The 56,873-nt window shown below is 72.8% G+C and carries 49 protein-coding genes (2 of these 49 cut by a window edge); 31 read left to right on the plus strand and 18 right to left on the minus strand.

What is annotated here, in order from left to right; all coding sequences use genetic code 11:
- The 3 genes from IE275_RS24320 to IE275_RS24330 all read right to left on the minus strand — a co-directional run.
- Nucleotides 1-478, minus strand: the 5' portion of a protein-coding gene (locus IE275_RS24320; RefSeq protein WP_189713516.1) for a cation:dicarboxylate symporter family transporter. The gene continues 968 nt to the left of window position 1, outside the view; only the first 478 of its 1,446 coding nucleotides appear in the window; it begins with the start codon at nucleotides 476-478; its stop codon lies beyond the left edge, outside the window.
- A gap of 174 nt (nucleotides 479-652) precedes the next feature.
- A complete protein-coding gene (locus tag IE275_RS24325; protein WP_189713517.1) occupies nucleotides 653-2,407 on the minus strand; it encodes a peptide-N4-asparagine amidase in 1,755 nt (584 codons plus the stop codon).
- A gap of 57 nt (nucleotides 2,408-2,464) precedes the next feature.
- The gene (locus IE275_RS24330; protein ID WP_189713518.1) at nucleotides 2,465-3,187 is read right to left on the minus strand and encodes a L,D-transpeptidase family protein; all 723 of its coding nucleotides are present in this window, start codon (nucleotides 3,185-3,187) and stop codon (nucleotides 2,465-2,467) included.
- Nucleotides 3,188-3,447: 260 nt separating this feature from the next.
- On the opposite strand from IE275_RS24330, the gene IE275_RS24335 reads away from it, so the two are divergent.
- From IE275_RS24335 to IE275_RS24355, 5 genes are all read left to right on the plus strand, one after another.
- Nucleotides 3,448-5,268 carry an ABC transporter ATP-binding protein gene (locus tag IE275_RS24335; RefSeq protein ID WP_189713519.1) on the plus strand — a complete coding sequence of 607 codons (1,821 nt, stop codon included), beginning with the start codon at nucleotides 3,448-3,450 and terminating at the stop codon, nucleotides 5,266-5,268.
- Nucleotides 5,265-7,046: an ABC transporter ATP-binding protein gene (locus IE275_RS24340; RefSeq protein ID WP_189713520.1), complete on the plus strand. Its 1,782-nt coding sequence runs from the start codon at nucleotides 5,265-5,267 to the stop codon at nucleotides 7,044-7,046. The genes IE275_RS24335 and IE275_RS24340 overlap by 4 nt, the downstream gene beginning before the upstream one ends.
- A 32-nt stretch (nucleotides 7,047-7,078) precedes the next feature.
- Entirely contained in the window at nucleotides 7,079-7,369 is a 291-nt protein-coding gene (locus IE275_RS24345) for a hypothetical protein (protein ID WP_189713521.1), read from the plus strand.
- A gap of 239 nt (nucleotides 7,370-7,608) precedes the next feature.
- A complete protein-coding gene (locus tag IE275_RS24350) occupies nucleotides 7,609-8,079 on the plus strand; it encodes a DUF5709 domain-containing protein (protein ID WP_189713522.1) in 471 nt (156 codons plus the stop codon).
- A gap of 42 nt (nucleotides 8,080-8,121) precedes the next feature.
- Nucleotides 8,122-8,388 carry a type B 50S ribosomal protein L31 gene (locus IE275_RS24355; protein ID WP_189713523.1) on the plus strand — a complete coding sequence of 89 codons (267 nt, stop codon included), beginning with the start codon at nucleotides 8,122-8,124 and terminating at the stop codon, nucleotides 8,386-8,388.
- 47 nt (nucleotides 8,389-8,435) lie between these two features.
- Here the strand turns inward: IE275_RS24355 and IE275_RS24360 are convergent, their stop codons facing one another.
- Complete coding sequence (locus IE275_RS24360; protein ID WP_189713524.1) at nucleotides 8,436-9,230, minus strand: metal-dependent hydrolase; 795 nt, start codon at nucleotides 9,228-9,230, stop codon at nucleotides 8,436-8,438.
- Nucleotides 9,231-9,375: 145 nt separating this feature from the next.
- Here IE275_RS24360 and IE275_RS24365 point away from each other — a divergent pair, with 145 nt between their 5' ends.
- Nucleotides 9,376-11,889 (plus strand): DEAD/DEAH box helicase, encoded by a 2,514-nt coding sequence (locus IE275_RS24365; RefSeq protein ID WP_189713525.1) that lies wholly within the window; start codon nucleotides 9,376-9,378, stop codon nucleotides 11,887-11,889.
- 31 nt (nucleotides 11,890-11,920) lie between these two features.
- Nucleotides 11,921-12,787, plus strand: a complete 867-nt coding sequence (locus IE275_RS24370) for an acyl-CoA thioesterase (protein ID WP_189713526.1) — start codon at nucleotides 11,921-11,923, stop codon at nucleotides 12,785-12,787.
- A 10-nt stretch (nucleotides 12,788-12,797) separates the two neighbouring features.
- Here IE275_RS24370 and IE275_RS24375 read toward each other — a convergent pair whose 3' ends face one another.
- The 7 genes from IE275_RS24375 to IE275_RS24405 form a co-directional block, all read right to left on the minus strand.
- A complete protein-coding gene (locus tag IE275_RS24375; RefSeq protein WP_189713527.1) occupies nucleotides 12,798-13,772 on the minus strand; it encodes a DUF6397 family protein in 975 nt (324 codons plus the stop codon).
- A 136-nt stretch (nucleotides 13,773-13,908) separates the two neighbouring features.
- Nucleotides 13,909-14,322: a roadblock/LC7 domain-containing protein gene (locus tag IE275_RS24380; protein WP_189713528.1), complete on the minus strand. Its 414-nt coding sequence runs from the start codon at nucleotides 14,320-14,322 to the stop codon at nucleotides 13,909-13,911.
- Between the two features lie 180 nt (nucleotides 14,323-14,502).
- A complete protein-coding gene (locus IE275_RS24385) occupies nucleotides 14,503-15,108 on the minus strand; it encodes a GTP-binding protein (RefSeq protein ID WP_189713529.1) in 606 nt (201 codons plus the stop codon).
- A 343-nt stretch (nucleotides 15,109-15,451) separates the two neighbouring features.
- Entirely contained in the window at nucleotides 15,452-15,862 is a 411-nt protein-coding gene (locus tag IE275_RS24390) for a DUF742 domain-containing protein (protein ID WP_189713650.1), read from the minus strand.
- A 22-nt stretch (nucleotides 15,863-15,884) separates the two neighbouring features.
- Nucleotides 15,885-16,322, minus strand: a complete 438-nt coding sequence (locus tag IE275_RS24395; protein WP_189713530.1) for a roadblock/LC7 domain-containing protein — start codon at nucleotides 16,320-16,322, stop codon at nucleotides 15,885-15,887.
- Nucleotides 16,319-18,838 carry a sensor histidine kinase gene (locus IE275_RS24400; protein ID WP_189713531.1) on the minus strand — a complete coding sequence of 840 codons (2,520 nt, stop codon included), beginning with the start codon at nucleotides 18,836-18,838 and terminating at the stop codon, nucleotides 16,319-16,321. The genes IE275_RS24395 and IE275_RS24400 overlap by 4 nt, the downstream gene beginning before the upstream one ends.
- 157 nt (nucleotides 18,839-18,995) lie before the next feature.
- Nucleotides 18,996-19,790 (minus strand): MHYT domain-containing protein, encoded by a 795-nt coding sequence (locus tag IE275_RS24405; protein ID WP_189713532.1) that lies wholly within the window; start codon nucleotides 19,788-19,790, stop codon nucleotides 18,996-18,998.
- Between the two features lie 152 nt (nucleotides 19,791-19,942).
- On the opposite strand from IE275_RS24405, the gene IE275_RS24410 reads away from it, so the two are divergent.
- The gene (locus IE275_RS24410) at nucleotides 19,943-20,542 is read left to right on the plus strand and encodes a class I SAM-dependent methyltransferase (RefSeq protein WP_189713533.1); all 600 of its coding nucleotides are present in this window, start codon (nucleotides 19,943-19,945) and stop codon (nucleotides 20,540-20,542) included.
- 4 nt (nucleotides 20,543-20,546) lie between these two features.
- On the opposite strand, the gene IE275_RS24415 is transcribed toward IE275_RS24410, so the two are convergent.
- A complete protein-coding gene (locus tag IE275_RS24415; protein ID WP_189713534.1) occupies nucleotides 20,547-21,302 on the minus strand; it encodes an alpha/beta fold hydrolase in 756 nt (251 codons plus the stop codon).
- Between the two features lie 182 nt (nucleotides 21,303-21,484).
- On the opposite strand from IE275_RS24415, the gene IE275_RS24420 reads away from it, so the two are divergent.
- The 3 genes from IE275_RS24420 (at nucleotide 21,485) to IE275_RS24430 (ending at nucleotide 23,753) form a co-directional block, all read left to right on the plus strand.
- On the plus strand, nucleotides 21,485-22,009 hold the full coding sequence (locus IE275_RS24420) for a PadR family transcriptional regulator (RefSeq protein WP_189713535.1): 525 nt from the start codon (nucleotides 21,485-21,487) through the stop codon (nucleotides 22,007-22,009).
- Nucleotides 22,010-22,396: 387 nt separating this feature from the next.
- The gene (locus tag IE275_RS24425; protein WP_189713536.1) at nucleotides 22,397-22,744 is read left to right on the plus strand and encodes a hypothetical protein; all 348 of its coding nucleotides are present in this window, start codon (nucleotides 22,397-22,399) and stop codon (nucleotides 22,742-22,744) included.
- A 139-nt stretch (nucleotides 22,745-22,883) separates the two neighbouring features.
- Nucleotides 22,884-23,753, plus strand: coding sequence for a hypothetical protein (locus IE275_RS24430; protein ID WP_189713537.1), 870 nt, complete (start codon nucleotides 22,884-22,886; stop codon nucleotides 23,751-23,753).
- Between the two features lie 99 nt (nucleotides 23,754-23,852).
- On the opposite strand, the gene IE275_RS24435 is transcribed toward IE275_RS24430, so the two are convergent.
- Nucleotides 23,853-24,035, minus strand: coding sequence for a tail-anchor membrane protein (locus tag IE275_RS24435; RefSeq protein ID WP_189713538.1), 183 nt, complete (start codon nucleotides 24,033-24,035; stop codon nucleotides 23,853-23,855).
- Between the two features lie 192 nt (nucleotides 24,036-24,227).
- Between IE275_RS24435 and IE275_RS24440 the strand changes: the two genes are divergently transcribed.
- The 3 genes from IE275_RS24440 to IE275_RS24450 all read left to right on the plus strand — a co-directional run bounded on the left by IE275_RS24440 (nucleotide 24,228) and on the right by IE275_RS24450 (nucleotide 30,028).
- The gene (locus IE275_RS24440; RefSeq protein WP_229870507.1) at nucleotides 24,228-27,233 is read left to right on the plus strand and encodes an SCO1167/SCO6262 family helicase; all 3,006 of its coding nucleotides are present in this window, start codon (nucleotides 24,228-24,230) and stop codon (nucleotides 27,231-27,233) included.
- A complete protein-coding gene (locus tag IE275_RS24445; protein ID WP_189713539.1) occupies nucleotides 27,230-28,519 on the plus strand; it encodes an SWIM zinc finger family protein in 1,290 nt (429 codons plus the stop codon). Before IE275_RS24440 ends, IE275_RS24445 begins: the two co-directional genes overlap by 4 nt.
- Nucleotides 28,520-28,684: 165 nt before the next feature.
- Nucleotides 28,685-30,028 carry an esterase-like activity of phytase family protein gene (locus IE275_RS24450; protein WP_189713540.1) on the plus strand — a complete coding sequence of 448 codons (1,344 nt, stop codon included), beginning with the start codon at nucleotides 28,685-28,687 and terminating at the stop codon, nucleotides 30,026-30,028.
- Nucleotides 30,029-30,249: 221 nt separating this feature from the next.
- Here the strand turns inward: IE275_RS24450 and IE275_RS24455 are convergent, their stop codons facing one another.
- On the minus strand, nucleotides 30,250-30,798 hold the full coding sequence (locus IE275_RS24455; RefSeq protein WP_189713541.1) for a hypothetical protein: 549 nt from the start codon (nucleotides 30,796-30,798) through the stop codon (nucleotides 30,250-30,252).
- Between the two features lie 198 nt (nucleotides 30,799-30,996).
- On the minus strand, nucleotides 30,997-32,163 hold the full coding sequence (xylA, locus tag IE275_RS24460; RefSeq protein ID WP_189713542.1) for a xylose isomerase: 1,167 nt from the start codon (nucleotides 32,161-32,163) through the stop codon (nucleotides 30,997-30,999).
- A gap of 127 nt (nucleotides 32,164-32,290) precedes the next feature.
- On the opposite strand from xylA, the gene xylB reads away from it, so the two are divergent.
- The 6 genes from xylB to exaC all read left to right on the plus strand — a co-directional run bounded on the left by xylB (nucleotide 32,291) and on the right by exaC (nucleotide 39,902).
- Nucleotides 32,291-33,736 (plus strand): xylulokinase, encoded by a 1,446-nt coding sequence (gene xylB, locus IE275_RS24465; protein WP_189713543.1) that lies wholly within the window; start codon nucleotides 32,291-32,293, stop codon nucleotides 33,734-33,736.
- Nucleotides 33,737-33,759: 23 nt separating this feature from the next.
- Complete coding sequence (locus tag IE275_RS24470; protein ID WP_189713544.1) at nucleotides 33,760-34,968, plus strand: ROK family transcriptional regulator; 1,209 nt, start codon at nucleotides 33,760-33,762, stop codon at nucleotides 34,966-34,968.
- A gap of 251 nt (nucleotides 34,969-35,219) precedes the next feature.
- Nucleotides 35,220-36,350: an acetamidase/formamidase family protein gene (locus IE275_RS24475; protein ID WP_229870515.1), complete on the plus strand. Its 1,131-nt coding sequence runs from the start codon at nucleotides 35,220-35,222 to the stop codon at nucleotides 36,348-36,350.
- Nucleotides 36,308-36,907, plus strand: coding sequence for an N-acetylmuramoyl-L-alanine amidase (locus IE275_RS24480; protein WP_189713545.1), 600 nt, complete (start codon nucleotides 36,308-36,310; stop codon nucleotides 36,905-36,907). Before IE275_RS24475 ends, IE275_RS24480 begins: the two co-directional genes overlap by 43 nt.
- Before the next feature lie 107 nt (nucleotides 36,908-37,014).
- Nucleotides 37,015-38,265, plus strand: coding sequence for a GAF domain-containing protein (locus IE275_RS24485; protein WP_189713652.1), 1,251 nt, complete (start codon nucleotides 37,015-37,017; stop codon nucleotides 38,263-38,265).
- 113 nt (nucleotides 38,266-38,378) lie between these two features.
- Nucleotides 38,379-39,902 (plus strand): acetaldehyde dehydrogenase ExaC, encoded by a 1,524-nt coding sequence (gene exaC, locus IE275_RS24490; RefSeq protein WP_189713546.1) that lies wholly within the window; start codon nucleotides 38,379-38,381, stop codon nucleotides 39,900-39,902.
- Here exaC and IE275_RS24495 read toward each other — a convergent pair.
- Nucleotides 39,899-40,195, minus strand: coding sequence for a hypothetical protein (locus IE275_RS24495; RefSeq protein WP_189713547.1), 297 nt, complete (start codon nucleotides 40,193-40,195; stop codon nucleotides 39,899-39,901). The two genes, exaC and IE275_RS24495, sit on opposite strands and share 4 nt — an antisense overlap.
- On the minus strand, nucleotides 40,192-40,617 hold the full coding sequence (locus tag IE275_RS24500) for a hypothetical protein (protein WP_189713548.1): 426 nt from the start codon (nucleotides 40,615-40,617) through the stop codon (nucleotides 40,192-40,194). The genes IE275_RS24495 and IE275_RS24500 overlap by 4 nt, the downstream gene beginning before the upstream one ends.
- Before the next feature lie 113 nt (nucleotides 40,618-40,730).
- On the opposite strand from IE275_RS24500, the gene IE275_RS24505 reads away from it, so the two are divergent.
- The 4 genes from IE275_RS24505 to IE275_RS46065 are packed head-to-tail and all read left to right on the plus strand — an operon-like array spanning nucleotide 40,731 to nucleotide 46,245.
- Complete coding sequence (locus tag IE275_RS24505; RefSeq protein ID WP_189713549.1) at nucleotides 40,731-42,092, plus strand: hypothetical protein; 1,362 nt, start codon at nucleotides 40,731-40,733, stop codon at nucleotides 42,090-42,092.
- Nucleotides 42,092-43,300, plus strand: a complete 1,209-nt coding sequence (locus tag IE275_RS24510) for a hypothetical protein (RefSeq protein ID WP_189713550.1) — start codon at nucleotides 42,092-42,094, stop codon at nucleotides 43,298-43,300. The genes IE275_RS24505 and IE275_RS24510 overlap by 1 nt, the downstream gene beginning before the upstream one ends.
- A 3-nt stretch (nucleotides 43,301-43,303) precedes the next feature.
- Nucleotides 43,304-44,983: a hypothetical protein gene (locus tag IE275_RS46060; RefSeq protein ID WP_229870516.1), complete on the plus strand. Its 1,680-nt coding sequence runs from the start codon at nucleotides 43,304-43,306 to the stop codon at nucleotides 44,981-44,983.
- 17 nt (nucleotides 44,984-45,000) lie between these two features.
- Nucleotides 45,001-46,245, plus strand: a complete 1,245-nt coding sequence (locus IE275_RS46065) for a CHAT domain-containing protein (RefSeq protein WP_229870521.1) — start codon at nucleotides 45,001-45,003, stop codon at nucleotides 46,243-46,245.
- Here the strand turns inward: IE275_RS46065 and IE275_RS24520 are convergent.
- On the minus strand, nucleotides 46,238-47,113 hold the full coding sequence (locus tag IE275_RS24520; protein WP_189713551.1) for a DUF3592 domain-containing protein: 876 nt from the start codon (nucleotides 47,111-47,113) through the stop codon (nucleotides 46,238-46,240). The two genes, IE275_RS46065 and IE275_RS24520, sit on opposite strands and share 8 nt — an antisense overlap.
- Nucleotides 47,114-47,800: 687 nt before the next feature.
- Between IE275_RS24520 and IE275_RS24525 the strand changes: the two genes are divergently transcribed.
- From IE275_RS24525 to IE275_RS24555, 7 genes are all read left to right on the plus strand, one after another.
- Nucleotides 47,801-49,279, plus strand: coding sequence for a sugar transferase (locus tag IE275_RS24525; protein ID WP_189713552.1), 1,479 nt, complete (start codon nucleotides 47,801-47,803; stop codon nucleotides 49,277-49,279).
- Nucleotides 49,280-49,361: 82 nt separating this feature from the next.
- Nucleotides 49,362-50,681: a nucleotide sugar dehydrogenase gene (locus IE275_RS24530; RefSeq protein WP_189713553.1), complete on the plus strand. Its 1,320-nt coding sequence runs from the start codon at nucleotides 49,362-49,364 to the stop codon at nucleotides 50,679-50,681.
- Entirely contained in the window at nucleotides 50,671-51,936 is a 1,266-nt protein-coding gene (locus IE275_RS24535; protein WP_189713554.1) for a glycosyltransferase family 4 protein, read from the plus strand. Before IE275_RS24530 ends, IE275_RS24535 begins: the two co-directional genes overlap by 11 nt.
- Nucleotides 51,933-53,300 (plus strand): Wzz/FepE/Etk N-terminal domain-containing protein, encoded by a 1,368-nt coding sequence (locus IE275_RS24540; protein WP_189713555.1) that lies wholly within the window; start codon nucleotides 51,933-51,935, stop codon nucleotides 53,298-53,300. Before IE275_RS24535 ends, IE275_RS24540 begins: the two co-directional genes overlap by 4 nt.
- The gene (locus IE275_RS24545) at nucleotides 53,297-54,850 is read left to right on the plus strand and encodes a Wzz/FepE/Etk N-terminal domain-containing protein (RefSeq protein ID WP_189713556.1); all 1,554 of its coding nucleotides are present in this window, start codon (nucleotides 53,297-53,299) and stop codon (nucleotides 54,848-54,850) included. The genes IE275_RS24540 and IE275_RS24545 overlap by 4 nt, the downstream gene beginning before the upstream one ends.
- A 3-nt stretch (nucleotides 54,851-54,853) precedes the next feature.
- Entirely contained in the window at nucleotides 54,854-56,788 is a 1,935-nt protein-coding gene (gene asnB / locus IE275_RS24550) for an asparagine synthase (glutamine-hydrolyzing) (protein ID WP_189713557.1), read from the plus strand.
- Between the two features lie 17 nt (nucleotides 56,789-56,805).
- On the plus strand, nucleotides 56,806-56,873 hold the 5' end (the start) of the coding sequence (locus IE275_RS24555; RefSeq protein ID WP_189713558.1) for a bi-domain-containing oxidoreductase. 2,122 nt of this gene lie beyond the right edge of the window; only the first 68 of its 2,190 coding nucleotides appear in the window; it begins with the start codon at nucleotides 56,806-56,808; its stop codon lies off the right edge, out of view.

A 56,873-nucleotide genomic window follows, 5' to 3' on the forward strand; every position in this document is an offset into this window, starting at 1 on the left:
AGTTCTCGGCGAAGGCGCCGAGGAAACTGGTGGGCAGCGCGTTCAGGACGAACTCGGTCGTCGTGGGCAGCGAGCCGCCGCCCGTCTTCGCGTCGACCGCGGAGGTGTCGAGGGTGGACGGGTCGACGTTCATCCCGGAGCCCGGCTGGACGACGTTGGCGGCGAGCAGCCCGATGAGCAGGGCGAGCGTGCTCGCCACCTCAAACCAGATCAGGGCCTTGAGCCCGATCCGCCCGAACGCCTTCAGATCGCCGGCCTTGGCGATGCCGACGACGACCACGCAGAACACCAGCGGCGAGATGACCGTCTTGATGAGCCGGGTGAAACCGTCGCCGAGCGGCTGGAGATCGGCGGCGAAGCCGGGCCACAGCTTTCCGACGACGATGCCGAGGACGAGCGCGCAGGCGACCTGCGCGAAGAGTGAGGTACGCAGTATGCGTGCGACGCGTCGCGGCAGGGACGGGACGGACGGCGGCACGGGCACTCCTTGGGGGGACGGAGGTACGCGGAAGCCCTGGGGAGGGGGACTTCTGCAATGCGGAAAGCGGTTTCCGTGGCGATCACTCTGAAGGCGCAGTTGATCGCGCACAAGGCCGCCGTGTTTCCGACGTGTAAATCCCGCCACGAGTGAAGCGGCGCACGCACGACCGGCTCAGCAGCCGACGCGGTCCTCGGTGAGCACCCCCTGAACGGTCGTCAGCCGGCGGTCGTGACAGCCGGACGAGCCGTACAGCCGGTAGCGCTCGCTGGACGTCCCGACGGCGTGCCGCTGATCGCGGGGCACGTTCACGGTGAAGGTGGCGTCACCCCGGTAGGTGTCGTCGAGCCTCGACCACGCGGTGCGGCGGCCGTTCCGCGTCGTCACGGCGTCGGCCCGGTCGCCGAGGGTCAGTACGGTGCGCAGCCGGTCGTCCGCGCCGAGGGTGGTCGTGCCGTTCATCGTGTACGTGCGGTGGGTGCGGCTGGTGGTGGCCGGTCCGCGGCCGTCGACGGTGACCGACGCGTCGTCCGTCCAGGTCGCGTCGAGTGCGTCCACGCCCTCGCCGTCGGTCCAGCGGTGCGTGGAGGTGTGGGCCAGACGGCGGGTGACGGTGGTCGTGACCCGGCCGTGCGAGGTGTCGACGTACCCGGCGACGGTCAGCCGGTGTCCGCCGCGGGTGTCGACGCGATGCTCCGGGCCGGGCGTGTAGTCGCTGGAGCCGGTGGGGTCGCCTGCGTCCTGCTTGAGGAGTTTCCCGCCGACGACGGCCTTGCCGGTGTCCTGCCAGACCAGCACGTTGACCGGCGCGCTCCAGCCGCTCTGCCCCTCGGGCACGCCGACGACGGACACGTCGACGCGGTGCGGGCGGCCGTCGTTGAGGATCCCGGCGAAGGGGGTCAGGTCGTACTCGATCGGTGTGACGTCGAAGGCGCGGGGGCCCGGGATCACGTACCAGAGGAAGGGGTTGGACCAGCCGCCGGTCCAGACGTTGGGGAAGGGCGCGGCGATTCCGGCGGGCCGGCCGTCCACCGAGACCTGCACCTCCCGGTAGGGGCCGTCGTCGGCCTGGCAGGAGTAGGGGGCCTCCTTGGGCACCGACAGGTACCAGTACTCCTCGCAGCCGCCACCGGAGCCGGTGGCGTACACCTCGGCGACGATGCGTTCGCTGTTGCGCGGAGTGGTGAGCGTGCCACCCTCGCCGAGCGTGAGGACCCGGTCCGGGGTGCGGGCCGTGAGGGGAGTGCCGACCGCGGTGGGGACGCCGACCGTGGCGGGGACGCCGGCCGAGGCGGGAGTGCGGTCCGTAGCGGGAGTGCCGTCCGCGGTCGGAGTGCGGTCCGTAGCGGGAGTGCCGTCCGCGGTCGGAGTGCGGTCCGGGGCGGGGCCCGTGACCGGTTTCGCGGCGTAGAAGGTCAGCGTGACCTTGACGTCGATCACGCCCGTGTACGTGTCGTCGACGACGTTCCCGATGAGCATCTCGACGTCCTGGCCGGTACGGAACGTGTCGCTGTAGCGCGTGACGTCCTTCTCCACGGACCACTCGATCCCGTCCGGCGACGGCTCGGGAGTGGACGTACGGAAGATCTCGACCCCGCCGACGTGCAGATAGCCGAGCCGGTCGAACTGACGCCCCTTCACGTTCCCGTCGAGGCGCAGCACGACCTTGCTCCAGCGGTCCCCGCAGCCGTCCGGCGGGGCGTAGGTGCCGCGGTACGGGGTGAAGTCCCGGAACCGGGCCTCGGCGACGGTGACCCGGCAGGACGTGCCCGAGGGCCGGTCCACGGGCGGCGCCGCGGTCACCGGGTCGTGCCAGTCGCCACCGAACTCGACAGGGACGTCGGCCGCTCGAGCCGGTGCCGCCCCGAGGAGGGTGCTCACCAGAAGGGTCGCCCCGGTGAGCATGGACATGATGATCCGTCTCTTCATGGCCGGTGTTCTACGGGGAGTCCGCCACCGTCCGCAATGACGCCTCCCCCGAGCGCCCTAGCTCTTCAACGCCGCCCTGTCCCCCATGAGCACCACGGGATGCCCGGCCGGGTCGAGCGTGCGCAGCAGGTACTCCATCGCCGGCCGGGACATGCTGACGCAGGCCGACGTACCGCTGCCGTGGTCCAGGTGGAGCCAGATCCCGCCGCCCTTCTCCTCGCCCTCGGGCCGCGTCGGGTCGTCGGGCGGGTTGCCGGGGACCCGGTTGTAGTCGATGGCGATGACGTAGTCGAAGTCGTGCCAGTGCGACCGCTCCCACCAGCGCGGCGCCTCGTAGTCGACCGACCGGGTGTACGGCAGCCTGGTGCCGGGGTCGGCCAGGACGCCGCCCGCGTCGCTCAGCGTGAACACCCCGACGGGACTGCGCTCGTCCCCGAGGGTGTGGTCCGCGGTCCAGCCCTTCTTGCCGTTGTGCCCCGGCCAGCCGCGCACCCGCTCCCAGAGGCGCCCGCGCTTGGCGTAGAACACTACGGTCGCGTTCGCGGAGTCCTTTCCGTCGCCGTACACGGCCACCACCTGTCGGGAAGCGGCGGGAATGCGCCGATGCCAGCGGTCGCCGACGTCCGGGATCCGAGCCGACGGGGCCGTGGCCCGTGCGGCGGCGCCACCCCCCGTGCCCGTGCCGCCGGTCCTGTCCGCGCCGCACGCGGAGAGAGCCGTGAGAAGGAAAGCGCAGGCCGCCCATGCGGCTGCCGCACGCTGTACACCACCAGGTCGCATCCGCCCATGCTTGCACCATTTTCCGGGCGTATGCGGCAGGTTCCGGCCGCCCGGGCCGCGTCGGCGGACCGCCGGATCCGGTCGCCGCCCTGGAAAACGGGTTGATTTCGACCACGCTCCGACGCGAACCTTTCACGGTTTGTTGCCGCGTCTCGCGGTTCCTTTCGCACTCCGCTCGCCCTGCGCCCGCACTGCTCCGGCAGTCCGCTCTCGAACGATCACCTTCCCTCCCGCCCCCTGACACGAGCCACTGGGACGTCATGCAGATCCAAGACCTTCCGTATCCCGACCCGGGTGTACCGGACGCACGCTCGGGACCCCGCTTCCTGTGGTGGCTCGGGCGCAACCAGCTGGGCGGCCAGCTGAAGGCCCTGGCATGGGGCCTGCTGCACTTCGTCGCCGTCTCCGCCCAGCCGTTCTGCGTCGGGTTCGCCATCGAGGCCGTCGTCGACCGGTCCGGCTCCCGGCTCGCCCTCACCGGCGCGCTGATGGTGCTGTGCGGTGCGGCCACCGCGATCGGGGACACCTTCCTGCACCGTGCCGCCGTCACCAACTGGATCACCGCCGCCGCCCGGGTGCAGCAACTGCTCGCCCGCAAGGCGTCGCAACTGGGCTCCGGGCTGACCCGGCGGGTCGCGGCCGGCGAGGTCGTCGCCGTGTCCACCGGTGACGTCGAGAAGATCGGCTGGTTCGTGGAGGCCGTCTCCCGTTTCACCGCCGCCGCCCTCACCGTCCTGCTGGTCTGCGTCGGTCTCGTCGTCTACCAGCCGGCGCTCGGCATCGTGGTCGCCGTCGGCCTGCCCGTCCTCGCGCTCGCGGTGCTGCCGCTGCTGCCCCCCGCGACGCGCCGCGCCGACTTCCAGCGCGAGAAGGCGGGACGCGCCACCGAACTCGCCTCCGACACGGTGGCCGGCCTGCGGGTGCTGCGCGGCATCGGCGGCGAGGAGCTGTTCCTCGACCGCTACCGCGGCGCCTCCCAGGAGGTCCGGCACGCCGCCGTGCGCAGCGCCCGCATGTGGTCCCTGATCAGCGCCATCCAGGTGCTCCTGCCCGGCCTGCTGCTGATCGCGGTCGTCTGGTACGGCGTCCAGCTGGCCCGCGAGGGCCGGATCACGGTCGGCGAACTGGTCGCCGTCTACAGCTCCGTCATGGTCCTCACCTACCCTCTGCGGCACTTCGAGGAGATCGCGATGGCCTACTCGTTCTCGCGGCCGTCGGCCAGACGGGCGGCCGGAGTGCTGTCGCTGGAGCGGGTCACGGACGCCGGCGGATCGCGCGCCGCGGACACCCCCCGAGGCGACCTGTACGACCCGGTCACCGGGCTGCTCGCCCCCGCCGGACGGCTCACCGCCGTGGTGTGCGGCGACCCGGACGCGGCGGGACGGCTGGCGGAACGGCTCGGCGGACATCCCGCGGAGCGCGGCCCGTCGGTCCTGCTGGGCGGCGTACCGCTGGACGAACTGCCGCTGGACTGCGCGCGCACGGCCGTCCTCGTCCAGGACAAGGACCCGGTGCTGCTCTCCGGTTCCCTGCGCGACCTGCTCGACGTACCCGACTCGGGTGACGTGGAGCCGGAAGCGGCGCTCACCGCCGCCCAGTGCGGGGACGTGCTGGAGGCGCTCGCCCAGGGCTCGCTGGACGCCGACGATCCGATGGACGCCCTGATCACCGAGCGCGGCCGCTCGCTCTCCGGCGGCCAGCGGCAGCGGCTCGCCCTGGCCCGGTCGCTGCTCACGGACCCCGAGGTGCTGGTCCTGGACGAACCCACCTCCGCCGTCGACTCGCACACCGAGGCGCGGATCGCCACCGGGGTCCGGTCTCTGCGGGCCGGGCGCACGACGGTGGTCTTCACCTCGTCCCCGCTGCTGCTGGACCGCGCGGACCGGGTCGTCCTCGTGCACGAGGGCGAGGTCGCCGCGCTCGGTGTGCACCGCGAACTGCTGCGCACCGAGCCCCGGTACCGGGCCGTGGTGACCCGTGAGACCGACGAAGAGGCCGCGCTGAGCGGCGCCTTGGTCGCGCTCGACGTGGACGGGGAGAAGAAGCTGAACGAGCTGAAAGAGATCGAGGAGACGGCATGATCGGCGTGGCACCGCCCGCCTACGACCCGGCGGCACCGACGACGGCGAACACCCTGCCCGTCGGCGCCCCCGCGACCGTACGGGCCTACGTGGCCGAACTGTTGCGCCGACACCGCCGCGCCTTCGTCGTCCTCCTCCTCGTCAACACGGCCGCCACCGTGGCGTCCATGGTGGGCCCGTGGCTCCTGGGCGACCTGGTCGAACGGCTGTCGGACGGGGCGCGTGAACTCCATCTGGGGTTCACCACCACGCTGTTCGTGCTCGCGCTGGTCGTCCAGGCCGCCTTCGTGCGTCAGGTACGGCTGCGGGGCGCGATGCTCGGCGAGCGGATGCTGGCCGACCTGCGCGAGGACTTCCTCGTCCGGTCGGTACGGCTCCCGCCCGGCGTGCTGGAGCGGGCCGGGACGGGTGACCTGCTGTCCCGCATCACCACGGACATCGACCGGCTGGCCAACGCGATGCGCGAGGCCGTGCCCCAGCTGACGATCGGCGTGATGTGGGCGGGGCTGCTGCTCGGCGGGCTCGTCGTCATGGCGCCGCCGCTGGCGCCGGCCGTACTGGTCGCCGTGCCCCTGCTGGTGGCGGGCTGCCGCTGGTACTTCAAGCGGGCGCCCTCCGGCTACCGCTCGGAGGCCGCCGGCTACGCCGCCGTGGCCGCCGCCCTCGCCGAGACCGTGGACGCCGGGCACACCGTCGAGGCCCACCGCCTCGGCGACCGCCGCGTCGCCCTGTCCGAGCTGCGGATCCAGCAGTGGACCGCCTGGGAGCGCTACACCCTGTGGCTGCGTTCGATCCTCTTCCCGGTCATCAACCTCGTGCACGTCACGGTGCTGGGCTCGGTCCTCATGCTCGGCGGGGCGTTCGTCCTCCGGGGCTGGATCGACGTGGGCCAGCTGACCACGGGCGCGCTCCTGGCACAGATGCTCGTCGACCCGGTCAACCTCGTCCTGCGCTGGTACGACGAACTGCAGGTGGCACAGGTGTCGCTGGCCCGCCTGGTCGGTGTGCGCGACATCGAGCCCGACGACGGGGACTCCGCGCTGGCCCCGGAGGGCCGGGACGTGCTCGCCGACCGGGTCCACTTCGGCTACCGCGAAGGGGTCGACGTACTGCGCAAGGTGTCCCTGGAGGTCGCCCCCGGAACCCGGCTGGCGCTGGTCGGCCCCTCGGGCGCGGGCAAGTCCACGCTGGGCCGGCTCCTGGCCGGCATCTACGCGCCCCGGGACGGCCGGGTCACCCTCGGCGGTGCCGAGCTGTCCCGGATGACCGCCGAACGGGTCCGCTCCCATGTGGCGCTCGTCAACCAGGAGCACCACGTCTTCGTCGGCTCCCTGCGCGACAACCTGCGGCTGGCCCGGACCGGCGCCGAGGACGCCGAGCTCTGGGCCGCGCTCGGCGCCGTCGACGCGGACGGCTGGGCGCGCGCCCTGGACGACGGCCTGGACACCGAGGTCGGCTCGGGCGCGACCGCGCTCACCCCTGCGCAGGCCCAGCAGATCGCCCTGGCCCGGCTGGTCCTGGCGGACCCGCACACGCTGGTCCTGGACGAGGCGACCTCGCTGCTCGACCCGCGTGCCGCCCGGCACCTGGAACGGTCCCTCGCCCGGGTCCTGGACGGCCGCACGGTCGTCGCCATCGCCCACCGCCTGCACACGGCCCACGACGCCGATGTCATCGCCGTCGTCGAGAACGGCCGGATCAGCGAGCTGGGCAGCCACACCGAGCTGGTGGCGGCGGACGGGGCGTACGCGGCGCTCTGGCGGTCCTGGCACGGGTGATCGTCGCTGCACGGGAGCCGACCGTGTCACGGGTGACGGTCGCTGCACGGGTGACGACCGTGGCACGGGTGACGGTCCGGGCGCAGGTGACGGAGGTGGCGGGGCAGCGCCCGGCCCACGGCGGCAACCCGGCCCCGGCCGAGGCGCCGGTCGAGGCGCCGGTCGAGGCGCCGGTCGAGGCGCCGGTCGAGGCGCCGGTCGAGGCGCCGGTCGAGGCGCCGGTCGAGGCGCCGGTCGAGGCGCCGGTCGGGGTGTTGTTGCCCCGGGCGTCGGCCAGGGCGTCCGCCCAGATGCCGGCCGGGGCGTCGGACCCGCCGCCGTGAGCGTCCGGGTCGCCGCAGGTCGCCGCCCAGGTTCGGCGGTCCGGGCGGCGCGGGCGACCCCGGTCCTCGCCCTCTGGCGTTGCGCGGTGCCGAAGCGGGATGGAACGCTGGATACCGGCACCCGTGCCGGAGCAGGCCGGATTCCGTCCGGCGCACACCGTCCCCGGCCGGTGCCCCGTACGGCGGTGCCCCACCGCCGACCACGGTGAGAACGGGCCCGTCACCCCCTGGAGGTACCCGTGAACAGCGCCGACGGATGGGGGGACGACGTCTACCAGCCCGACTCCTCCGACATCCAGGAGGACACGGGACTGCTCGACGCGGAGGACACGCTCGTGGACGACGGCGTCGAGGACCCCCTCGATCGCGGCTGGTCCCCTCCGGAGCGGCCCTGGGCCGTGGAACGCGCCGGGGTGACGGCCGCCGAGCGCCAGGAGGGCGAGACCCTCGACCAGCGGCTCGCGGAGGAGGTGCCCGAGCTGGCCGTACCCGACGGGGACGGTCTCGGCGACTGCGACGGCAGCGACGGAGAACTCCTCGACAACGAGGTCGGCGCGGTCCGCTCCGGCCGGCTCGTGGCCCCGGACGAGGGCACCCACGAGGACGAGGAGAGCGCGTTGATCGCCACGGACGTCGGGATCGACGGCGCGGCCGCCTCCGCCGAGGAAGCCGCCATGCACATCGTCGACGAGGACACCCTGTCCGGCTGATCCGGCCACCCCCGGTCCGCCGCCGACGCACGAGGAGCACCCATGCAGCAGGAGACACACCCCGACTACCACCCGGTCGTCTTCCGCGACCGCGCCGCCGGCTACGCCTTCCTGACCCGGTCCACCGCGACCAGCGAGCGGACCATCGAGTGGGACGACGGCGAGACCTACCCGGTCGTGGACGTGGAGATCTCCTCGGAGAGCCACCCGTTCTACACCGGCAAGGCGCGCACGGTGGACACGGAGGGCCGTATCGCCGCCTTCGAGCGGCGTTACGGCGAGGGCGAGAACAAAGGCGACGGCGGCTGAGCCACCGCGGCGGGCGGGCATCGGACGACGCCCGCCGCCCGCGGGACTCAGATCACGTTCAGGGCCGCCGCGGCACCCACTCCCCCGAGCACCATGAACACCGGCATCAGCACCTTCAGCTCGACCCAGCTGCCGGCCCGGAACCGCATCGCCTTCGGCGGACCGATCGGGTACCAGCGCTTGCGCCCGATCGGGATGGGCCACAGGACCGGGCAGCCCGACACGGTCAGCGCGTCCCCGATGTCGTGCACCAGGGCACCCAGCAGGATCGGCAGCCCCAGCCACAGGTACTCCTGGCCGGGCTGGGTGAACAGCCAGTCCGAGCCGTTGCCCGGCTTGTCCAGGACGCCGGCCAGGATCCAGGCGCTGGTCGCGGCCAGCAGCCACACCAGCACATCGCTGCTGGAGCCTCGCGCGGCCCGCCACAGCAGGCCCTCGATCGCCAGCACCATGTGCACGAAGAGGAGGGCGAGGACCGCCCAGCGGCCGCCGACGATCGCCAGCGCCGAGGCGCCCCCGCCGATCATCACCGCCCAGAGCCAGGTGTGCGTGAGGGTGCGGTGCCCGCCGGAGCGGCGCGGGTCGCCCTGCTTCCTGGTCGCCTTGTAGACGGCGTAGGAGAGCTTGTCCACGATCTCGCAGAGCCATCGCGAGACGGGTCCGAAGGCGCGGGAGATGGTCGCGGCCTTGTGGTCGAGATCGGGAGCGAGCGCGGCACCGGCGCTGATCAGCGCGCCGGCGAGCAGAACCGGCCAGGGCATCGTGTGCCCGGCCGCCGCTGCCGCGGCTCCGACGCCGAGCCAGGCGGCGGCGCCCGACAGTGAGTGTGCTGGTCCCATCATGGCCGTTGCCCGCCCCATTCCTCGTGTGCCGCTGTCCAGTTGACCGGGTGCGATGACGCTCGGTCGGCGACACAGCGTAGCTGCCGTGATCTTCGGTCCGGCAGCCGATTCCCCCATCGGGCGTGCGGACAGGCAAGATGGGTTCGTGACCCTCATCGATCAGTTGCCGCCTACCGCAGATCCCGACGCCCTGTACGAAGCCTTCGAGTCCTGGGCGCAGGAGCGCGGTCTCACGCTCTACCCCCATCAGGAGGAGGCGCTGATCGAGGCGGTCTCCGGCGCGAACGTGATCGTGTCGACGCCCACCGGCTCCGGCAAGAGCATGATCGCGGCAGGTGCACACTTCGCGGCGCTCGCCCGGGACGAGGTCACCTTCTACACGGCTCCGATCAAGGCGCTGGTGTCGGAGAAGTTCTTCGAGCTGTGCAAGATCTTCGGCACCGAGAACGTCGGCATGCTGACCGGCGACGCGTCCGTCAACTCCGACGCCCCGGTCATCTGCTGCACCGCCGAGGTGCTCGCCTCGATCGCGCTGCGCGACGGGAAGAACGCGGACGTCGGCCAGGTCGTCATGGACGAGTTCCACTTCTATGCCGAGGGCGACCGCGGCTGGGCCTGGCAGATCCCCATCCTGGAGCTGCCGCAGGCACAGTTCGTCCTCATGTCCGCGACCCTCGGTGACGTGTCCTTCTTCGAGAAGGACCTCACCCGGCGCACCGGCCGCCCCACCTCGGTCGTCCGCTCGGCCAACCGGCCCGTACCGCTGTCGTACGAGTACCTGTACACCCCGATGACCGAGACGCTCACCGACCTGCTGGCGACGAAGCAGGCTCCCGTCTACATCGTGCACTTCACGCAGGCGCAGGCCGTGGAGCGGGCGCAGGCGCTGATGAGCATCAACATGTGCTCGCGCGAGGAGAAGGAGCAGATCGCCGAGCTGATCGGCAACTTCCGCTTCACCACGAAGTTCGGCCGCAACCTGTCGCGTTACGTACGCCACGGCATCGGCGTCCACCACGCCGGCATGCTGCCCAAGTACCGGCGCCTGGTGGAGAAGCTCGCCCAGGCCGGTCTGCTGAAGGTGATCTGCGGGACGGACACGCTCGGCGTCGGTGTCAACGTGCCCATCCGCACGGTGCTGTTCACGGCGCTGACGAAGTACGACGGCAACCGGGTGCGCACCCTCCGGGCCCGGGAGTTCCACCAGATCGCGGGCCGGGCCGGGCGGGCCGGCTTCGACACGGCGGGTTACGTGGTCGCGCAGGCGCCCGAGCACGTCATCGAGAACGAGAAGGCGCTCTCGAAGGCGGGCGACGACCCGAAGAAGCGCCGCAAGGTGGTCCGCAAGAAGGCGCCGGAGGGCTTCGTCGCCTGGACGGAGAACACGTTCGAGAAGCTCATCGAGTCGGATCCGGAACCGCTGACGTCGCGTTTCCGGGTGACGCACACGATGCTGCTGTCGGTGATCGCCCGGCCCGGAAACGCCTTCGAGGCGATGCGTCATCTGCTGGAGGACAACCACGAGCCGCGCCGGCAGCAGCTGCGGCACATCCGGCGCGCCATCGCGATCTACCGTTCGCTGCTGGACGGCGGGATCGTGGAGAAGCTCGACGAGCCGGACGCCACGGGCCGTATCGTCCGTCTCACCGTGGACCTTCAGCAGGACTTCGCGCTGAACCAGCCGCTGTCCACCTTCGCGCTGGCCGCGTTCGAGCTGCTGGACCCGGAGTCGCCGTCGTACGCGCTGGACATGGTCTCCGTGGTGGAGTCCACGCTGGACGACCCGCGGCAGATCCTCGCCGCCCAGCAGAACAAGGCGCGCGGCGAGGCCGTGGCCGCGATGAAGGCGGACGGCGTCGAGTACGAGGAGCGCATGGAGCGGCTCCAGGACGTCACGTACCCGAAGCCCCTGGAGGAACTCCTCTTCCACGCCTACAACACGTACCGCAAGAGCCACCCGTGGGTGGGCGACCATCCGCTGTCGCCGAAGTCCGTCATCCGCGACATGTACGAGCGGGCGATGTCCTTCACGGAGCTGGTGTCCCACTACGAGCTGGCCCGTACCGAGGGCATCGTGCTGCGGTACCTGGCCAGCGCCTACAAGGCTCTCGACCACACCGTGCCGGACGACCTCAAGTCCGAGGATCTCCAGGATCTGATCGAGTGGCTGGGCGAGATGGTGCGCCAGGTCGACTCCAGTCTGCTGGACGAGTGGGAGCAGCTGGCCAACCCGGAGGAGATGACCGCCGAGCAGGCCCAGGAGAAGGCCGACGAGGTCAAGCCGGTCACCGCCAACGCGCGCGCCTTCCGGGTCCTGGTCCGCAACGCGATGTTCCGCCGCGTCGAGCTGGCCGCTCTCGACCAGGTAGGGGTACTGGGCGAGATGGACGCCGAGTCCGGGTGGGACGCGGACGCGTGGGGCGAGGCGATGGACAAGTACTGGGACGAGTACGACGACCTGAGCACCGGCCCGGACGCGCGCGGTCCCAAGCTGCTCGTCATCCAGGAGGAGCCGCAGAACAGCCTGTGGCGTGTCCGCCAGATCTTCGACGACCCGAACGACGACCACGACTGGGCCATCAGCGCGGAGATCGACCTCACGGCCTCCGACGCGGAGGGCCGGGCGGTCGTCCGCGTCACCGATGTCGGCCAGCTGTGACGACAGCGCCACGCACAGGAGAAGCACACCGATGACGAATCCGGCCGAGAGGCTTGTCGACCTGCTCGACCTGGAGCAGATCGAGGTCAACATCTTCCGCGGCCGCAGCCCGCAGGAGTCCCTGCAAAGGGTCTTCGGCGGGCAGGTGGCGGGCCAGGCGCTGGTCGCGGCCGGCCGGACCACCGACGGCGACCGGCCGGTGCACTCGCTGCACGCGTACTTCCTGCGGCCCGGCCGGCCCGGTGTGCCGATCGTGTACCAGGTCGAGCGGGTGCGGGACGGGCGGTCGTTCACGACCCGCCGGGTCACGGCGGTGCAGCAGGGGCGCACGATCTTCAATCTCACCGCCTCCTTTCACAAGCCTGAGGAAGGTCCTTTCGAGCACCAGCTGCCGCCCGCGCGTGAGGTCCCGGACCCGGAGTCCCTGCCGACGGTCGTGGAGGAGATCCGGGAGCATCTGGGCGCCCTGCCCGAGCAGTTGGAGCGGATGGCGCGCCGTCAGCCCTTCGACATCCGGTACGCCGACCGACTGCGCTGGAGCGAAGAGGACGTCAAGGACGCCGAGCCGCGCAGCGCGGTGTGGATGCGCGCGGTCGGACCGCTCGGGGACGATCCGCTGGTGCACACCTGCGCGCTCACGTACGCCAGTGACATGACCCTCCTGGACGCCGTCCGGCTGCCGGTGGAACCGCTGTGGGGTCCGCGGAACTTCGACATGGCGTCGCTGGACCACGCGATGTGGTTCCACCGTCCGTTCCGCGCGGACGAGTGGTTCCTGTACGACCAGGAGTCGCCGATCGCGACGGGCGGCCGCGGGCTGGCCCGTGGGCGCATCTACGACCTTCGGGGGCGGCTGCTGGTGTCGGTCGTGCAGGAGGGCTTGTTCCGGGCGCTGTGAGTCCGGTGGATCACGCGCTTCTGCGGCGCAGTCGGCCGAGCAGGCCGCGCGCCGTCCGCTCGGGTCCGTGGTCCGGCCGGGGAGCGGACGGGGCGGGCTCCGTCGCCGCCGGGTCCTTCACGGCCGACCGTGTCACGGCCGGCGGTGCGGCGGCAGGTCGCCTGCCGGCAGGTCGTGCGAGACCCGGTCGGGTGGTCGCGCCGGTGGGCCGTGGCGCGGGCTGGTGGGCACGGGCCTCTTCCAGGGTGTGGGCCAGGTCGGACCTGAGCCAGCCGATCTCGTCGGGGTCGTCCGCCGTCGTGATCTTCTCTACGAGGTGGGCGGCCGGTGTACCCGGAGCGCTGTGGGCCGCCGGCCCGGGACGGAACCGGTTCAGGTGGGACCGTTCATAGGGGTCCTCGACGATCTCCGCGATCTGGACGGGGTCGAGGAACCCGGCCAGGGCTCCGGCGCGCTGCCAGGGGCCGTCGGCCTGGCGGAGCAGGAAGCCGAGGTGTCGTCCGCGCCAGTTCCGGGGGCGCAGGTCCAGGCCCTCCGCCAGCCGGGCCCGCATCGGCTGGGGCGTCCGCCCCTTGAGCAGTGGAGCGTTGCTCTCGTCGGCGGCGAACTGCCCCAGCTCCTCGGCCAGATAGAGCCAGACGACGGCGCGGTAGCGGTTGAGGTAGAACCGCACGGGTACCACCGCTCCCTGCCGGGCCAGGCGGGTGAACCGGGTGGCCGGCACCTCCAGGATCGCGGCGGCGTCGCCGGTGCCGACGGCCAGGACGCTCGCGCGCAGTGCCGCGGGATGGTCGGGCCGGACGCGCAGCCGGGAGATCTCCGCACGGGCGACGCGGCGGCCCCCTCCTCCTTCGTCGGGCACGGTCGTGATGCGCCCCAGGTGGACCGCGAGATCGAACTCGCTGCGCTTCAGACCGAGTTCACGAGCCGCGCGCGTCGGCGTGAAGGTATCGGCGGACGGGTGGGTGACGGTGTTTCCGGACATGGTCGGTCTCCCCCGTGGAGTGACGTGATGTGTTCGGGCCCTGACTGTCCGCAGTGGCCACGGGGAAACCGTAGCCCCTTCGCGGATCTCGTGGCGAGCCTGTGGATAACTCCACGACGGAGGAAGAAAACGCAGGTCAGAGGCCTGTGAGCGGATTGCGTCCAGGCTGTCGGACGTCCACCGTCAGGTGCTCGCCGACGCGGCTCACGAGCAGGGTCATCTCGTAGGCGATCTGGCCCATGTCGGCTTCCGCACCGCTGAGGACGCACAGGCAGCTTCCGGTACCGGCCGCGGTGACGAACAGCAGCGCGTCGTCGAACTCGATCATCGTCTGGCGGACCTGGCCCGCGCCGAAGTGGCGTCCGGATCCCTTGGCCAGACTGTGCAGTCCGGACGAGACCGCGGCGAGGTGCTCGGCGTCCTCCTGGCGCAGTCCGCGGCTCTGGCCCGCCACCAGCCCGTCGTTGGACAGGACCAGCGCGTGCCGGACGTGGTCGACCCGCTCGGTCAGGTCGTCCAGCAGCCAGCCCAGTCCCCGCTTCTGCCCCATGTCCCGTCCCCCTGTGTGGCGTTCCCCGTGTGGCGCTTCCCGTGCACCCTCCGCCTCGCCGGAGGACCTGCCCACCACCCTTCCCCAGGATCGGTGGCGGCGGCAAGGAGTTCGGTGATATGGCGCGGCGGGCGTCCGCGCACGCTCGTTCGGGCGAGGCGCGGCGCCCCCGGGTGTCCGTCAGCTGACCGAGTCGAGCAGCCGGGCGGTGTGCATCCGTCCGGCGTACTCGACGAGCCGGATGAGCACTTCCTTCCCCGAGTCGCGGTCGCGGGCGTCGCACAGTACGACCGGGGTGCCTCCGTCGAGGTCGAGGGCGCGTGAGACCTCCTCGGCGCCGTAGGCCCGGGCGCCCTGGAAGCAGTTGACGGCGACCACGAAGGGGATGTGCCGGTGCTCGAAGTAGTCGACCGCGGGGAAACAGTCCTCCAGGCGCCGGGTGTCGGCGAGGACCACCGCGCCCAGGGCTCCCTGCGAGAGCTCGTCCCACAGGAACCAGAAGCGGTCCTGGCCCGGGGTGCCGAAGAGATAGAGGGAGAGGCCGGAACGGATGGTGATGCGGCCGAAGTCCATGGCGACGGTCGTCGTGACCTTCTGGTCGACGCCATCGGTGTCGTCGACCAACTGGCCCGCCTCGCTGAGCAGTTCCTCGGTGCGCAGCGGTTTGATCTCGCTGACCGCGCCGACCAGGGTGGTCTTGCCCACGCCGAATCCGCCGGCGACCAGTATCTTCAGCGCCAGGGGGGCCGTGTCGCCACCGGTGGCGTCGGAGTGCTCGGAGACCATGGATCACTTCTCTCAGGAGTGCCGGTAACGGTCGACGTCCGTAGGGGGTTGCTCGTCTCGGTGCGGTGGCGCCGCTGAGCTGCGGTGCCGGAATGCGAAGCCAGCATCATGACAACCGCGGTCCCTTTCCGAGGGGTTCGACCGCCGAATGCCCGATCTGACCGGATGCTGTCTGTTCGGTGCCCGAAGGTGCGCACGAGCCGGTACGTGGCGGGTCCGTACGTGACGTGGTCGGTCCGTACGTGACGTGGCCGTACGTGACGTGGCCGTACGTGACGTGGCCGTACGTGACGTGGCCGTACGTGGCCGGTCCGTACGTGTTCGGGTCGGTCCGCACGTGCGCCTACAGGGCCCGGAGCCCGTCGATGACCTCGCGCAGAATGCGTTCGTCGGGCAGATGCGCGGGCGGGACGGGGCGGCTGACGGTGACGCAGCCGAGTTCCAGCAGGTCGCCGAGGAGCACCCTGACCACTCCCACCGGGAGATCGGCGCCCGCCGAGAGTTCGGCGACGGACTGGGTCTCCACGCGGCACAGGCCGATCAGGGTCCGGTGTTCCGGTCCGAGCGGCATCCCTTCGATGCCGGGTGCGCCCGGGTCGAGGGTGACCAGGGCGATCAGGTCGAAGCGCACTCCGGTGGGGCCCGGCCGGGTGCGTCCGCCCGTCATGGCGTACGGGCGGACGAGGGGGCCGGCCTCGTTGTCGTACCACTGGCTGCCCGGGTCGTGCGGGGCGCCGGTCGTGTCCTCGGTCATCTGCACGGATCGCTCTCTCGCCTCATCCGGCGGCGGGTGGGCGCGCGCCGAGGCGCGGCGGTGTGAAGAGGTGCTCGCCGACCCGCTTGACCAGCCGTGCCATCTCGTACGCGACCAGGCCGATGTCCGCGGTCACGGCGGTGAGGAGGGCGAGGCAGGAGCCGTCGCCCGCGGCGGCCACGAACAGGAAGCCCTCGTCCATCTCGACCATCGTCTGGCGCACGCCGCCGGCGCCGAAGTGCCGGCCCGTGCCCTTGGCGAGGCTGTGGAAGCCGGAGGCGACGGCGGCCAGGTGTTCGGCGTCCTCCCTGCTGAGACCGGTGGAGGCGCCGACGGCGAGGCCGTCGTTGGACAGGACGACGGCGTGGCGTACCTCGCTCACGCGCGTCACCAGATCGTCCAGCAGCCAGTCCAGTTCGCCGGACCGCTGGGCGGACCTCGTGCTCGGGTCATGGATCATGCGGGGTCTCCTTCGCTGCTGTCTCTTCGCGGTGCGGGATCCGGCGTGGTACCGCGGCCGGGTCGCCTGCCGCCACCGCGTGCCCAGCCGTCGCGGTAGGCGGTCATGCGGTCCCGTACGAGTTCGGGGGTGCGCCGCTCGTCGTCGCTCGGGGTGGACGGCCGGGCCGGTTCGTCGGGGGGCCGGCGGCGCAGTTGGGGGGCGAGGCTCGCCTGCCGTACCCGGCGCGGGAGGTCGTCCGATCCGTCGGAGTCGTCCGGGGGGCGGTGCAGGCGCAAGGTGGTGACTCCCGGGGGTGGTGGGGTGTCGGCGGCCGCCGGTTCGGCGGCGGCCCGGGCGGGGGGTACCAGCGCGGGGCGGTCGGCGGCGACGGGGACGGCCTCCCGGTGCCGGTCGGGGGCGGGCACGCGCGCGTAGGCGCGTTCGGTGATCTGCTCGGGTTCGGCCGGCTCCTGGGCGGAACGTTCCGGCGGGCCGCTGTGCAGGAGGGCCGTCGGCAGCAGGACGACCGCTGTGGTGCCGCCGTAGGGCGAGGTCCGCAGATGCACCTTGACGCCGTGCCGGGCGGCGAGCCTGCTGACCACGAACAGGCCGAGCCGGTCGCTGTCGAACAGGTCGAGGGCTTCGGACTGGGCGATGCGCCGGTTGGCCTCGGCGAGGGTGTCCTTGCCCATGCCCAGGCCGCGGTCCTCGACCTCGACGGCGTATCCGTTGCCCACGGGTTCGCCGGTGATGCGCACACGCGTGTGCGGGGGTGAGAACTGAGCCGCGTTCTCGACGAGTTCGGCGAGCAGGTGGGTGAGGTCGGCGACGGCGGCGCCGACGACGGCCGCCTCGGGGAGCTGGCGTACCTCCACGCGCGCGTAGTCCTCGACCTCGGAGACGGCGGCGCGCACGACGTTGGTCAGGGACACCGGGATGCGCCAGGCCCGGCCGGGGGCCGCTCCGGAGAGGATGATCAGGCTCTCGGCGTGGCGGCGCATACGGGTGGTGAGGTGGTCGAGGCGGAAGAGGTCGCTCAGCTCGTTCGGGTCGTCGGAGCGGCGTTCCATGCTGTCGAGCAGGCTCAGTTGGCGGTGCACGAGGATCTGGCTGCGCCGGGCGAGGTTGACGAACACGCCGGAGATGCCGCTGGCGAGTTCGGCGCGTTCCACGGCGGCCCGCAGGGCGGCGCGGTGCACGGTGGTGAGGGCTTCGGCGACCTGGCCCGTCTCGTCCTCCGCCGCCGGTCCCGGCGGGGCCTCGGCGCTGATGTCGATCTCGTCCCCCGTACGCAGTTTCCGCATGGCTTCCGGGAGTTTGCGGCGGGCGATCTCCAAGGCGACGTTGCGCAGGCTGACCAGCTCGACGACGAGGGCCCGGCCGATGCGCACGGAGATGACGAGCGAGGCGGCCACGGCGGCGAGGCCGAACAGGACCGCGGCACCGGCCGGGGTGAGCAGGCCGCGGGTGAACGGGTCGGCGCGGTCGGCGACTTCGCGGCCGGCGTCGGCCTCGATGGTCCGCATGCCGTCCTGCACGCGCGTGTGGGCCGGGTCCCAGGTGGCCGCCGGGGCCGCGTCGACCGCCCGTGCGCCGGCGCCGCGGGCCAGCACCTTGTCCTCGGCCGCGGCCAGAGAGGCGTAGGCGCTGCCTTCCGCGAGGCGCTGCCAGGCGGTGCGTTCGGGGCCGCGCAGGTCCGCGACGGCCGACTCGGTCAGGGCGCGGCGTGTGTCGACGGCTCCGGTGAACAGCCGCAGGCGCTCCCCGTCGAGTCGGCCGGCCAGGCGCGCGCCGTCGAGGACGACGTCCTCCTGGGCGAGCGACTCGCCCGCGCGGGAGAATTCGAGGAGTACGCGCGCGTCGGAGCCGAGTTCGGCGTCCTGGATGCCGGAGAGCGCTCCGCCGACCGAGAAGGCGGCCGAGATCGTCCGCGTGTACCGGCCGTAGGTCTCCTCCCAGCCGGCGCCGCCGTCGAGGACCGAGGTCCGCAGGGCGCGCAGTCCTTCGGCCCCGGAGACGAACGCCTCGAGCCGCCGGGAGACTCCGGGGGGCAGTTCCTGACCGTCGGCGACGGTGCCGTCACCGAGCCGGAGTGCGGCCACGGCGGCGTCCGTGCGGTCGGCGAGGGACTTCAGGTCGCCGTCCTGCCCGGCGGCCGGTTCGGTGGCGTACCGCACGGCTGCCGCCCGTTCGGTCTGCAGGGCGGCGACCGCGGCCGCGACGGGGGTGCGGACCTGTGAGTCCACGCGTTGCAGCTGGCGCAGCCGGGAGATGTCCTGGGCGGTGCTGACCGTGGCGTACGCCCACAGTGCCAGCAGGGAGACGACCGGCACCATCAGCAGGCAGACGATCTTGGCGCGCACGGTGCGCGGACGGATCCGGCGGCGTCCCGCCCGCGCGGGGGGCGGGTCGGCGGGGCCGCCCGTCCGCTCGTCCGGCCCCTCGTGGGCGGGTGGTCCGGCGTGGGCGCGACGCCCGCGCACGGGGGGCGGCGTCTCGGCGCCGGCCGTCGGGGTCCTCCGGGGTGTACGCATGGCCTCCTCGCTCGGAAGGGGTTCGGGGGCGGATCGTCCGGTCCGGCTCACACGGTCCGGTTCACTCGGTGCGGCTCACTCGGTGCGGCTCACCGTGCTTGCTCGGTCGGTGCGGCTCGGTGGGGCGGCTCGGTCTGTGCGCCTGGCTCGGCGCGGCTCACACGGTCCGGGCCTGCGGGCGGCCGGTGGAGCCCTCCCCCGGCTGCTGGGCCGAGGCGGATGCCGCGCGTTCCCCCGTGGTGGGCGACAGGGCGACGAAGGCCGAGGTCAGGAAGAGGTAGGACCCGAGGCCGACGGCGAGGGGGAAGATGAACTGCATCGCCGTGGCCCCGGGCAGCGCCACGCCGGAGGGGGTGACGCGCACGCCCACGGCGAACATTCCGGTGTAGTGCATGCTGCTGACCGCGGCTCCCATGACGAGGGAGGCGACGGTGACCGCGACCGGCGACTTGATGTTGAGCGCCGCCCACAGGGCCGCGGTGGCCGCGACGACCGCGATCAGGACGGACAGCGCGACGAGCGTGGGGTCGTAGGTCACGGCGCCGTGCAGCCGGACCGCGGCCATGCCCAGGTAGTGCATGCTCGCCACGCCCAGCCCGGTGGTGAGCCCGCCGACGAACAGGGCGCGGGTGCGGTCGCGGCCGTAGCCGACGGCGAAGACGCCGGCGCAGACGACGGCCATGGCGACGAGCAGGCTGAGCACGGTCAGCGGCACGTCGTAGCGGATGTCGGTGCCGCTGACGGCGAAACCGAGCATGGCCACGAAGTGCATGGTCCAGATACCGGTCCCGATCGCCGAGGCGGCGGTGATGAGCCAGTTGCGGCGGGAGCGCCCGGTGGCACCGAGGGCGCGCACGGTGCAGCGCAGCCCGAGGGCTGCGCCGATGCAGGCCATCGCGTACGACAGCACGGGGGTCAGCCAGCCGAAGGCGGCGTGGTCCAGGTGTCCCATGGCCACGGGACGCTAGTGGGGGCACAGAAGCACACAGGGGGCGCATTTCGAAAGGTGATGGAATCTGACGCAGAAATGCACCGAACCGATCACCCCACGCTCGAACATGTGCGCAGCGACGTCGTCCGTGTCGGTGAGGGATCATGCGGAACATGAGCGACCACCACACACACGTCCAGGAGTTCTTCACCGCCCGCGCGGCGGACTGGGACAGCCGGTTCCCCGACGACGGTCCCGCCTACGCGGCCGCGGTCGCCGGCCTCGGCCTGCGCGCGGGGGACCGGGTGCTGGACGCCGGCTGCGGCACCGGACGGGCCCTGACGCCGCTGCGTGCCGCCGTGGGGCCCTCGGGAGTGGTCCTCGGGGTGGATCTGACCCCGGCCATGCTGCGGGCCGCCGTACAGGCCGGACGGGACCGGGACGGGCGGCTGCTGCTCGCCGACGTGGCCGCGCTGCCCCTGCGCTCCGCCGCGCTCGACGCCGTGTTCGGGGCGGGGCTCGTCTCCCATCTGCCGGACCCCGCCGAGAATCTGCGGGAGTTGGCGCGGGTGGTGCGCCCCGGCGGCACGCTGGCGCTGTTCCACCCGATCGGCAGGGCGGCCCTCGCGGCCCGCCAGGGCCGGCGGATCACCCCGGAGGACCTGCGCGCGGAGCCGAACCTCCGTCCCCTGCTGGCCGGTTCCGGCTGGCGCATGACGTCGTACGTCGACGAGGACACCCGCTTCCTCGCCCTCGCCGTACGCGAGGGCTGAGGGCTCACACCGCTCCGGCGACCGCCTTCACGAAGGCGTCGGGGTTGTCGAACATGATGTTGTGCCCGGCGTCCGGCACCGTCACCACCCGCACGCCCGACGCCTCCAGGGCCTCCGCGCCGTCGAGTTCACCGCTGCGGGCGCCCTGGAGGTAGACGCGCTCGACGGGCAGCCCGGTCAGGATCTCGCGCATGATCGGGTCGGAGCCGCGCCGGAGCCCGACCGCGGTGCGGTGCAGGGCGCGCGGGTCGGCCAGCCGCATGGTCGCGGCCCACAGCGGGCCCACCCGGTCGAGTACGCGCGCGTACTCGCCGTCCAGGAACTCCTCCTCCGTGAAGGAGGCGATGCCGCTGCTGCCGGCGGTCGGCGGCGGGAACGGGTCGAGGTTGGCCTCGGTCAGGACGAGGCGGCGGACCAGGTCCGGCCGGCAGTGGGCCAGGACGACGGCCACCGAACCGCCCATGCTGTGGCCGACGAGTTCGGCGCCGGTCACCCGTGCCGCGTCCAGCGCGGCCGCCAGGGCGTCGGCGTGCTCCTCCAGCGTGTATCCGAAGTTCTCGGGGCGGTCGCTGATGCCGTGCCCGGGAAGGTCGACGAACAGACTGCGCCGACCGGCGAGTTCGGGCCGGGCCGCCACATGCGCGTGATAGACCGCCGAGGCCGCCCCCAGCCCGTGCACATACACGCGCGCGGGTTCCGCGCCCGGCGTCTCCGTCCAGCGCACCCGGCTTCCGCATCCGTCGAACTCGACCTGCCGCATCGCTTCCTCCTCAGCACACCCACGCACTCGGCACCGGCACGGGCGCCGGCACCCGCTCGCGGCTCCGGCACTCGGTTCGGTACACGACAATACCTCGATGCCGATGTATTGCGTCAAGGAGGTATCAGCGATCCGGTGTACGACCGCTACGGCATATCTCCGCGCTGAGGCAGAATGCGGGCATGCTGGAGCTCGCCATCCTCGGCTTCCTGTACGACGCCCCACTGCACGGCTATGAGCTGCGCAAACGCATCACGGCCCTGACCGGACACGTACGCCCGGTGGCCGAGAGCACGCTCTATCCGGCGATCAAGCGCCTGGAGAAGGCGGGCTTCCTGATGCGCGCCACCGAGCCCGGCGCCGTGGCGGCCCCACGGCACGTCCTGACGCTCACCGACGACGGCCGGAGCGAACTGCGCCGGCGGCTCGCCGAGCCCGACGAGCGCGACATCACCGACGAGAACCGCTGGTTCACCGTGCTCGCCTTCCTCCGGCACCTGGAGGACCCCGCCGCCCAGGCGGCCGTGCTCCGCCGCCGCCTGGCCTTCCTCCAGGAACCGACGAGCTTCTTCTACGACGGCGACCGGCCGCTGCGCGCCGAGGAGCCGGACGACCCGTTCCGGCGCGGGGTGCTGACCATCGCGCGTGCCACGTCCCGGGCCGAACTCGGCTGGCTGCGCGACACGCTGGAGGCACTGGGAGGCTGATCCCTTCCCGGGCGGGGCGGGACGTCCGCCCGCGCCGGGCAGCGGGCGCGGGCCCGGTTCCGCCAGGCAGCAGCCGCCCGGGCAGCCCTTGATCCGCCGGTTCCGGCGCACCTAGTGGGGTGCGCTACGCGGGGGCAGCAGCCGGACCGGGCGTCCACGCGCGCGTACCGCCCCGCGGACCGGCGTGCGGGTGACGGGGACGCCGCGGTCAGCCGGTAGATCTCGGACGCGTCGCCGTGCGGGTCCCTGCGCAGAATCCGTCCGAGCCCCTCGAAGCGCTGCACGGGGCCGCCCTCTTCTGCTGCCTCGACTGCGTCTCTACGTTGAGTAGCAGGACATGCGCATGCGGTTCGACACGGACTACCACGCAGGGGGAAGGCGGCCGAGATGTTCGACAGGGTCCGCAAGGTCTGGGCGGGGCTTCTCCCCGGCCCGCGCGCCCAGGCGCGTCCGGGCGGGGAGGAGCGAGCGGGCGAGCGGGACCGTCCGGACGGACGGGCACGGGGTGGCGGAAAACGTACACACAACCTTTTCGAAGCGGCCGCCGCGTACGTCTCGGCCTGCGCCGACGACGACCAGGACCGGATCGACGAGGCGGCGGGCTGGGTGTCGCCGGAAGCCCTGTCCTTCGGGGTCAACGAACTGGCCTGCCGGGCCGTCATCGCGCTCGCGCGGGAGCGCGACGAATCGCCGGCGACGGTGGCCCGGGCGCTCCTCGGGCTGCCCGCCGCGTGACGACCGCGACACTCGCGGGAGGTCGATTCGCCCCGTCAGGTCGGAAAACTGCAGCTCCGGGTGTGTCGGGCAGTCGTGACAAGCGGCTTCCCCCCGCACTAGGGTGCGCGCCGTTGGACGAACCGATGGGGAGGCTGGGATGGCAGGGACGGACGAGGACGCCGTCGCCGCCGCGGACGATGCGCTCTATGTGCTCACGGCGGTGCTGCTGACGCCGGCGAAGTTCCCGAGTGTGCTGGGCGACGACTACCCGGAAGCCTGCGGGGCGCTGGGTCTCGCACCGCTCGCCGACGGCTACGGGCTGGTGCTGGGCCAGGACGGCGACGGCTCCCGCTGGACGGTCGTCATCGACGACGTGTCCCTGGTGGCCGTGGCCATCGCGTCATGGGACTGCGGCATGGAGTACGACCTGTCGCCCGACGAGCGGACGGTCGTGGCCGCTCTGCCCGGCTGGCCCCTGGCGGTCGCCGTCGCGGCCCCCGGAGTGCCGGCGCCGCACGATCCGGCCCCGGAGGTGGTGGACACCCCCGCGCTCGCTCCGCCGGACACGACCACCTGGGGTCCGGCTCAGCGGCGGCTGGGGGCGGACGAGATCGCGCTCCAGTGGGCGACGTGGCGCGAGCAGATCGACGACTCCGAGTTCGCGCCCCCGCCGGAGAAGGCCTCGGCCACCGCGAACGCGGACGGGGACGACGGCGAGGGCGAGGCGGCCGGCGGGCCGGGGAAGGACGCGCCGAAAGGTCACACGGGCATCCGACGCGTCCTCGCCGAGGTGCGCGCCTATGTGGACACTCCGCCCCCGCTGGGGCGCGTACGGTCCTCCTTCGCGCCCGGTGACGCGCGCACCCTGCGCGCCGACGGTCCCGGCTGGTCGCTGGTGGCCCGGACCGACGACATCGCGTTCGTGCTGCTCGACGAGGAACCCGGCGAGGTGCTGCCGGTCGGCCGGGGGCCCGAGCTGCCGGGTCTCCTGGAGGCGCTCGACAAGATGGCCGTACGGCCGCTCTGAGGTGGTTCGGGAGCCCGCGCGGGGAAGCCCGCGCGGGCGTCGAGTCGTCGGGCCGCCGTCCGCCCCTCGCTCAGGGGCGGACGCCTCTGCGCGGCCCCCTCAGCGGCCGAGCTCCTTGCGGGTGACACGGCGCAGCCTGCGCCGCTGTGACGGGTCCAGCGTCAGATAGGCCGCCGCCGGGACCCCCAGCACGATCAGCAGAGCCGCCCACCAGGGCAGCCAGATCAGCAGGAGGAGCCCGACCGCGACCCCTCCTGCGGCGATCTTCGCGTTTCTCGACATGTGCGTCGCCTCCTTCGCGGCCACTGCCGCTCTCTGTCATGAGAACGGGTCCACGTCGTACACGGTTCCGGACGCGACCCTGAGACATCCCTGAGGTCCACCCCCGAAGCGGCCCTGAGAACAGATCGGTCCGTCGTGCTGTACTCTCGACGACCCACCCGGTAGTCAAATTTGAGGAGCAGGCTCATCTCTGTGGAGAGGGTTCCCGTGGAAACTCCGTCCGAGACCTCCGAACTGGCTCGCTGCCGTGCCGTGTTCGTACCCGGCGACCCGGCCCGCACCGGTCGGGTCGCCTTCTGGCGGCCCGACGGAGACGCTCCTCCCGTCGCCCCGCCGCGCTCGGGTCCCGCGTCGGCCGAGGATCTGACGGTCGTCCTGCCCGACGGCGCCGGGGTGGCGCTCGCGCGGGTGCCCGCCCTGCTGCTGCCGGTGAAGGAGGCCCTGCCGGTTCTCTCCCACGCGCGTGTCGCCCCGGACGGGCACCGGGCCGCCTCGTTCTGGGGCGCGGCGTCCTTGCTGGCGTTGCGGTGCGTGGCGCGCGGCCTGCTGCTGCCCGGCCTGTCACCGGACGGCCACGACGCCTGGCGGATGGGCCCGCTGACCCCGGACGACGTCGAGCAGGTACGCCGACTGGCCGCCTCGATGCCCCCCGAGGCGCACGCCGTCCCGGTGGACGACGGGCCGCCGCTGCGACTGCCCGACCCTGAGCGGCTGCTGCGCGCCTTCCTGGACGCGGTCGCGGACGCGCTGCCCCGCTCCCCCGCCGCACCGCTCGTGACGGGCGGGGCGGCCTACGCGGCGAAGGAACCCCGGCACGTGCCGGAGCTGAGCGCCTGGGCCGGCGATGTGGCCGCGGGCCATGACGCGGGGGTGCGGGTCTCCCTGCGGATCGAGGTGTCCGGGATCGAGACCGCCGCGAGCATCGGGAGCATCGGGACCGCCGGAAGCGCCGGAAGCGCCGGAACCGGGACGCCGGGGACCGAGGCCTCCGAGGCCTCCGGGTCCGCCGGGTCCACCAAGGCCCCCGAAACCTCCGGCCCATCGGCCGACGCTGCGGCGGCGCCGGTGTTCCGAGCCGTGCCGCAGGTGCACGGTGTGAGCGATCCCGGGCTGGTGGCGGACGCCTCCGAGGTCTGGTCGGACTCCGGTGTCGCGCGTGGGGCGTTCGGCCCGCGCGCGCGGATGGACGCCCTGCTCGCCCTGCGCCGCGCGGCCCGGGCCTGGCCCGCGCTGACGCCCCTGCTGTCGGCCACCGTCCCGGACGCGGTCGTGCTCCTGGACGAGGAGGTCGCGGAACTCCTCGGGGAGGGTTCGCGGGCGCTGGCGGCCGCCGGTGTCGAGGTGCACTGGCCGAGGGAGCTGGCCCGCACGCTGACCGCCCGCGCGGTGGTGGGCCCGCCGGAGGACGGACCGGACCCGGACCGCTCCGCCTCGGACGCGCCGTCCTTCCTGTCGGCGGACGCGCTGCTGTCGTTCACCTGGTGGTTCGCACTGGGCGACCAACGGCTCACGCGGGAGGAGCTGGACCGGCTCGCCGAGGCGAACCGTCCCCTGGTGCGGCTGCGCGACCAGTGGGTCCTGATCGACCCGCGGGAGCTGCGCCGGGCCCATGCTCAGCAGGACCGCAGGATGACGCCCGTCGAGGCGCTCGGCGCGGCCCTGACGGGCTCGGCCGAGGTCGACGGCCGCCGGGTCGAGGTGCGGCCCACGGGGTGGCTGGAGGCCCTGCGGGAGCGTCTGACGGCCCCTGGGGCGCAGGAGCTGCTGGAGCAGCCCGCCGCGCTCGACGCCACGCTGCGCGACTACCAGCGGCGCGGCCTGGACTGGCTGGCCCGGAACACCGCCCTGGGGCTGGGCTGCTGTCTCGCCGACGACATGGGGCTCGGCAAGACCATCACGCTGATCAGTCTGCATCTGCACCGCCAGACGGACCCGTCGGCCGCCGGGCCGACCCTCGTGGTCTGCCCGACGTCGCTGATGGGCAACTGGCAGCGCGAGATCGAGCGGTTCGCGCCCGGTACGCCGGTGCGCCGCTTCCACGGACCGCAGCGCGATCTGGACGCCCTGGCCGCCGGGGAGTTCGTGCTCACGACGTACGGCACGCTGCGGCTGGACGCGGGCCGGCTGGGCACGGTGCCGTGGGGCCTGGTCGTGGCGGACGAGGCGCAGCACGTGAAGAACCCCTACTCGGCGACCGCGCGGGCGTTGCGCACGATCGGTGCCCGCGCGCGCGTGGCGCTCACGGGCACACCCGTGGAGAACAACCTGTCGGAGCTGTGGGCGATCCTGGACTGGACGACGCCGGGGCTGCTCGGCCGGCTGGCCACCTTCCGCGCGCGGTACGCGCGGTCCGTCGAGAGCGGCGGGGACCCGGCCGCCGCGGAGCGGCTCGCCCGCCTGGTCGGGCCGTTCCTGCTGCGCCGCCGCAAGTCGGATCCCGGGATCGCCCCCGAGCTGCCGCCCAAGACCGAGACCGATCGCCCGGTGTCCCTCACCCCCGAGCAGACGGGCCTGTACGAGGCCGTGGTGCGCGAGACCCTCGCGGCGATCGCCGAGGCGGACGACATGGCGCGGCGCGGGCTGATCGTGAAGCTCCTGACCGGCCTCAAACAGATCTGCAACCATCCGGCGCAGTACCTCAAGGAGGATCGGCCGAGGACGGCCGAACGCTCGGGGAAGCTGGAGCTGCTGGACGAGCTGCTCGGCACGATCCTCTCCGAGGGGGCGAGCGTGCTGGTCTTCACCCAGTACGTGCGCATGGCGCGTCTCCTGGAGCGCCACCTGGCGGCACGCGGCGTGCCCACGCAACTCCTGCACGGCGGGACGCCGGTCGCCGAACGTGAGGCGATGGTGCGGCGGTTCCAGGACGGCAAAATCCCGGTGTTCCTGCTGTCGCTCAAAGCGGCCGGGACCGGGCTCAACCTCACGCGCGCGGAGCACGTCGTGCACTACGACCGCTGGTGGAACCCGGCCGTCGAGGCGCAGGCCACCGACCGGGCGTACCGCATCGGCCAGACGCGGCCCGTGCAGGTGCACCGCCTGATCGCCGAGGGCACGATCGAGGACCGGATCGCCGACATGCTGCGCCGCAAGCAGGACCTCGCCGACGCCGTGCTGGGCTCGGGCGAGGCCGCGCTCACGGAACTTACGGACGCCGAACTGGCCGAACTGGTCGAGCTGCGAGGGGGCACACGATGAACGGACACGACGACACCCAGGAACGCACGTTCGCCGCGTCGCCGCCCGCGCACGGGCGGGCGTTCGCTCTGACGTGGTGGGGCCGGGCGTGGCTGGCGGCACTGGAGGACGGCGCGATGGACGGGCAGCAGGTGCGCACGGGACGCAGGCTCGCGCGCGCGGGCGCCGTGGGCGCGGTGTCGGTCCGGCCGGGGCGCATCACGGCCGTCGTCCAGGACCTCGACGGCACGCCGTACCGGGCCGACGTGCTGCTCGACGTGCTGTCGGACGGGGAGTGGGACCGGTTCCTGGATCTCGTGGTGGAGCGGTCCGGGCACATCGCGGCACTGCTCGACCGGGAGATGCCGCCGCATCTGGTCGAGGACGCGGAGACGGCGGGCGTCGATCTTCTGCCGGGGCTGGGGGATCTGGAGGCCGAGTGCGGCTGCGGCGCATGGGACCACTGCGGTCACACGGCGGCGCTCTGTTACCAGGTGGCCCGGCTGCTCGACCAGGACCCGTTCGTGCTCCTGCTGCTCAGAGGGCGTGCCGAACGGGCCCTCCTGGACGACCTCCAGGCCCGTGGCACGGCCGCTCGGGAGGCGTCGGTGCCGCCGGTGCCGGAGGGGGTGGACGCGACGGAGGCGTACGGGGCGGGGGACGTCCTGCCGCCGCTGCCCGACCTGCCCGGTCTTCCCCAGGAGCCGGGCGTGCCGCCCTCGCTGGACACGGATGCCCCTCCTCCGCCGGGTGTGGATCCGGCGGCGCTGGAGACCCTGGCCGCCCGGACGGCAGCCGCCGCGCACCTGCTGCTGGCGGAGTTGCTGCACGGCGGGGCGGAACGGGCGGCTCCGGCCGAGGAGCTGACGGCCGCTCAGGACGCGGTACGGCTCGCCGCGGGCTCTCCCGGAGCGCCGGAGACGGACGGGGCGATGGCTGGCCGGCTCGCCGCCGGTTCGGGTCGCGGCCGGGAGCAACTGGCATCGGCCGTACGGGCCTGGCGGTACGGGGGTGCGGCCGCTCTGGCGGTGTTCGAGGAGGAGTGGGCCGTCGAGGGCGAGGCGCTCGCACGCGCGCGTGCCGCGCTGGACGCGGCCTGGGAGGACGACGAGCGGCCGGTGCTGCGGGCGCGCGGGAACCGGTGGACCGCGGTCGGGTCGCCCTGCCAGGTGCGGCTGGGCCGGGACGGCCGCTGGTGGCCCTACCGCAAGGAGGGCGGCCGCTGGGTGCCGGCCGGTGAGGCGGCCCAGGACCCGGCCACGGCCTTGGCGTCGGTCCACCGGGAAGACCGCCCGAACGCCTCATAGGCAGGCCGTCGCGAAGGCGGTGGAAGCGCTTGCCCGGATACCGGTGAAGGCGGGGCGTCGGCCCGACGGACGGCCGACGCCCCGCGTTCACCGGGAGGTCGCACAACGTTCGGAAGGTGACCCAACTCTGGCCGCTGTCACCGAACTTGCCCCTCAGGAGGCCAGATGTCCCCGCACGCCACCGGCCGGCGCCGCGTCCATCGTTCCGTCGCCGCCGGCGTCCCGCTCGCCGTGCTGGCCGCCCTTGTCACCACCGGGCCGGCCGCCGCGGGCACGCCGTCAGGACAGGCGCGGGTCGTCAGGACGGCGACGCTGGGCGACATCCCGCTCGGGACGTTCAGCAACAAGCTGCTGCCCGGCACGGTGGACGACGACCGGGGTGTGGACCTCGGCGGCATCGGCAGCGACATCTACCCGGCGGGCCGCAAGGGCGAGTTCTGGACGGTCACCGACCGCGGCCCCAACGGCCAGATCAAGGTGGACGGCACCAAGCGCCGCACGTTCCCGGTACCCGGCTTCGATCCGGCGATCGTGCGGATCCGGGTCTGCGGGGACACGGTGCGGGTCCTGGAGGCGATCCCCGTCACCACCCGGTCCGGGAAGGCCGTCACGGGTCTGTCGAACCAGCAGGGACGCGACGAGGCGCCCTACTCCTACGACGCGAGGACGCCGCTCGCCCCCAACCCGAACGGGCTGGACACCGAGGGCATCGTGCGGGCGGCGGACGGGACCTTCTGGCTCACCGACGAGTACGGGCCCTCGTTGGTGCACGTGTCCGCGCGCGGGAAGGTGCTCACGCGGTACGTGCCCGAGGGGCTGAAGCTCACCGGCACGGACTACCCGGTGGTGGAGGCGCTGCCCTCGGTCCTGCTGCACCGGAAGATCAACCGCGGCTTCGAGGGGCTGGCCCTGCTGCCGGGCGGTGACCTGGTGCTGGCCGTGCAGAGCCCGCTGTCCCTGCCGGACACGGACGCCGGGGAGGCCTCGCGCACCGCGCGGCTGCTGCGCTTCTCGCCCGGGAAGAAGGCCGTCACCGCCGAGTACGCGTACCGCTTCGACCCGGTGAACGTGGTCGACCCGAGCGAGGACGACACCTCCGAGCTGAAGATCTCCTCGGTGGTCGCGGTGGGCGGCGACCGGCTGCTGGTCGAGGAGCGCACGGACAAGGCCGCCCGGCTCCAGGTGGTCCGGCTCGGACGGTCCGCGAACATCCTGGGCGGCCGCTGGGACGACGAGACGACGTCGCCGTCCCTGGAGCAGTTGGACGATCCCGCGGCCGCCGGGGTCCCGGTGCTGGCCAAGCGGCTGGTGGTCGACCTGGGTCAGGTCGCCGGAGTACCGGGCAAGATCGAGGGCGTCGCGCGCGTGGACCACGACACGCTCGCCCTGATCAACGACAACGACTTCGGCATGACGGACGGCACCGGCGCGTTCGACGCGCAGGGCCGGCTGGTCGACAGCGGCATCGAGACGAAGGTCACGTACGTACGGCTGCCGCGGGGCATCTGACATCGGTACGGGGCCTCGGGGCCTCGGCCGGCCACGGCTTCGGCCCCGTCGGCGGCACGCGTCCGTGAAACGGCCTCGTCGGCGGCACGCGCGTGCGAAGGACCAGCGGACGCGGCACGCGCGCGTGACCGGCCGACGGACGCGTCACGCGCGCGACCAGGCCCCGGCCGACACCGCACACCCCGCGTGGCCAGGCCCCGCGGCGGCACGCGCGCGCGGGGCTACGGCAGCAGTTCGCCCAGCGACGGCAGCAGTGACTCCAGATCGCTGGGGAGCTCCGTCGGCAGCGTGGTCGGGAACTGCGAGGGCAGCTCGCTCGGGAACCCGCTGGGCAGCTCGACGGGAAGGCTGAGGGACGGCTTGGGGGTGGTGCCGCTGCTCCCCGCGCCGGGCTCCTTGTCCGACGGGTCGCCACCGGACGACGACGTCAGCACGACGACGAGGACGACGCCGGCCGCCGCGAGCAGCGCGAGCACGACGAAGAGCGGGGTGCGGCGCCTTCCGGGGCCACCGCCCGGCGAGCCCGGGGGCGGGCCCGGCGGCCGGCCGTCGGCCCCTCCCGCGCCACCGGCCCCTCCCGCACCGCCGTCGGCTCCGTAGCCGGAGCCGGGTGCGCCGAAGCCGGAGGCGGGCGGTCCGTAGCCGGGATCGGGTGGCCCATAGCCGTAGGGCGGTGTTCCGTGGCCGTAGGGCGGTGTTCCGTGGCCGCCCGGAGGCGGCGTGTCACCCGGCGGTCCGGGCGGCTGGGGCGGTACGGGTGGCATGGCCATACCGTCCAGCGTCGTGGCGGACCCGCCCGGGGCGCGACCCCCGCACCGAAGTTGATACCGGGTCATGCCATGGAGCGCATGATTCCGGCGTACTCCGTGCGGAGGTCTTCCCGGCGGCGGCGGAGCTCGTCCGCCTCCGCCGGATCAGCGGCGGCACGCGCGCGTGCCCACTCGGCGCGCACACGCGTGTGCGTGGTGTCAGCCGCGGGCACCGAGCAGGTGGTCCATGGCGAGCTGGTCGAGCTGCTCGAACGCCATGCCGCGGGCGGCGGCCGCCTCGGCGTCGAAGTCCTCGAACGCGGTGCGGTCGGCGAGCAGGCTCTCCAGGCCGTCGGCGGCGGTGGCCTGGGCCAGCTCGTCCAGCCGGGCGGCGCGCAGGGCCTCCTGCACCTCCGGGTCGCCACGGAACGCGGCCGCGCGCTCCTTGAGGATCAGATAGTTGCGCATGCAGCCGGCGGCCGACGCCCAGACACCGTCGAAGTCCTCGGTGCGCGGCGGCTTGAAGTCGAAGTGCTTCGGACCGGCGTAACCGGCGCTCTCGAGCAGGTCGACGAGCCAGAACGCGGAGCGCAGGTCGCCGGCGCCGAAGCGCAGGTCCTGGTCGTACTTGATGCCGGACTGGCCGTTGAGGTCGATGTGGAAGAGCTTGCCCGCCCACAGGGCCTGCGCGATGCCGTGCGGGAAGTTCAGCCCGGCCATCTGCTCGTGGCCGACCTCGGGGTTCACGCCGTACAGCTCCGGGCGCTCCAGGCGCTCGATGAAGGCCAGGGCGTGGCCGACGGTGGGCAGCAGGATGTCGCCGCGCGGCTCGTTCGGCTTGGGCTCGATGGCGAAGCGCAGGTCGTAGCCCTGGGAGGTGACGTACTCGCCGAGGAGGTCGAAGGCCTCCTTCATGCGGTCGAGGGCCACGCGTACGTCCTTGGCGGCACCGGACTCCGCGCCCTCACGGCCGCCCCAGGCGACGTAGGTCTCGGCGCCCAGCTCGACGGCCAGGTCGATGTTGCGGATGGTCTTGCGCAGGGCGTAGCGGCGCACGTCCCGGTCGTTCGCGGTGAACGCGCCATCCTTGAAGACGGGGTGCGTGAAGAGGTTGGTGGTGGCCATCGGCACCGTCATACCGGTGGTGTCCAGGGCCTGGCGGAAGCGCTTGATGTGCTCCTCGCGCTCACTGTCCGAGGACCCGAAGGGGATCAGGTCGTCGTCGTGGAAGGTCACACCGTAGGCGCCCAGCTCGGCCAGGCGCTGCACCGTCTCGACGGGGTCGAGGGCACGCCGCGTGGCGTCGCCGAACGGGTCCCTTCCCTGCCAGCCGACGGTCCACAGGCCGAAGGTGAACCTGTCGTCGGGGGTGGGCTGGTAGTTCATGCCGCGGCTCCTTGCTCGAAGACTGTGTCGCCGACTATTTCGTCATGGCGGTTTACAAATTAGTATGCCAGCGCATCTCTGGGAAGACAGATCCCGCAGAGCCGCGGAAAAACTTAGGGAGAGCCCGATGTCAGCAGCCGAGGGTCCGCTCGTCGTCGGCGTGGACTCGTCCACGCAGTCCACGAAGGTGCTCGTCGTCGACGCGGCCACCGGCGAGGTCGTCGCCAGTGGCCAGGCACCGCACACCGTGTCCTCCGGGGCCGGCCGGGAGAGCGACCCGCGCCAGTGGTGGGACGCCCTGCACGAGGCGCTGCGCCAGTGCGGCGACGCGGCGCACGAGGCGGCCGCGGTGTCGATCGGCGGGCAGCAGCACGGGCTCGTCACACTGGACGAGCGCGGCGAACCGGTCCGCCCGGCGCTGCTGTGGAACGACGTGCGCTCGGCCCCGCAGGCACGCCGGCTGACCGAGGAACTGGGCGGCGCCAAGTTCTGGGCGGAGCGCACGGGGTCCGTCCCGGCCGCGTCCTTCACGGTGACGAAGTGGGCCTGGCTGGCCGAGCACGAGCCGGAGGCCCTGCGTGCCACGAAGGCCGTGCGCCTCCCCCACGACTACCTCACCGAGCGCCTCACCGGCGAGGGCACGACCGACCGCGGCGATGCCTCCGGCACCGGCTGGTGGGCCTCCGGGACGGAGGGCTACGACGAGGAGATCCTCGCCCACGTGGGGCTCGACCCGGCGCTGCTGCCCCGCGTGGTGCGGCCCGGCGAGGTGGCGGGGACCGTGCGCGACAGCCACGACCTGCCGTTCGCCAAGGGCACCCTGGTCGCCCCGGGCACCGGGGACAACGCCGCGGCCGCGCTGGGCCTCGGCCTGCGCCCGGGCACGCCGGTGCTCAGCCTCGGCACCTCGGGAACGGTGTACGCGGTGGCGAAGCGGCGCCCCGCCGACCCGACCGGCACGGTGGCCGGTTTCGCCGACGCGCACGGCGGCTGGCTGCCGCTGGCCTGCACCCTGAACTGCACGCTCGCCGTGGACCGCGTCGCGGCGCTGCTGGGCCTGGACCGTGAGGCCGTGGAGCCCACGGCGGAGCTGACCCTGCTGCCCTACCTGGACGGCGAGCGCACCCCGAACCTGCCGAACGCCTCCGGGCTGCTGCACGGCCTGCGCCACGACACCACCGCCGGCCAGCTCCTCCAGGCCGCCTACGACGGTGCCGTGCACTCGCTGCTCGGCGCGCTCGACCTCGTCCTCGACGAGGACGCGGACCGCTCGGCCCCGCTGCTGCTGATCGGCGGCGGCGCCCGGGGCGCGGCCTGGCAGCAGACCGTACGCCGGCTGTCCGGACGGCCGGTGCAGATCCCCGAGGCCAAGGAACTGGTCGCGCTGGGCGCCGCGGCGCAGGCGGCCGGACTGCTGACCGGCGAGGCCCCGGCCGCCGTCGCCCGGCGGTGGAACACCGCGCGGGGCCCGGTGCTGGACGCCGTGGAGCGGGACGAGGCGACGCTGGCCAGGATCGCCGGGGTACTCTCCGACGCGGCTCCCCTGCTGGAGCGGGGCACCCGCACCCGCTGAGAACCGACCGAATCGACGGAGGCATGACCGCACCGCTGCACGAGGCCCGCGCCAACGGCCCTGGGCGCGCGCTGCCCGACACCCAGCAGGGCATGCGCCGCCGCAACCTGGCCCGGGTGATGCACGCCGTCAGCGCCGAGGGATCGCTGTCACGGGCCGCGGTCGCCTCGCGCATCGGCCTGACCCGTGCGGCGGTGTCGACCCTCGTCGACGAGCTGATACGCACCGGCCTGCTCGAGGAGCTGGGCCCGGAGCGGCCCGGCCGGGTGGGCCGGCCCGGGTCGGCCCTGGCCGTCAGCGGACGGGGCCCGGCGGGGCTGGGCGCCGAGGTCGGGGTCGACCACCTCGCGGTCTGCGTCGTCGACCTGCGCGGCGAGGTGCGGGCCCGGATCGAACGGCAGGGGACGAACCGGGGCCGCTCCCCCGAGCCGGTGATCGAGGAGCTGACCGGCCTGGTGCGCCGGATCGTGGCCGAGGTCGAGCGCGAGGGGCTGTGGCCCGCGGGGCTCGCCGTGGCCGTGCCAGGGCTGGTCGCCCGCGACGGGCGGACCGTCGTCGCCGCTCCCAACCTGGACTGGCACGACACCGACCTCGGCGCCCTGCTGCCCGCGGAGCTCGCCCTGACCGTGGACAACGAGGCCAACTTCGGCGGACTGGCCGAACTCTGGCTGGGCGAGAACACCCCCCACGACTTCCTGCACGTGTCGGCCGAGATCGGCATCGGCGCAGCGCTGGTCGTGGACGGCAGCCTGCTGCGCGGCACCCGGGGTTTCGCGGGCGAACTGGGCCATGTGCCGGTCCACCCCGACGGGCCGGAGTGCGTCTGCGGCGGCCGTGGCTGTCTGGAGCAGTACGCCGGCGAGGAGGCGGTCCTGCGCGCCGCCGGCCTGGAGCCCGGCGGGGACCGCGTCGGACTGCTCGCGGGCCGCGCCGCGGACGGCGACCCCGACGTACGACGCGCCCTGCGCGAGGCGGGGACGGCCCTCGGGATCGCCCTGACCGGGGCGCTCAATCTGCTGGACCCGGAGGAAGTCGTGCTCGGCGGTGCCCTGGCCGGGCTCGCGCCCTGGCTGCTGCCGGCGCTGGAGACGGAGCTGGCGCGGCGTACGGCGGGCCCGCCCTGCCCGGTGTCCGTGTCACGGCTGGGCTCCGAGGGGCCGCTGCTCGGGGCGGCGCACTCCGTGGTGCGGGCGGTGCTGGACGATCCCGCGGCTGTGGCGGGGCGGGGCTGAGGTCCGCCGTCGTCGTGTCGGCCCGTTCAGGACCGGAAGTCTGAACTCCCCGTTCGGGTGAGTGAGTTGTCCACAGTTCCGCCGTCGTCCACCGAACCCGCCGACTTCGCTCTGCCGCACCGTCAGGCGCCGTAACGTGATCCACCTGGATGCGCGCCGCGCCCCCACGCCTGAGCCGGTGGAGGTGCCCGGGGTGTCGGTGGCTGTCCGCGTCCGTCCCGACGGCCTGTGGCAGAACGGAGCTGTGCACCATGACCGACCCGCGGATCCTGACCGTACGCCCCGAACCGGGCGACTACGCCTGGACGTTCGGCGGTGCGCCGCCGGTGGCGCGGATCACGCCCGGCACGGTCCTCGACCTGTACACGGAGGACTGCTTCGCCGGGCGGGTGCGCTCCGAGAAGGACCTGGTGTCCGAGGTCTGCGAGTTCCCCTTCCTCAATCCGCAGACCGGCCCCTTCCACGTCGAGGGGGCCGAGCCGGGCGACACGGTCGCCGTGCACTTCGTGTCCGTCGAACCGGCCCGTGACTGGGCGGCGTCGACCACGGTCCCCCTGTTCGGCGCGCTGACGTCGACCCACACCACGGCCACGCTCCAGCCTCCGCTGCCGGAGCGGGTGTGGATCTGGCAGCTGGACCGGGCCCGCCGTACGGCACTGTTCCGGGCACGGGACAGTGACATCCGGCTCGAACTGCCCCTGGATCCGATGCACGGCACGGTGGGTGTGGCGCCGGCCAACCTGGAGGTGCGCTCGGCGCTGGTGCCCGACGCGCACGGCGGGAACATGGACACGCCCGAGATGCGGGCCGGCGTCACCTGCTACCTGGGGGTGAACGTCGAGGGTGCGCTGCTGAGCCTGGGCGACGGGCACGCCCGGCAGGGCGAGGGCGAGACCTGCGGGGTCGCGGTGGAGTGCGCGATGAACACGGTGGTGATCGTCGAGCTGCTCAAGGGGCTGGCCACGCCGTGGCCGCGCATCGAGTCGGACACGCACATCGTCTCGACCGGTTCGGCCCGCCCGCTGGAGGACGCCTTCCGTATATCCCAGCTCGACCTGGTGCGGTGGCTGGTGCGCGACTACGGCTTCTCCGAGTCGGACGCGTACCAGTTCGCAACCCAGGCGGTCGAATCGCCGTTGGCCAATGTGTGCGACACCAACTACACGTGCGTGGCGAAGATCCGCAAGGAGTGGCTGCCCGCGCGCGAGACCCACCGCGGGGTGCACGCGCGGCTGCGCGAGACGGCGGCGACGCTGCGGGGCCGGCTCCCCGCCCCGCCCGAGGCCCGCTCCCCCGAGGCCCACTCCCCCGACACGCACCACCCGAAAGGCAGCACCCCGTGGAACGAGCACGCCTCCGCCTCGACCGGCGGCGGATCCTGAAGGGCGCGGCCCTCGCGGCCGTCCCGTACGCACTGCTCCCCGACGCGCGGGCGGGAGCACAGTCCCAGCCCGTCGACCACCGGCCGGCCGAGTGGCAGCCCGCGGCCGGCACCAACTACACGGTGTCGCAGCGGCCCACGACCCACTCGGTCGACCTGGTCGTCGTCCACGTCACGCAGACGACCTTCGCCAAGGCCCTGGCCATCTTCCAGAACCCGAGAAAGAAGGTGTCCGCGCACTATGTCGTGCGCTCCGTCGACGGTCACACGGCCCAGTGCGTGCGCGAGTCCGACATCGCCTGGCATGCGGGGAACTGGGACTACAACACCCGCAGCGTCGGCATCGAGCACGAGGGCTGGGTGGACCGGCCCGCCTACTTCACCGACCTCCTGTACGAGCGGTCCGCCCTGTTGACGTCCTCGGTCTGCGACCGGTACGGCATCCCCAAGGACCGCGCGCACATCATCGGCCACCACGAGGTGCCGGGCACCGATCACACCGATCCCGGTCCCCAGTGGGACTGGGTCCGCTACCTGAAGCTCGTCAACTCCGCCTGAGCCGAAACGGATTTCCCCGTTTCGGACGACCTCCGTCCAAACGGTTGTCGGCCCGCACACCCGGAGTGACGATGTCCCCAGCCGTACGCTCCTTCCGGGAGGACGAATTGACCGATCCCTGGGTGGCCCTGGAGCCGGGGGCCGACCCTGCCGAACGGGTGCGGGTCCTGCGCCGGGCGCACGAGACGTTCACCGTCGCGGGCACCGTGCCACGGCCCGTGCGGGCGGTGGTGGCGGACTCGTGGCGGCGCTCGGCGCGGGCCGGTGTCGGTCCGGACGGCTCCGCGAGCGTGGAACTGGCCGACGGGGATCTCGGTGCCTACCGCTCCGAGCATCCCCTGGCCCGGGTGATGCCGCTGTTCCGCGAACTCATGGGCACGTTCGCCGCCGACGGCGAGCATCTCCTCGCGGTGTGCGACGCGCACGGCAGACTCCTGTGGGTCGAGGGCCACCCGGCGACCCGGCGGCGGGCGGGACGGATGAACTTCGTGCCGGGTGCGCGGTGGGCGGAGAGCGCGGTCGGGACGAACGCCCCGGGCACGGCGGTCGCCGTGGACCGGCCGGTGCAGGTGTTCGCGGCCGAGCACTTCATCCGGCGGGTGCAGCCGTGGACGTGCGCGGCGGCCCCGGTGCACGATCCGCGGACCGGACGGGTGCTGGGCGCCGTCGACATCACCGGCGGCAACGGGCTGGCGCATCCGCACAGCCTGGGGTTCGTGCAGGCCGTGGCACGGGCCGCCGAGTCGCAGCTGGCCCTGCTCGGCTCCGGCCCGCCGGCCGCCGGGGCGGCCGAGCTGACCGTGCTGGGCCGGGAGGAGGCTCTGCTGCTCGCCGGCGGTCGCAAGGTCCGGCTGAGCCGCAGGCACAGCGAGCTCCTGCTGCTGCTGGCCCGCCACCCCGAGGGGCTGACCGGCGACGAGCTGCTGTGCGCGCTGTACGAGGACGAGTCGGTGACCCCGGTGACCCTGCGCGCCGAACTGGCCCGGCTGCGCGGGGTGCTCGGCCCCGGCCTGCTGCTCTCCCGCCCCTACCGGCTGGCGCTGCCGGTGGAGTGCGATGTCGACGTCGTGGAGCGGCGGCTGCGGGCCGGCGCGGTGACGGCGGCCGTGGCGGCGTACGCGGGACCGCTGCTGCCGGCCTCCCGGGCCCCGGCCGTGGTGCGGCTCAGACGGCGCCTGTCCGACGGGGTGCGGGCGGCTCTGGTCGCCCGTCGGGACCCCGATCTCCTGGCCGACTGGGCGCACGCGCCCTGGGGCGAGGACGATCTCGTCGTCTGGCGGGCGCTCTGCGCGGTCCGGCCCACGGCGGCGGTACGGGCCCGGCTGGCCGCGCTGGAGACGGAACTGGCCGCCCCCTGACGGACCGGCGGGGCCGCCGCACGCTCCGCAACGTCCTCGCAACGTCGTCCTGCCTAGCCTCCGGCGCAGAGCTGTCCAACGGCGGGCAGCCCTGCTGAGGGAGGCTGACCAGGATGACCCGTTACGCGGCGCCCGGAACCGAGGGCGCGATCGTCTCCTACCAGGCGCGCTACGACCACTTCATCGGCGGCGCGTACGTGCCGCCCGCCCGCGGCCGGTACTTCGAGAACCCGTCTCCCGTGAACGGGCAGCCGTTCGCCGAGGTGGCGCGTGGCACGGCGGAGGACGTGGAACGGGCGCTCGACGCGGCGCACGCGGCCGCGCCGGGCTGGGGCCGTACCTCGGCGACGGAGCGCTCGGACATCCTGCTGAAGATCGCCGACCGGATGGAGGCGTATCTGGAGCCGCTCGCCGTCGCGGAGAGCTGGGAGAACGGCAAGCCGGTCCGCGAGACGCTGGCGGCGGACATCCCCCTGGCCATCGACCACTTCCGCTACTTCGCGGGCGCGGTGCGGGCGCAGGAGGGCGCGCTCAGCGAGGTCGACGACGACACGGTGGCGTACCACTTCCACGAGCCGCTCGGGGTCGTGGCGCAGATCATCCCGTGGAACTTCCCGATCCTGATGGCCGCGTGGAAGCTGGCCCCGGCGCTCGCGGCCGGCAACGCCGTGGTCATCAAGCCCGCCGAACAGACTCCCGTCTCGCTGCACTACTGGATGAGCCTGATCGCCGACCTGCTGCCGCCGGGCGTGGTGAACATCGTCAACGGGTTCGGCGAGGAGGCGGGCAAGCCGCTCGCCTCCAGCCCGCGGGTCGCGAAGGTCGCGTTCACGGGCGAGACGTCCACGGGCCGGCTGATCATGCAGTACGCCGCCGAGAACCTGAAGCCCGTCACGCTGGAGCTCGGGGGCAAGTCGCCGAACATCTTCTTCGACGACGTGTGGGAGAAGGACGACGACCTGCGCGACAAGGCCCTGGAGGGCTTCACGATGTTCGCGCTGAACCAGGGCGAGGTGTGCACCTGCCCGTCGCGCGGCCTGATCCAGCGCGGCAACTACGGCGACTTCCTCCAGGCGGCCGTCGCCCGCACCGAACTGATCAAGCCCGGCCACCCGCTCGACACCGACACGATGATCGGCGCGCAGGCCTCCGGCGAGCAGCTCTCCAAGATCCTCTCCTACATCGACATCGGCCGGCAGGAGGGCGCCAAGGTCCTCACCGGCGGCGAACGCGCCGAGTACGACGGCGAGTTGAAGGGCGGGTACTACGTCCAGCCGACCATCTTCGAGGGCGACAACAGCATGCGCGTCTTCCAGGAGGAGATCTTCGGTCCGGTCGTCTCCGTGGCGTCCTTCGACGACTTCGACGACGCGATCAAGACCGCCAACGACACGCTGTACGGCCTCGGGGCCGGCGTCTGGACCCGGGACATCAACACGGCCTACCGCGCGGGGCGGGCGATCCAGGCGGGCCGCGTCTGGACGAACTGCTACCACGCGTACCCGGCACACGCGGCCTTCGGCGGCTACAAGCAGTCGGGGATCGGCCGTGAGACGCACAAGATGATGCTGGAGCACTACCAGCAGACGAAGAACCTTCTTGTTTCCTACAGCCCGAAGAAGCTCGGGTTCTTCTAGAGCCCGAAGCCGGTTGCCCGGAGGCTTCCTTGGCCTCCGGGCAACCCGGACGGGTCGACCACCGCGTCGAGGCGCTCCGGGTCGTAGGGGAAGGAGTGGCGGTGCACTCCCGGCCGCCTGATGACGATCTCCGTTCTGGGCTTGCGGCCGGTGCCGAACTCCAGCCGGGGTTCCTGCCAGACGTGCAGGCGGTGCGTGTCGCCGAAGCCGAACAGCTCCAGCACCCGGCCGTCGAAGGTGAGCAGGGTGGTGTCGTTCGCCAGTACCTCTACCTCGTACGGCGGTGTCGTCATGGCGTCGCTCCGTCTCCCGCGTAGAGGTAGCCGCCGGGGTCGGCGGGGTCCGCGACCAGCAGTACCTGATCACCGGCGCGGGGGATGCGCAGCTTCGAGACGAGGGTCCGGAGCGTGATCGGGTCGGCGGTGACCCCGGTCAGCTGGAGGACCAGGTCGACGACGGGGTCGAAGTTGACCAGCTTGCCGGTGTCGCTGATGGACACGACGACGGCGGGGATCGTCGGTACGCCCATGGCGAGCAACTGCCGCACGGTGGACCCGGAGTGGTACGCGCCGAGCGACTGCTGGACTTGGGCGTAGTCCTCTCCGCCGAGTGCCGCACGCGTCATACGGCCGTAGAAACCCTTGCCGCCGGCCACCTGCTCCGCGATCCTGGCGGCCTTCTCCTCACGGCTCCTGCGCTTGCCGAAGAATCCCATGCCGTGTCTGCCCTTCCGGTCCGTTCTGCCTGGTGGTGTGGACGTTAGAAGGCGGGCGGCGCCTACCGATCCCAGGTTCGACCGTCAGTTCCCCCAGCACGTACGCTCTGCCCATGCCGTCCCCGAGCCAGCCGTCGACCGGCGAGCGCCGTCCGCGCGCCATGGTCATCGACAGCGCTTGGCGCGGCCTCGGGCCGGGTCCCCGGGCGCTGAGCGGGCCCGGTGGCGCGCCGCTGACCCGGACGGTCAAGCTGATCGTGCTGCCGCTGATCGTCCGGCCCGCGCTGCGTCCGGAGCTCGCCGCCGACTTCCTGGACGCGCGGGAGGCGGAGCAGCTCGACGCGCTGATACGGGAGTCCGGTGCGGTTCTGGAGGCGACGGCACAGTGGTTCGCGCTGCTGAAGAGGACCCGCCGGGCACTGGGGATCGTGGCGGGCAACCCCCAGGACCTGTACTTCCAGCGGTGCTTCGAGCTGGCGACCGAGCACGGGGCGCCGGGGTCCGGCGCGGACGCGGTGGCGAGGGCGGTACTCGAGGACGTCGTGGATGCTTCCGGCGGACGGACCGTGGAGGCGCTGAAGGAGCATCTGGCGGACGCCGCCCGCCGCGCCCGGCTCGACGCCGAGCTGACAGCGGCGTGGGACGGACGCGAAGCGGTACCGGGCGCCGTCGATACGGGCCCGGCGGCCGAGGTTCTCGACGCCTGCGGTGCGGCGGGGGCTGATGCGCCGGCCTTCGCCGCCATGGTCCGCGCCGGGCACGGCAGCCTGCTCGGGCGAGCCCTGGGGGCGGCGCACCCGGCCGACGTCTGGGACCGCGCCGACGTACCCCCGCACCTCGGACTGACCGCGCACCGCGTGCCCCCGCGCCCCGAGGTCGGCCGGAGCGCCTCGACCGCCACACTCCCCGCGCCGTTGGACCGCACGCTCTTCGAACGGCTTTTCACGGTGCTCCAGGCGTCGCCCCACCGCGAGCGGCTGCCGACCGTGCCGGAGCTCGTCCGGCGGGAGGTCGGCCGCAGCTGCGCCCCGCTGGGCCTGTACGACGAGAGCCTGCGCGTCACCGTCGTGCTCGGCGGCAGACTCGCGGTGGGCCTCGATCCGCTGGGCGCCGGGACCTCCGCCGCGGGGTCGACGGCGGCACACCGCATCGTCAACAGCCGCTGGCGACGGGAGGCTTCGGTCCTCCGGGCCCGCAGGATGACCGTCTCCCCCCGCCCCGACCCGGACGGCGGTGTGCTGAACGCCCTCGCCCAGGACCTGCGCACCCCGTGGGCCGCGTACATGCGGCGCCTCTGGGTACGGCTGCACGGGCGCGACGTCCGCGACGCGGCACTGCCCGACGCGGCATCGGCCTGGGGCGTGCTCGACGGGGTGGCCCGCTCGGTGATGATGGACCACCGCGCACGAGTCCGTACGGCACTGCGCGCCCTGTCGGCGGCCGCCGAGCCCGCCGCCGAACCGAGGAGCGCGTGATGCCTGAACGGCGCGATGCCCTCACGCGAGCCGAGGACGGCACCGTGCACATCGCGGGACCCTCCGCCGGTCCCGCCTTCACCCGGGCCGTTCTCGAAGTCGCGGGGGCCGTGCTGACCTGGCCCGTCCTCGGCCCAACAGGGCTGCCGGCAGCGGAGATCCACGATGTGGGGCAGGCCCAGCAGTGGCTGTGGGCGGTCTACGGCGAGCGTACGGCCGCCGCTGTCGACGCCGTCGCGCAGGGAACGCCGGCCGCCGAGCTGACACCGCCCGAGCAGCCGACCGCCCTCGCCGAGGCCGCCGCCCGCCTCGCGCTCGGGCACTGGGCGGCCCGCTGGTGGCCGACGTCGCACCTGGACGGGTTCCCCGCACTCGAACCGGACGTACTGGGGCTGGAGTTGGCAGCGCTCACCCACGAGTGCCAGCAACTGCTGGACGAGTCGGGGGAGTTGGAGGGTGCCGCACTGCTGGAGGAGCACCTGGCCGCGCTCGACCCGCTGATCCGCTGGCGGCAGTCGGCGGCCCCGCCTCGCCAACTGGACCGTGTCCTGCGGCTGATCGACGACGCGGCCGACAACACCGGGCTGGACGGGGAGGCGCTACGGCGCCTCCGGTCGGCCCTGGAACAGGACCGCACGCCGTCCGCCACGCCGATGGACCTCGCCGAACTCCGCGTACCGCGGCAGGAGTTCGCCCTCGCGGCAGGCAGCAGCCTCCGCACCGCGACCGGCCGCGTGATCGCCCGGGGCTCGGGGACCAACGACTGGTGCCGCTATCCTCCCGGCTTCGTCGACGCGGCCGAGAACGCCGTGTCCTGGACCGCGTACGCGCTCGGCGCCGGGCGGCGGATCGAGGTCGAGGTCGTCGCCGACATCGCGGCCCCCGTGGGTGGTGTGCGCCTCGTGGCGGAGGTCCGCGTGGAGGGCAGCCCGCCGAACCGCGTTCCGCTGGCCAGGCGGGACGACGTGTGGACCGGCCGGGCGGACCTGGACATCCCGGCCTCGACGACACCGAGCATCGAAGTCGGCGTCCTGCTGCCGGGGTTCGACCCGGGACCGGGGGCCGAGGGCGGTGCGGCACGTGAGGCGGTACGAGCCCTGGCCCGGCACCGGCTCGGCGTCGCGGCGGCACCGCACGACAGCGAGGGCGCACACCCGGACCCGTTCCTCGCCGAGATCGCGGCCGCCGCCGTGGAGGAGGACTTCTAGCCCATGCCGCGAGAACCGCAAGACCCGCGAGAACCACAGGACCCGCAGGACCCGCAAGACCCGCAAGACACAGCGGAACAGGAAGAGCAGGCGGCGGGGCTCAGCTACGGCGAGCCCTTCGACAGCGGCTTCGCGCTCGCCGAACGTCATCAACTCACCCCGGATCTCCCGGCAGCGCTGGCCGTCTACGGCGAACTCCTCGCTGTGGCCGAGTCGTTCGAGGACTCCCCCGACGTACGGCTTCTGCGCGGGCACCTGTTGTCCGACATCGGGACGGTTCGGCTCGCGGCCACGGATCTGCCCGGGGCGGCCCTGTCCATCGGGCGGTCCCTCGATCTGGTGCGGGGCATCGCGTCCGTGCCGATGGGACCGAACGGCCGCCGGCTGTGGCTGGAGATCCTGCTGAAGACACTGCTGGCCAGGGTCGAACTGCTGCGTAGGACGGGGCAGTTCGACCAGGCGCAGGAAGTGCTGGACGAGGCGACGGCCCTGTTGACGGAGTTCGACGACCCCGAGGGGCTGCGCACCGCCGAGATCGGCCTGAGCCGGGTGCATCTGCTGATGGACCGCAGCGCCTGGGGCGCGGCCGAGGAACTGGCCTCCGCGCTGCTGGCCGACGCGCCGTTGGCCGAGCCGTATCTTCTGGACTGTCTGGGGGTCGTCTGCGCCTCGACCGTGCGGTTCGAGCAGGCGGAGGACTACTTCGCCCGCGCGGAGGAAGCCTGTCTGGCGCTGGGCCACCACGCGGGGCGCCACCAGGTTCTCTCCCACCGGGCGTACGCGGCGCTGCAGGAAGGCAACCTGGACCGCGCGGAGGAGTTGTACGCGGAGGCCGCCGAGATCTTCGAACGGCAGGGCCGGGCCGAGGACCTGGCGGTCTGCGAGCAGGCCCGTGCCGCGATCGCCGCACACCGCGGGGACGCGGCCGGCGCTGCCGCTCTGACGGCGTCCAGCCTGGCCCGCTTCCAGCAGGTCGGTGCCGCGGTCGCCGCCGCCGACACCATGCTGATGGGCGCCCGGCACGCGTACGAGCGGGGCGAGATCGACGAGATGAAGCGGCTCGCCCAGGGCGCGCGGGACGTGTACGAGGAGCGCGGGGTGTACGAGCGGTGCGCCCAGGTGGACCTGATGCTCGCGCGAACCCTCGAGGACAACCTGAACCGGACCGACCACGGCGTCCACGAACGTACCTCGATCGCGGCCGCGCTCTCCCTCGCCCTGCCCGCCGCCCTGGCGCTGGAAGCGGCCCGCTACGACTTCGCCACCGCTCACGCCCGCAGCCAGTGGCTCCAACTGGCCGACGAAGCGATGCAGTTGGTCTTCCGCCTGGCCCTCCGCAGCAACGACCAGGGGTTGATCTTCGAGCTGGTGGAGCACCGGTGCGCGGGCGCCGCCCTGGCGCTGAGCCGTACCTCCACGGCCGGCAGGGCGGCGGCGGACTTCCCGGACGCCGCCATGAAGACGTACGCCCCCGATGACGACGCTCCCCTGGCGCTGGGCGGCATCGCGGCGGAGGCCGCCTCCTCCGTCGGTCTGCGGGTCGCACCGCCACCGAAGATCGTGATGTCGGCGGAGGCGGGCGGCCGTACGGCGCTCCAGGAGTACGTCCAGGCAGCCGAGTTCCGCTATCACCGGCGGATCGTGAGCGAGGAAGAGGTGCCGTTCTGTCCGCCGACGCTCTGACCGGCCCGAACCGTCCGGTGGTCCAGGTCCGCCTCGCCGACGCCGGTGACCTGCACATGACCTGGACCTGGGCCCGTGGGGCCCAGGGCTTCGGCACCGGGTACACCCCGGGGCCGGACGTGGACGAGGCCGTCCGCGCGCTGGCCGCCGAACTGCCGGGCGGGGGCGCGGAAGGCATGCGGCGCGCTTTCGAGTCCGGCGCGCTGGCCACGTACGAGGACGAGCGCCGTCTCTCCCGCATGCTGGCCGAGGTGCTGTGGCCGTCGGGCCTTACCGACCAGATCCGCCAGGTGTCCGCCCACCTGGGCCGTCCGCTGATGCGGCTCCAGCCGTCGCCCCGGGTCGCCCAGGTCCCCTGGGAGCTGCTCGCCGTGGACGGTGACGACAGCGACGTACGGCTGATCGACCTCGTGGACATCGCCACCACGGCACCGGCATCGCTACGCCGGGCAGGGACCACCCCGGCCGGTCAGGACCCGGACTCGGACGCCGTGATTCTCGTCCTGGACCCCCGCGTCCCCGGCTTCCGCGCCGACTCCCCGCTCGGCTCGGTCCTGGGGCGGCCCGGCTCGGACCCGGCGCTGCTGTCCCTCGTGCGGCGCAGGCTCGACGCGGGCAGTGTCGTACCGTCCGTCGCCACCCCCGCCGAGGCCTTCCGCCGCACCGACCTCGACCGCGACCGGCTCGGCGAGGCGCTGCGCAAGGGCGCCAAGCGCCTGATGTACGTCGGTCACGTCAGCGGCGCCCCCGTCGAGGGCGGGCAGAGCGAGGACGTCACCCTCCATCTGTGCTGCGGCCCGCAGACCACGGGGATGAGCGAATTGGTGCGTACCCACCGCCCGTTGTCCGCCAAGGACCTTCTCCTGGGCACGCTCCCGCTGCGCGCGGACGGCGTGCCGGGCGCTCGACTCTGGCCCGCGCCGCCGCGCGTCGCGCTGATCGCCTGCGAGAGCGGCGGCGATCTCCGCTTCGCCGAGTCCTTCGGCCTGGCGGCGGCGATGATCCACAATGGCGCCCACCTGGTCACCGCCACCCGCTGGGTGCTCCCCACCAGCTTCGCCTTCCACCGCCTGGCCGGTCTGCCGGAGTCCGTACGGCCACTCACGGAGGCCGTGGTCGCCGTGGACGCGGCCCATGAGGACCACGACCCGGTCCGCCATCTCGGCGCCTGGCAGCGACAGCAGCTCGACCGGTGGCGTGCCGACGGCCGGATCGAGCACGCGCCCCTCCTCTGGGCGGCCCTGACCTGCATCGTCAGGTGAAGGGCCAGGGGTGGTGGAGGCAGTAGCCGCCCACTCCGATCGCGGCGGTCCCGGAGATCAGCAGGCCGGCGACGAACCTGATGTGCGCCGTGCGCTCACGGCGTTCGTGGTCGGGGTCGGCGGTGAGGACGGACGGGTCGGCGGGCGCGTAACGCAGGGGGATGTCACGGCCGAGGGACCCGGCGATGCCCCGGATGCCCTGCGCGCACAGCGCGGTGACCTCGACGCCCTCGTGCGTGCTGAAGGCGACGACGCAGGCGTGGCTGACGCTCTCGCCGCCCTCGCCGTCGGAGTGGACGTCCCGGGTGACGGCGACCACGCGACCCTGGACCGTGACGCCCTCGGCCAGTTGGGCGGCGCGGGCGCGGGCGTACTCGCCGTCCCGGCTCAGCGCGACGACGAGGAGCAGCAGGCCACCGACGCAGATCAGCCCCCACTGCCAGCCCCACGCGAAGAACGACTGGACGACCAGCCCCAACACCAGCAGGATCATGCAGCAGTTCGGCCCGCCGACCCCGGAGGTCCGCCCCTCGCTGTCCAGCATGAGGAAGAACCGCTCCGGCCGCCGCCGTGGGAACCGGACCGGGAACTCCTGCCCCACCCAGGCCACCAGCACGCGGTCACCACGCCTGTTCTCGTGCCGCAGCCTGAACTCCCGTCCGGTGCCCGGGTCCTGGTACACGATCGTCACCGGTATCCCGTGCTCCCCCGACTCGCCGTGTCCCGGCGGATCCACCTCGACGACCCGAGCCGTCACCCACACCGCCCGCTGCGGCCGGGTCAGCCCGGCCAGCGAACACGCGTAGCCCAACAACGCCAGCCCTGCCGGAACCGTCCACCACAGCGCGAGCATCTTCTGCAGGTCCATGCGGCGAGGCTCTCGCCGCCGGGGCTCCTACCGATCCCAGGTTCGGGTCGGGCCGGCCGTCCCCGCCGAAGGGTGCCCTCGCGGTGTGTCATGGGGGCGCGACGAGCGGTCCGTGACCGTGATCCACGATGTGCCCACGAACGCCGCGGCCCCGAAAGCGGAAGCCGCACCCCCGGGCCGCGCGAGCTGCGGGAGCGGCGCGGTGGCGTGAACACATCGGTAGCCGTGACCGGTCTTGGATCATCCCTCAAACCTTGAGCACAAATTACACACAACCCTCTCTTCATACCGGCGCCGATGGTCTAGATTGACCATGCTTCAGCTGTTCGGACACGAGGCGACCAGTAATGATCTATAGGTCCGGCGCCATGGAAAGCCAGTAGTCGCGTCCCCGGCGCCGCACGTGGGGGTGATCAGTTCTTGGAGCCCGATTCGGGCCCCGGGTGCGGGGAGCACCCGAGGTTTCGGCGGGTTCCCGCGCACCTCGAAGGTCTGGCAGGACATATGAGTCCGCTGCCGTCGGCCTGAATTTTTCACACACCTCTGGAAGAGCCGAATTGCCATGCGCAGGGAGGGCGGGAGCCTCCCGGAAGGAGGGGCGGCGCGGCACGGGAGGCGGGGGCCTCCCGAGGGGGAGCAACAGTGTTGGGCGAACACGTCGAACCACTGGGGACCTTGGGGGGTTCTGTGCGGCAAGGGGGACTAGTCAGCCCGTTTCCGTCGGAGCGCGGCCGACTGGCGAACGAGGCGGTCAGACAGCCCGCGAACGACTGGGAACAGCGGTACCGCCGTACTGTGATCATCAGCGATACGGCGGCCACCGCCTTCGTCGTGGCGACGATCGGCAATTTCTTCGGGGCCCGGGACGCGGCCAACTGGCACGAGAAATGGGGAATCCTCGCATTCGGCACCGAACTGCTGGTGCTGGGGGCGCTCGCGGTGAGCCGGTCATGGGCTCCGGCCGTGCTCGGCCAGGGCGCCGAGGAATTCCGCAGGCTCGGCCGCTCCCTTTTCACGGCGACCGTCGTTCTGGCACTCGGCGGAATCGCCCTGACCTCACGCAACATCAAACTCTGGATCTTCGTGGCGATCCCCGCGATCGCGATGGTCACCATGACCACGCGCTATGTGCTGCGCCTCTCGCTGCACAAACAGCGCAAGGAAGGACAGTGCCTGCGCCCGGTGCTCGCCGCCGGGAGCCCGGCCACCGTGCGCGACCTGATCACCCGGACCCGTAAGTTCCCGCACCTCGGCTGGCGCGTGGACGCGGTGTGCACGACGGACGGTCTCGAGCTCGAGGGTGACCACCTGGACGGAGTGCCGATCGTCGGCCGGCTCGCGGACGTCGCGGGCCACGTCCACCGCGACGGCTACCGGGTCGTCGCGGTCACACCGGACCCGCACTGGTCACCGGACCGGCTCCAGCGGCTGGCCTGGAACCTCGAGGGCAGCGACGCCGAGATGGTCGTGGCCCCCGTGCTGATGGAGGTGGCCGGCCCGCGACTGCACGTCGACGCGGTGCTCGGGATCCCGCTGCTGCGGGTCAGCATGCCGACCTTCACCGGGGGCCGCCGGGCGGTCAAGGGCATCGTCGACCGGATGGGCGCGGCGATCCTGCTGCTGCTGTTCGCGCCGCTGATGGTGCTCGTCGCGCTGCTCGTACTGACGGACAGCCGGGGTGGGGCGTTCTACCGCCAGCGCAGGGTCGGCAAGGACGGCAACGAGTTCACCATTCTCAAGTTCCGCACCATGGTCACCGGGGCCGACGCGGCACGCGCCGCCCTGGCCGACCGCAACGAAGGCGCCGGCCCGCTGTTCAAGCTCCGCCGGGACCCGCGGGTGACCCGGGTGGGAGCGGTGCTGCGCCGGTACTCGATCGACGAACTCCCGCAGCTGTTCAACGTACTCACCGGATCGATGTCACTCGTCGGTCCGCGTCCTCCGCTGCCGGAGGAGTCCGCCGCGTACGGCCCGGACATCCGGCGGCGGCTGCTGGTCAAGCCCGGACTCACCGGCCTGTGGCAGATCAGCGGACGCAGCGACCTGTCGTGGGAGGAGGCGGTCCGACTGGACCTGCGGTACGTGGAGGACTGGTCGCTCGCCCTGGACACAGTGATCTTGTGGAAGACGCTGCGTGCGGTGCTCTACGGCCAGGGGGCCTACTGATGCGCGGGGAAAGGCAATTCGACGGTCCCGCCGACGGGCGGACCGCAGGCCGCAGCGGCCTGCCTGGGGGGAGGAACGGGTCATGAGGGTCAGCGTTTTCGGGCTCGGTTACGTGGGCTGCGTGTCGGCCGCGTGCCTGGCCAGCATGGGGCACGAGGTCATCGGGGTGGACGTGAACCAGGTGAAGGTCGACCTGGTCAACGACGGCAAGGCCCCGGTGGTCGAAGAACGGATCGGCGAGCTCATCGCCGACGTCGTGCGGACCGGGGCCTTGAGGGCCACCAACGACGTCCATGAGGCGATCATGGACAGCGAGGTGTCGCTGGTCTGCGTGGGCACGCCCTCGGAGCCCAACGGCAGCCTGTGCACCACGTACTTGGAACGGGTCACCGAGGAGATCGGCGCCGCACTGGCGAAGCGCGGTGGCCGGCACACCGTCGTGTTCCGCAGCACCATGCTCCCGGGCACCTGCCTGAACCTGCTGGTGCCGATCCTGGAGAAATACGTCGGCGGCACGGCCGGCGTGGACATCGGGGTCGCGGTCAACCCGGAATTCCTGCGCGAGGGCACGAGCGTGCGGGACTTCTTCGACCCGCCCAAGACCGTCATCGGCGAACTCGACCCGGCGAGCGGCGACGCGGTGACGGCCCTGTACGACGGCCTGCCCGGCGAGGTGTTCCGGGTGCCGATCCCGACGGCCGAGGCGATCAAGTACGCGGACAACGCGTTCCACGGCCTCAAGATCGGCTTCGCGAACGAGCTGGGCGCGATCTACCAGGCCCTCGGGGTGGACTCCCATCAGGTGATGGACGTGTTCCTGGCCGACCGCAAGCTGAACATCAGCCCCGCCTACCTGCGGCCCGGCTTCGCCTTCGGCGGCTCCTGCCTGCCCAAGGACCTGCGCAGCCTGGTCCACGCGGCGCAGCGGGCCGACGTCTCGGTCCCCATCCTCTCCCACGTGCTGCCCTCCAACTCCGACCATCTGCAACGCGCGGTGGAGCTGGTCGAGCGCACCGGCAAGCGCCGGGCCGGCCTGTTCGGGCTGTCCTTCAAACCCGGCACCGACGACCTCCGCGAGAGCCCGCTCGTCGAACTGGCGGAGCGGCTCTTCGGCAAGGGGTACGACCTGAAGATCTACGACGCCAACGTGAGCCTCTCCCGGCTGCTCGGCGCGAACCGCGAGTACATCGAGACCCGGCTGCCGCACCTCGCGCAACTCCTCGCCGATTCCGTCGACGAGGTGCTCGACCATGCCGAGGTGTGCCTGGTGGGGACCAGGGACCCGGCCGTGCTGTCGGCGCTGCCCCATGGCGCCGACGGCCCGGTGATCATCGACCTCGTCCACCTTCCCGACGCCGAGACGCGCCGGGCCGAACCGGGGTACGTGGGCCTTGCCTGGTGACGCGACCGGCGCCGACCGGCCGAGCCGGCGCGCGCTGATCCTGGTGGAGAACCTGTCGGTGCCCTTCGACCGGCGGGTGTGGCAGGAGTGCACGACCCTGCGCGACGCGGGCTGGACGGTGCACGTCATCTGTCCGCAGGGCAGCAAACGGGACACGGAACCGGAGGCGGAGATCGACGGGGTGCGGATCCACCGCTACCCGTTGCGCGCGGCCACCGGAGGGCCGGCGGGCTATCTGCGGGAGTACGGCTCGGCGCTGTGGCACACGGTCCGGCTGGCCCGCAAGGTCGGCCCGGTCGACGTGGTCCACGCCTGCAACCCGCCCGACCTGCTGTTCCTGCCCGCGCTGTGGATGAAGCGGCGCGGGGCACGGTTCGTCTTCGACCAGCACGACCTGGTGCCCGAGCTGTACCTCTCCCGGTTCGGCCGCGGCAAGGATCTGCTCTACCGCGCCGTGTGCGCGCTGGAACGGCGGACCTACCGGGCCGCGGACATCGTGCTCGCCACGAACGAGAGCTACCGGGACGTCGCGGTGCGCCGTGGCGGCCGGCGGCCGGAGGACGTCTTCGTGGTGCGCAGCGCGCCCGACACCGAGCGCTTCCACCCGGTACCGCCCGAGCCGGAACTGAAGCGCGGCAAGCCCCATCTGCTGTGCTACCTCGGCGTCATGGGCCCGCAGGACGGCGTCGACTACGCCCTGCGGGCGCTCGCGAAGCTGCGCGACGAGGTCGGACGGACCGACTGGCACGCGGTGTTCGTCGGCGCCGGCGACACCTTCGACGCGATGGTGGAGCTGTCGCGGCGGCTCGGGCTCTCGGAGCAGGTGCAGTTCACCGGGCGCATCCCGGATGCCGATCTGGTGCGCTACCTGTCCACGGCGGACGTATGCCTCTCCCCCGACCCGCACAATCCGCTCAACGACGTGTCGACCATGAACAAGGTCCTGGAGTACATGGTGATGGGCCGGCCGATCGTCTCGTTCGACCTCCGGGAGGCGCGGGTCTCCGCCGGCGACGCCGCCCTCTACGCCCGCGCCGACGACGAGGCCGAGTTCGCCGAGCTCATCGCGCTGCTGCTGGACGATCCGGAGCAGCGGGCCCGTATGGGCAAGATCGGCCAGGAGCGGATCGGCGGGCCGCTCGCCTGGCGGAACTCGCAGGCGTCGCTGCTCGCGGCCTACGCCGCCGCCTGCCGCGACCGTGCTCCGGTGACGGCGGGCGACCCGGACCGGGCAGGGAAGAGGCCGCGCCGTTGAGCGATGACACGATACGCCTGGTCACGATCGGACGAATGGTCCGTCGGCGCTGGCGGCTGCTCACCCTTCTCGCCCTGGTGGGTGCGCTCGTCGGCTACGGCACCTCCGTGCTGTTCCCACCGCGATACACGACGTCGGCATCGGTACTGCTGCCGGGGGCGTGGGAGGAGCGCGAGCTGCTGACCCAGGCGGAGATCGCGACCAGTTCGGTGGTGGTCGACCGCGCGGCCGCCACGCTCGGTTGGAGCGGGGTCGACGGCAGCGAGCTGCGGGACCGGGTGAGCGCCAAGACCGCCGACGGCAACATCGTCAAGATCTCGGGCACGGCCGAAACACCGGAACGCGCACAGCAGCTCGCCGACCAGGTGGCCCAGGAGTTCGTCACCTTCGCCGCCCGGATCGTGGACGACAACGCCGACCCCGAGGCGGCGACCCAGCTCGAGGATCTGCGGCAGATGGTGGTGCAGACCAGCCGCCGGATCACCGAGCTGGCCGACGCGACCGATCCGGGGCAGACCGTGGAGAGCGTGCAGACCCGAACCGACCTCGAGAAACTGCGCACCTCGCTGCAGGAGGCCATCAACAAGCTGGACCAGGCCGACCCGGCCGCCAACAAGGCCAACATGGTCGTCATGGGGCCGGCGGCCCGGCCGACCGGCGAGGCACCGCCGACGAGAATCCAGCTCATCGTCGCCGGGGCGCTGCTGTTCTTCCTGCTCACGGTCATCGGCCATCTCACCGCCGTACGGATGAGCCGCCGGCTGCGCACCGAACCGGAGATCGCCGCGGCCCTGGGCTCGACGCTGGTGGGCACCGTCGACGTACCCGGTGAACGGACGGCGCAGCGGCCGCAGGGCCGTGGTCCGCGGGCCCGGATCCGCCGGCTGCTGGACCTCGACGTCCGGTGGGACATACCGGCCCCGCAGACGTCCGGCGACGAGGCCAGCCGGCAGATCCGCTACCGGCGGGTGTGCGCCCGCCTCCGGGACCTGCTGCCCACCCCCCGGCGACTGATCGTCGTCGTCGCGGACGGCGACGAGATCGCCCGCCGGGCCGCCGGGCAGCTCGTCGCCGAGTCCGAGGGCGAACCGCTGCTGCGGGTGGTGGAGGTTTCGGTGTCCCAGCCGCTGGTGCCGGACCGCGACCAGGAGTCCGGTGCCGTGGTCGTGCTCAGCGCGGGCAGCTGGACCGCGGGAGAGCTCGCCGGCATCGCCGAGGCGTGCGCGGACGCCAGGCACGAGATCGTCGGCGTCGTCCTCGCCGGCATGGTCCTGGCCCGCCCGACGCGGCCGGCCGGCCGCCCTCGGGACGCCGCCGTGCCGGCGCTCGCCGGCGCCGACGACGCAACGGGAGGTTCGAGGTGACGACGAGTACGACTTCGCGGTCCTCGGCCGCCGCTCCGCTGCTGGACCTTCAGGCACTGGTGGTGGCGGTGCGCAGGCGACGCCGCCTCTGGTGCTCCGCGGCACTGCTGGGGCTGCTCGTCGGCGCGGCGGTGGCCGTCCTGCTGCCGGCACCGCCGACCGCGGTGGCCAAGGTGCTGGTCGCGCACCAGGAGGACCAGCCGAACGACCCCGGCACACTGATCCGCACCGATGTCGCGCTGCTGCACACGACGCGGATCGCCGACAAGGCCCTGCGGTCCCTCAAGTCTCCGGAGAAGCCGGAGGACTTCATGGAGGACTACGAGGGGATCGGCCTGACCAACAACCTGCTCCAGATCACCGTGACCGGCGACAGCGAGGCGGAGGCGGTGGCCCGCGCCAAGGCGCTGGCCGACGCGTTCGTCGCGGACCATGTGAAGCGGATCCAGGACGCCGCGGGCGCCGAGGCCCAAGCGCTGCTCGACCAGCGCGACCGGCTGCGGGACGAACTCGCCCAGGTCAACGAGGCGATCGGAGACGGATCGTCGCAGAGCGGGCCGACCGCGTCGGCGGACCTGGAGTCCCTCTTCGCGCGCCGGGCCGAACTCACCTCGCGGATCACCGACTTCGGCCAGCGCGCCGCCGAGGCGCGCATCGGCACCCCCCGGCTCGTCGCCGGCACCCAGATCGTGGACGCGCCGCGCGCGGTGCGCAGCTCGCTGCCCAGGACCGCTGCCACCAACGGCGCGATCGGGCTCGTCCTCGGGCTCGCCCTCGGGCTCGCGCTGGCGGCGGTCGGCACGGTGGTGGCGGACCGCCCCGTCCTGCGCCGCGAGATCGCGGCGAACCTCGGCGCCTCGGTCATCGCGGAGCTGCCCCACCGGTCGCCCCGGCTGTGGCGGCGCCGCCGGGTCCGGGCGGCGCGCCGACGGCTCACCACCTCCCTGGCCCGTACCGTGCGCGGCTCCGCGGAACCGGTGTCGCTGCTGGAACTGGGCTGTGCGCGCAGCACGGGCGTGATCGCCCTGGACCTCGCCCGGGCACTGGCGGAGGACGGGCCGGTGGTCGTCGTCGACGGACTGCCCGGCCCGCAGCTCGCCAAGCGCCGCGGCAGACCGGGAGACCCGACCGTGGTCACCGGCGAGCGGGCCGCCGCCGTCGCGCACGACGAGCGCCGGATCGGCGTCGGCTCGGTGGCGCCCGGCACGGCGTGGACCGATCTCCAGTACCTCGGCACGCAGACCGTGCTCGTCGTGCGGGCCGGGCACGGCAGCGCCGCCTGGCTGCACACCGTGGCACGGCAGCTCGCGGACCAGCGCATTCCGGTGATCGGTGTGGTGCTGATCGACCCCGATCCGCGGGACCGGACCGACGGCACGCTGTGGGACGGGCTGCACACCGCGCTGCGCGGCCAGATCGAGCGGCTGGCCCGGCAGAGCGGTGGGGGTACCTCCCACGCCGTTCAGGCGGTGGGGGAGAACCAGCCGCGGACGGAGCGGCTGCCGATCTGGGCGGCACGGGTCCCGGACAGCGACCAGGAGGCGCGGTAATCCATGTGTGGCATCGCAGGCACCTACCGGTGGCCGGACGGGAAGGCCGTGACCGACCGGCTCACCGAGACCCTCGCCCACCGCGGCCCGGACGGGGCGGGCCGCTACAGCCACCCCGTCGGTGACGGCGAGGTGCACCTCGGGCATCGCCGGCTGGCCATCATCGACCTGTCCGAGACCGGCGCCCAGCCGATGGTCTCGAACGGCCTCGTCCTGACGTACAACGGCGAGCTGTACAACGCGCCCGAGCTGCGTGCCGAGCTGGCGGCCGCCGGGGTGCGCTTCCGCGGCACCTCCGACACCGAGGTGCTCCTGGAGGCCTGGCGGCGCTGGGGCACGGACTGTCTGCCCCGGCTGCGCGGTATGTTCGCGTTCGGGATCTTCGACGAGCGCACCGGTGATCTGGTGCTCGCCCGCGACCAGCTCGGCATCAAGCCGCTGTTCCTGCTCCGGCGCAAAGAGGGCCTGGTGTTCGCCTCCGAGCTGAAGGCGCTCGCCGCGGTGACCGGCGGATCGCTGGAGGTGGACCATGCGGCGCTGGTGGCCTCGCTGCTGTACTACTGGGTGCCGGACTCACGGTGCGCGTTCCGCGAGGCGGAGAAGCTGCCGCCGGGGAGCTGGCTCAGGTGCCGGCCCGACGGCCGGGTGGAGCGCGGCCGGTTCTGGAACCTGAAGGACGTCGCCACCGAGGGCCGGGAACGGGCCCTCGGCGGCGAGCGGCCGGACATCGCCGCCGTCGTCGAGGAGTCGACCCGGCAGCATCTGCTCTCCGACGTACCGGTGGCGACCTTCCTGTCCGGCGGTCTCGACTCCAGCTATCTGACCGCGCTGGCGGCCCGCCACCGGCCGGGGATCTCCGCCTACACGATCGGATTCCGGGCCGAGGACGCCCGGTTCGAGGCGATGCCGGACGACCTGCGCTACGCCCGGCAGGTGGCCGGGCGGTTCGGCGTCGACCTGCACGAGATCGAGATCGCCCCGAACGTGCTCGACCTGCTGCCGCGGATGACGTACCACCTGGACGAGCCGATCGGTGACCCCGCCGCGATCAACACGTTCCTGATCTGCCAGGCCGCCCGGGAGGCCGGGGTCAAGGTGATGCTCTCCGGGATGGGTGCCGACGAGCTGTTCGCCGGCTACCGCAAGCACCTGGCCAACCTGATCGCGGTGCGCTACCAGCGCGTCCCGCGGCCCCTGCGGCGCGGCCTGTCCGGCGTGGTGGACCGGCTTCCGGTCGCCACGGCCCGCCGGGGGTACCGGTCGGTACGGTTCGCGAAGCGGTTCCTCTCCTTCGCCGGTCTGCCGGAGGAGACCGCGTTCCGGCGCAGCTACACCATGTACGACCAGGAGGAGCTGCTCGCCCTGATCCATCCGGACCTGGCGGGGACGGTCGAGGACGTGCTGACCGAGCACGCGGACGTCTACCAGGACAACGAGCTCGACGACTTCGTCAACCGCATGTGCCTGGGCGACGCCCGGATGTTCCTGCCCGGCCTGAACCTCGCCTACACGGACCGCTCCAGCATGGCCGCCTCGACCGAGGTGCGGGTGCCGTACGTGGACGTCGAGGTGGTCAAGGCGGCGTTCGCCGTGCCCGGCGACCGCAAGATCGTCGGGCGGCAGGGCAAGGCCGTCCTCAAGGAGGCGGCCACCTCGGTCCTGCCCCGGGAGATCGTGTACCGGCCGAAGGGCTTGTTCAGCGCCCCGCTGCGCGCCTGGATGAGCCGGGATCTGGCACCGCTGGTGCGCGAGGTGGTGAACGACGGTGTGCTCGTCCGCTCCGGGCTCCTGCGCCGCGACGCGCTGGCGCGCATGGTCGCCGAGGACGCCGCCGGGCAGCGGGACTTCTCCAAACATCTGTGGCATGTGCTGACCCTCGAGCACTGGTATCGCGGCGCGACCTCCGGGGCCGGCCAGAACTCGTCCTTGACGGCGTAGAGACAAGAGGACTTCGGGTGAAACAGGTTGTTCAGAACTACAAGAGCGGCGAGCTCGCGGTGCTCGACGTGCCGGTGCCGGGGTG

The sequence above is a fragment of the Streptomyces phaeofaciens genome (assembly GCF_014648915.1).
Classification (GTDB): Bacteria; Actinomycetota; Actinomycetes; order Streptomycetales; family Streptomycetaceae; genus Streptomyces; species Streptomyces phaeofaciens.

What these genes read in the sequence shown, in the direction of transcription:
- IE275_RS24360 (WP_189713524.1), bottom strand. Translation starts at nt 9,230, where the DNA reads ATGATGGGACCAGCACACTCACTGTCGGGCGCCGCCGCCTGGCTCGGC.
- IE275_RS24455 (WP_189713541.1), bottom strand. Translation starts at nt 30,798, where the DNA reads ATGGCCATGCCACCCGTACCGCCCCAGCCGCCCGGACCGCCGGGTGAC.
- IE275_RS24380 (WP_189713528.1), bottom strand. Translation starts at nt 14,322, where the DNA reads ATGGGGCAGAAGCGGGGACTGGGCTGGCTGCTGGACGACCTGACCGAG.
- IE275_RS24405 (WP_189713532.1), bottom strand. Translation starts at nt 19,790, where the DNA reads ATGGGACACCTGGACCACGCCGCCTTCGGCTGGCTGACCCCCGTGCTG.
- IE275_RS46060 (WP_229870516.1), top strand. Translation starts at nt 43,304, where the DNA reads ATGCCGCGAGAACCGCAAGACCCGCGAGAACCACAGGACCCGCAGGAC.
- IE275_RS24335 (WP_189713519.1), top strand. Translation starts at nt 3,448, where the DNA reads ATGCAGATCCAAGACCTTCCGTATCCCGACCCGGGTGTACCGGACGCA.
- IE275_RS24370 (WP_189713526.1), top strand. Translation starts at nt 11,921, where the DNA reads ATGACGAATCCGGCCGAGAGGCTTGTCGACCTGCTCGACCTGGAGCAG.
- IE275_RS24520 (WP_189713551.1), bottom strand. Translation starts at nt 47,113, where the DNA reads ATGGACCTGCAGAAGATGCTCGCGCTGTGGTGGACGGTTCCGGCAGGG.
- IE275_RS24400 (WP_189713531.1), bottom strand. Translation starts at nt 18,838, where the DNA reads ATGCGTACACCCCGGAGGACCCCGACGGCCGGCGCCGAGACGCCGCCC.
- IE275_RS24510 (WP_189713550.1), top strand. Translation starts at nt 42,092, where the DNA reads ATGCCTGAACGGCGCGATGCCCTCACGCGAGCCGAGGACGGCACCGTG.
- IE275_RS24445 (WP_189713539.1), top strand. Translation starts at nt 27,230, where the DNA reads ATGAACGGACACGACGACACCCAGGAACGCACGTTCGCCGCGTCGCCG.
- IE275_RS24410 (WP_189713533.1), top strand. Translation starts at nt 19,943, where the DNA reads ATGAGCGACCACCACACACACGTCCAGGAGTTCTTCACCGCCCGCGCG.
- IE275_RS24505 (WP_189713549.1), top strand. Translation starts at nt 40,731, where the DNA reads ATGCCGTCCCCGAGCCAGCCGTCGACCGGCGAGCGCCGTCCGCGCGCC.
- IE275_RS24375 (WP_189713527.1), bottom strand. Translation starts at nt 13,772, where the DNA reads ATGTCCGGAAACACCGTCACCCACCCGTCCGCCGATACCTTCACGCCG.
- IE275_RS24450 (WP_189713540.1), top strand. Translation starts at nt 28,685, where the DNA reads ATGTCCCCGCACGCCACCGGCCGGCGCCGCGTCCATCGTTCCGTCGCC.
- xylB (WP_189713543.1), top strand. Translation starts at nt 32,291, where the DNA reads ATGTCAGCAGCCGAGGGTCCGCTCGTCGTCGGCGTGGACTCGTCCACG.
- IE275_RS24425 (WP_189713536.1), top strand. Translation starts at nt 22,397, where the DNA reads ATGTTCGACAGGGTCCGCAAGGTCTGGGCGGGGCTTCTCCCCGGCCCG.
- IE275_RS24470 (WP_189713544.1), top strand. Translation starts at nt 33,760, where the DNA reads ATGACCGCACCGCTGCACGAGGCCCGCGCCAACGGCCCTGGGCGCGCG.
- IE275_RS24385 (WP_189713529.1), bottom strand. Translation starts at nt 15,108, where the DNA reads ATGGTCTCCGAGCACTCCGACGCCACCGGTGGCGACACGGCCCCCCTG.
- xylA (WP_189713542.1), bottom strand. Translation starts at nt 32,163, where the DNA reads ATGAACTACCAGCCCACCCCCGACGACAGGTTCACCTTCGGCCTGTGG.
- IE275_RS24340 (WP_189713520.1), top strand. Translation starts at nt 5,265, where the DNA reads ATGATCGGCGTGGCACCGCCCGCCTACGACCCGGCGGCACCGACGACG.
- IE275_RS24500 (WP_189713548.1), bottom strand. Translation starts at nt 40,617, where the DNA reads ATGGGATTCTTCGGCAAGCGCAGGAGCCGTGAGGAGAAGGCCGCCAGG.
- IE275_RS24495 (WP_189713547.1), bottom strand. Translation starts at nt 40,195, where the DNA reads ATGACGACACCGCCGTACGAGGTAGAGGTACTGGCGAACGACACCACC.
- IE275_RS24475 (WP_229870515.1), top strand. Translation starts at nt 35,220, where the DNA reads ATGACCGACCCGCGGATCCTGACCGTACGCCCCGAACCGGGCGACTAC.
- exaC (WP_189713546.1), top strand. Translation starts at nt 38,379, where the DNA reads ATGACCCGTTACGCGGCGCCCGGAACCGAGGGCGCGATCGTCTCCTAC.
- IE275_RS24430 (WP_189713537.1), top strand. Translation starts at nt 22,884, where the DNA reads ATGGCAGGGACGGACGAGGACGCCGTCGCCGCCGCGGACGATGCGCTC.
- IE275_RS24355 (WP_189713523.1), top strand. Translation starts at nt 8,122, where the DNA reads ATGCAGCAGGAGACACACCCCGACTACCACCCGGTCGTCTTCCGCGAC.
- IE275_RS24435 (WP_189713538.1), bottom strand. Translation starts at nt 24,035, where the DNA reads ATGTCGAGAAACGCGAAGATCGCCGCAGGAGGGGTCGCGGTCGGGCTC.
- IE275_RS24325 (WP_189713517.1), bottom strand. Translation starts at nt 2,407, where the DNA reads ATGAAGAGACGGATCATCATGTCCATGCTCACCGGGGCGACCCTTCTG.
- IE275_RS24390 (WP_189713650.1), bottom strand. Translation starts at nt 15,862, where the DNA reads ATGACCGAGGACACGACCGGCGCCCCGCACGACCCGGGCAGCCAGTGG.
- IE275_RS24395 (WP_189713530.1), bottom strand. Translation starts at nt 16,322, where the DNA reads ATGATCCATGACCCGAGCACGAGGTCCGCCCAGCGGTCCGGCGAACTG.
- IE275_RS24530 (WP_189713553.1), top strand. Translation starts at nt 49,362, where the DNA reads ATGAGGGTCAGCGTTTTCGGGCTCGGTTACGTGGGCTGCGTGTCGGCC.
- asnB (WP_189713557.1), top strand. Translation starts at nt 54,854, where the DNA reads ATGTGTGGCATCGCAGGCACCTACCGGTGGCCGGACGGGAAGGCCGTG.
- IE275_RS24330 (WP_189713518.1), bottom strand. Translation starts at nt 3,187, where the DNA reads ATGCGACCTGGTGGTGTACAGCGTGCGGCAGCCGCATGGGCGGCCTGC.
- IE275_RS24415 (WP_189713534.1), bottom strand. Translation starts at nt 21,302, where the DNA reads ATGCGGCAGGTCGAGTTCGACGGATGCGGAAGCCGGGTGCGCTGGACG.
- IE275_RS24420 (WP_189713535.1), top strand. Translation starts at nt 21,485, where the DNA reads ATGCTGGAGCTCGCCATCCTCGGCTTCCTGTACGACGCCCCACTGCAC.